The 57671-nt window shown below is 43.5% G+C and carries 46 protein-coding genes and 1 pseudogene (2 of these 47 cut by a window edge); 23 read left to right on the forward strand and 24 right to left on the reverse strand.

Annotation, left to right across the window (positions count from 1 at the left end):
• Positions 1 to 313 carry the 5' portion of a M90 family metallopeptidase gene (locus tag CWC03_RS00285; RefSeq protein ID WP_138580111.1) on the reverse strand. Its footprint begins 518 nt before the window's first position, so 313 of the gene's 831 nt are visible here — the first part of the coding sequence; its start codon is at positions 311 to 313; its stop codon lies beyond the left edge, outside the window.
• A 302-nt stretch (positions 314 to 615) separates the two neighbouring features.
• Here CWC03_RS00285 and CWC03_RS00290 point away from each other — a divergent pair, with 302 nt between their 5' ends.
• Complete coding sequence (locus tag CWC03_RS00290) at positions 616 to 2952, forward strand: helicase-related protein (RefSeq protein ID WP_138580112.1); 2337 nt, start codon at positions 616 to 618, stop codon at positions 2950 to 2952.
• A 172-nt stretch (positions 2953 to 3124) separates the two neighbouring features.
• Here CWC03_RS00290 and CWC03_RS00295 read toward each other — a convergent pair whose 3' ends face one another.
• The 3 genes from CWC03_RS00295 to CWC03_RS00305 all read right to left on the reverse strand — a co-directional run bounded on the left by CWC03_RS00295 (position 3125) and on the right by CWC03_RS00305 (position 12085).
• Complete coding sequence (locus tag CWC03_RS00295) at positions 3125 to 5998, reverse strand: TonB-dependent receptor plug domain-containing protein (protein WP_138580113.1); 2874 nt, start codon at positions 5996 to 5998, stop codon at positions 3125 to 3127.
• Positions 5999 to 6500: 502 nt separating this feature from the next.
• Positions 6501 to 9368, reverse strand: a complete 2868-nt coding sequence (locus CWC03_RS00300; RefSeq protein WP_138580114.1) for a TonB-dependent receptor domain-containing protein — start codon at positions 9366 to 9368, stop codon at positions 6501 to 6503.
• 380 nt (positions 9369 to 9748) lie between these two features.
• Positions 9749 to 12085, reverse strand: a complete 2337-nt coding sequence (locus CWC03_RS00305; RefSeq protein WP_138580115.1) for a DNA polymerase II — start codon at positions 12083 to 12085, stop codon at positions 9749 to 9751.
• A gap of 167 nt (positions 12086 to 12252) precedes the next feature.
• Between CWC03_RS00305 and dinG the strand changes: the two genes are divergently transcribed.
• The 7 genes from dinG to CWC03_RS00340 all read left to right on the forward strand — a co-directional run bounded on the left by dinG (position 12253) and on the right by CWC03_RS00340 (position 17958).
• The gene (gene dinG, locus CWC03_RS00310; protein WP_099029414.1) at positions 12253 to 14322 is read left to right on the forward strand and encodes an ATP-dependent DNA helicase DinG; all 2070 of its coding nucleotides are present in this window, start codon (positions 12253 to 12255) and stop codon (positions 14320 to 14322) included.
• 2 nt (positions 14323 to 14324) lie between these two features.
• On the forward strand, positions 14325 to 15104 hold the full coding sequence (locus CWC03_RS00315) for a TSUP family transporter (RefSeq protein WP_138580116.1): 780 nt from the start codon (positions 14325 to 14327) through the stop codon (positions 15102 to 15104).
• The gene (locus CWC03_RS00320; RefSeq protein WP_138580117.1) at positions 15101 to 15700 is read left to right on the forward strand and encodes a primosomal replication protein; all 600 of its coding nucleotides are present in this window, start codon (positions 15101 to 15103) and stop codon (positions 15698 to 15700) included. The genes CWC03_RS00315 and CWC03_RS00320 overlap by 4 nt, the downstream gene beginning before the upstream one ends.
• Positions 15700 to 16605, forward strand: coding sequence for a histone deacetylase family protein (locus tag CWC03_RS00325; RefSeq protein WP_138580118.1), 906 nt, complete (start codon positions 15700 to 15702; stop codon positions 16603 to 16605). Before CWC03_RS00320 ends, CWC03_RS00325 begins: the two co-directional genes overlap by 1 nt.
• Positions 16606 to 16632: 27 nt before the next feature.
• On the forward strand, positions 16633 to 16905 hold the full coding sequence (locus CWC03_RS00330) for a late competence development ComFB family protein (protein WP_138580119.1): 273 nt from the start codon (positions 16633 to 16635) through the stop codon (positions 16903 to 16905).
• Positions 16902 to 17063, forward strand: coding sequence for a DUF2496 domain-containing protein (locus CWC03_RS00335; RefSeq protein WP_128726941.1), 162 nt, complete (start codon positions 16902 to 16904; stop codon positions 17061 to 17063). Before CWC03_RS00330 ends, CWC03_RS00335 begins: the two co-directional genes overlap by 4 nt.
• Before the next feature lie 100 nt (positions 17064 to 17163).
• On the forward strand, positions 17164 to 17958 hold the full coding sequence (locus tag CWC03_RS00340) for an NPP1 family protein (protein WP_138580120.1): 795 nt from the start codon (positions 17164 to 17166) through the stop codon (positions 17956 to 17958).
• A 61-nt stretch (positions 17959 to 18019) separates the two neighbouring features.
• Here the strand turns inward: CWC03_RS00340 and CWC03_RS00345 are convergent, their stop codons facing one another.
• Positions 18020 to 18484, reverse strand: a complete 465-nt coding sequence (locus tag CWC03_RS00345) for a hypothetical protein (RefSeq protein ID WP_138580121.1) — start codon at positions 18482 to 18484, stop codon at positions 18020 to 18022.
• Positions 18485 to 18770: 286 nt separating this feature from the next.
• Here CWC03_RS00345 and CWC03_RS00350 point away from each other — a divergent pair, with 286 nt between their 5' ends.
• Both CWC03_RS00350 and CWC03_RS00355 read left to right on the forward strand, forming a co-directional pair.
• Positions 18771 to 21881 carry an efflux RND transporter permease subunit gene (locus tag CWC03_RS00350; RefSeq protein WP_138580122.1) on the forward strand — a complete coding sequence of 1037 codons (3111 nt, stop codon included), beginning with the start codon at positions 18771 to 18773 and terminating at the stop codon, positions 21879 to 21881.
• Positions 21882 to 21895: 14 nt separating this feature from the next.
• The gene (locus tag CWC03_RS00355; protein ID WP_138580123.1) at positions 21896 to 22969 is read left to right on the forward strand and encodes an efflux RND transporter periplasmic adaptor subunit; all 1074 of its coding nucleotides are present in this window, start codon (positions 21896 to 21898) and stop codon (positions 22967 to 22969) included.
• A gap of 85 nt (positions 22970 to 23054) precedes the next feature.
• Here CWC03_RS00355 and CWC03_RS00360 read toward each other — a convergent pair whose 3' ends face one another.
• A complete protein-coding gene (locus tag CWC03_RS00360) occupies positions 23055 to 25091 on the reverse strand; it encodes a tetratricopeptide repeat-containing sensor histidine kinase (protein WP_138580124.1) in 2037 nt (678 codons plus the stop codon).
• Between the two features lie 191 nt (positions 25092 to 25282).
• Between CWC03_RS00360 and CWC03_RS00365 the strand changes: the two genes are divergently transcribed.
• Both CWC03_RS00365 and CWC03_RS00370 read left to right on the forward strand, forming a co-directional pair.
• Positions 25283 to 26038, forward strand: a complete 756-nt coding sequence (locus tag CWC03_RS00365; protein ID WP_138580125.1) for a Nif3-like dinuclear metal center hexameric protein — start codon at positions 25283 to 25285, stop codon at positions 26036 to 26038.
• Between the two features lie 31 nt (positions 26039 to 26069).
• On the forward strand, positions 26070 to 26873 hold the full coding sequence (locus CWC03_RS00370; protein WP_138580126.1) for a methyltransferase domain-containing protein: 804 nt from the start codon (positions 26070 to 26072) through the stop codon (positions 26871 to 26873).
• A gap of 12 nt (positions 26874 to 26885) precedes the next feature.
• On the opposite strand, the gene map is transcribed toward CWC03_RS00370, so the two are convergent.
• From map to CWC03_RS00395, 5 genes are all read right to left on the reverse strand, one after another.
• Complete coding sequence (gene map, locus CWC03_RS00375; RefSeq protein WP_138521162.1) at positions 26886 to 27656, reverse strand: type I methionyl aminopeptidase; 771 nt, start codon at positions 27654 to 27656, stop codon at positions 26886 to 26888.
• 1 nt (position 27657) lies between these two features.
• Positions 27658 to 27858, reverse strand: coding sequence for a ParD-like family protein (locus CWC03_RS00380; protein ID WP_138580127.1), 201 nt, complete (start codon positions 27856 to 27858; stop codon positions 27658 to 27660).
• Between the two features lie 165 nt (positions 27859 to 28023).
• Positions 28024 to 30297, reverse strand: coding sequence for a TonB-dependent siderophore receptor (locus CWC03_RS00385; RefSeq protein WP_138580128.1), 2274 nt, complete (start codon positions 30295 to 30297; stop codon positions 28024 to 28026).
• A gap of 200 nt (positions 30298 to 30497) precedes the next feature.
• On the reverse strand, positions 30498 to 30872 hold the full coding sequence (locus CWC03_RS00390) for a rhodanese-like domain-containing protein (protein ID WP_138580129.1): 375 nt from the start codon (positions 30870 to 30872) through the stop codon (positions 30498 to 30500).
• Entirely contained in the window at positions 30869 to 31357 is a 489-nt protein-coding gene (locus tag CWC03_RS00395; RefSeq protein ID WP_138580130.1) for a hypothetical protein, read from the reverse strand. The genes CWC03_RS00390 and CWC03_RS00395 overlap by 4 nt, the downstream gene beginning before the upstream one ends.
• Positions 31358 to 31470: 113 nt before the next feature.
• Between CWC03_RS00395 and CWC03_RS00400 the strand changes: the two genes are divergently transcribed.
• Both CWC03_RS00400 and CWC03_RS00405 read left to right on the forward strand, forming a co-directional pair.
• Positions 31471 to 31986 carry a hypothetical protein gene (locus CWC03_RS00400; protein WP_138580131.1) on the forward strand — a complete coding sequence of 172 codons (516 nt, stop codon included), beginning with the start codon at positions 31471 to 31473 and terminating at the stop codon, positions 31984 to 31986.
• Positions 31987 to 32147: 161 nt separating this feature from the next.
• Positions 32148 to 32630 (forward strand): annotated as a pseudogene (locus CWC03_RS00405) (methyl-accepting chemotaxis protein); the annotation flags it as partial.
• Between the two features lie 81 nt (positions 32631 to 32711).
• Here the strand turns inward: CWC03_RS00405 and CWC03_RS00410 are convergent.
• On the reverse strand, positions 32712 to 34139 hold the full coding sequence (locus tag CWC03_RS00410; protein ID WP_138580132.1) for a serine hydrolase domain-containing protein: 1428 nt from the start codon (positions 34137 to 34139) through the stop codon (positions 32712 to 32714).
• A 138-nt stretch (positions 34140 to 34277) separates the two neighbouring features.
• Between CWC03_RS00410 and CWC03_RS00415 the strand changes: the two genes are divergently transcribed.
• Complete coding sequence (locus tag CWC03_RS00415; protein WP_138580133.1) at positions 34278 to 35795, forward strand: winged helix-turn-helix domain-containing protein; 1518 nt, start codon at positions 34278 to 34280, stop codon at positions 35793 to 35795.
• Between the two features lie 25 nt (positions 35796 to 35820).
• Here CWC03_RS00415 and CWC03_RS00420 read toward each other — a convergent pair whose 3' ends face one another.
• Both CWC03_RS00420 and CWC03_RS00425 read right to left on the reverse strand, forming a co-directional pair.
• On the reverse strand, positions 35821 to 36666 hold the full coding sequence (locus CWC03_RS00420) for a TolB-like translocation protein (RefSeq protein WP_138580134.1): 846 nt from the start codon (positions 36664 to 36666) through the stop codon (positions 35821 to 35823).
• 114 nt (positions 36667 to 36780) lie between these two features.
• Entirely contained in the window at positions 36781 to 37323 is a 543-nt protein-coding gene (locus tag CWC03_RS00425) for a hypothetical protein (protein ID WP_138580135.1), read from the reverse strand.
• Between the two features lie 213 nt (positions 37324 to 37536).
• On the opposite strand from CWC03_RS00425, the gene CWC03_RS00430 reads away from it, so the two are divergent.
• The 5 genes from CWC03_RS00430 to CWC03_RS00450 all read left to right on the forward strand — a co-directional run bounded on the left by CWC03_RS00430 (position 37537) and on the right by CWC03_RS00450 (position 41958).
• A complete protein-coding gene (locus CWC03_RS00430; RefSeq protein WP_128725603.1) occupies positions 37537 to 38286 on the forward strand; it encodes an SDR family oxidoreductase in 750 nt (249 codons plus the stop codon).
• 101 nt (positions 38287 to 38387) lie between these two features.
• A complete protein-coding gene (locus CWC03_RS00435; RefSeq protein ID WP_017216260.1) occupies positions 38388 to 38735 on the forward strand; it encodes a phasin family protein in 348 nt (115 codons plus the stop codon).
• 62 nt (positions 38736 to 38797) lie between these two features.
• Positions 38798 to 40564 carry a class I poly(R)-hydroxyalkanoic acid synthase gene (gene phaC, locus CWC03_RS00440; protein WP_138580136.1) on the forward strand — a complete coding sequence of 589 codons (1767 nt, stop codon included), beginning with the start codon at positions 38798 to 38800 and terminating at the stop codon, positions 40562 to 40564.
• A gap of 108 nt (positions 40565 to 40672) precedes the next feature.
• Positions 40673 to 41353 (forward strand): glycine-rich domain-containing protein, encoded by a 681-nt coding sequence (locus CWC03_RS00445; RefSeq protein ID WP_138580137.1) that lies wholly within the window; start codon positions 40673 to 40675, stop codon positions 41351 to 41353.
• 116 nt (positions 41354 to 41469) lie between these two features.
• Complete coding sequence (locus CWC03_RS00450; protein ID WP_138580138.1) at positions 41470 to 41958, forward strand: hypothetical protein; 489 nt, start codon at positions 41470 to 41472, stop codon at positions 41956 to 41958.
• A gap of 14 nt (positions 41959 to 41972) precedes the next feature.
• On the opposite strand, the gene CWC03_RS00455 is transcribed toward CWC03_RS00450, so the two are convergent.
• The 5 genes from CWC03_RS00455 to CWC03_RS00475 form a co-directional block, all read right to left on the reverse strand.
• Positions 41973 to 42440, reverse strand: coding sequence for a DUF4920 domain-containing protein (locus tag CWC03_RS00455; protein WP_138580139.1), 468 nt, complete (start codon positions 42438 to 42440; stop codon positions 41973 to 41975).
• A gap of 88 nt (positions 42441 to 42528) precedes the next feature.
• Positions 42529 to 44256 (reverse strand): hypothetical protein, encoded by a 1728-nt coding sequence (locus tag CWC03_RS00460; protein ID WP_138580140.1) that lies wholly within the window; start codon positions 44254 to 44256, stop codon positions 42529 to 42531.
• A 256-nt stretch (positions 44257 to 44512) separates the two neighbouring features.
• The gene (locus CWC03_RS00465; protein WP_138580141.1) at positions 44513 to 46477 is read right to left on the reverse strand and encodes a pre-peptidase C-terminal domain-containing protein; all 1965 of its coding nucleotides are present in this window, start codon (positions 46475 to 46477) and stop codon (positions 44513 to 44515) included.
• 11 nt (positions 46478 to 46488) lie between these two features.
• The gene (locus CWC03_RS00470; RefSeq protein ID WP_138580142.1) at positions 46489 to 47160 is read right to left on the reverse strand and encodes an Lcl C-terminal domain-containing protein; all 672 of its coding nucleotides are present in this window, start codon (positions 47158 to 47160) and stop codon (positions 46489 to 46491) included.
• Positions 47157 to 48659, reverse strand: a complete 1503-nt coding sequence (locus CWC03_RS00475) for an ethylbenzene dehydrogenase-related protein (protein WP_138580143.1) — start codon at positions 48657 to 48659, stop codon at positions 47157 to 47159. The genes CWC03_RS00470 and CWC03_RS00475 overlap by 4 nt, the downstream gene beginning before the upstream one ends.
• 184 nt (positions 48660 to 48843) lie before the next feature.
• On the opposite strand from CWC03_RS00475, the gene CWC03_RS00480 reads away from it, so the two are divergent.
• On the forward strand, positions 48844 to 50682 hold the full coding sequence (locus CWC03_RS00480; protein ID WP_138580144.1) for a di-heme-cytochrome C peroxidase: 1839 nt from the start codon (positions 48844 to 48846) through the stop codon (positions 50680 to 50682).
• A 66-nt stretch (positions 50683 to 50748) separates the two neighbouring features.
• Here the strand turns inward: CWC03_RS00480 and CWC03_RS00485 are convergent, their stop codons facing one another.
• The 3 genes from CWC03_RS00485 to CWC03_RS00495 form a co-directional block, all read right to left on the reverse strand.
• Positions 50749 to 51858 (reverse strand): GNAT family N-acetyltransferase/peptidase C39 family protein, encoded by a 1110-nt coding sequence (locus CWC03_RS00485; RefSeq protein WP_138580145.1) that lies wholly within the window; start codon positions 51856 to 51858, stop codon positions 50749 to 50751.
• The gene (locus CWC03_RS00490; RefSeq protein WP_010606541.1) at positions 51858 to 53306 is read right to left on the reverse strand and encodes a RimK family ATP-grasp domain-containing protein; all 1449 of its coding nucleotides are present in this window, start codon (positions 53304 to 53306) and stop codon (positions 51858 to 51860) included. Before CWC03_RS00490 ends, CWC03_RS00485 begins: the two co-directional genes overlap by 1 nt.
• A 389-nt stretch (positions 53307 to 53695) precedes the next feature.
• Positions 53696 to 54100, reverse strand: coding sequence for a hypothetical protein (locus CWC03_RS00495; protein ID WP_138580146.1), 405 nt, complete (start codon positions 54098 to 54100; stop codon positions 53696 to 53698).
• 224 nt (positions 54101 to 54324) lie between these two features.
• Between CWC03_RS00495 and CWC03_RS00500 the strand changes: the two genes are divergently transcribed.
• Positions 54325 to 54690 (forward strand): VOC family protein, encoded by a 366-nt coding sequence (locus tag CWC03_RS00500; protein ID WP_138580147.1) that lies wholly within the window; start codon positions 54325 to 54327, stop codon positions 54688 to 54690.
• A gap of 191 nt (positions 54691 to 54881) precedes the next feature.
• Here CWC03_RS00500 and CWC03_RS00505 read toward each other — a convergent pair whose 3' ends face one another.
• Complete coding sequence (locus CWC03_RS00505) at positions 54882 to 55850, reverse strand: AraC family transcriptional regulator (RefSeq protein WP_138580148.1); 969 nt, start codon at positions 55848 to 55850, stop codon at positions 54882 to 54884.
• A 121-nt stretch (positions 55851 to 55971) separates the two neighbouring features.
• On the opposite strand from CWC03_RS00505, the gene CWC03_RS00510 reads away from it, so the two are divergent.
• A complete protein-coding gene (locus CWC03_RS00510; RefSeq protein WP_138580149.1) occupies positions 55972 to 56820 on the forward strand; it encodes a sterol desaturase family protein in 849 nt (282 codons plus the stop codon).
• Between the two features lie 4 nt (positions 56821 to 56824).
• Here the strand turns inward: CWC03_RS00510 and CWC03_RS00515 are convergent, their stop codons facing one another.
• Positions 56825 to 57671, reverse strand: the 3' portion of a protein-coding gene (locus tag CWC03_RS00515) for a LysR family transcriptional regulator (RefSeq protein WP_128725586.1). The gene runs 65 nt beyond the window's last position; only the last 847 of its 912 coding nucleotides appear in the window; the start codon falls outside the window, past its right edge — the gene reads right to left on this strand; its stop codon occupies positions 56825 to 56827.

A 57671-nucleotide genomic window follows, 5' to 3' on the forward strand; every position in this document is an offset into this window, starting at 1 on the left:
AAGCTTGCTTAAGAACCAGTAAACAGGCATCTGCGGCAATAATTAGGGTCATAGGTCGTGATACCGTTAACCCATCTCTACCCAACACCCGTTTCTCGCCAAGAAACCAGACAATATGTTTTTCCAGCTGTGCGCGGTCAGCATCTGTCATCTTACGATAGATAGGCATGTATTTTAGCAATACTTGCTTATCTGAGGCGCTCAGCGTTTGATCTTGGTATTTCCTTTGCCACTGCAGTCTTTGAATTTTTTCCCAGTTCCAATACAGAGAAACAAATAGAACAAGGCCGGTAATAAGCACTATTTCTATCATGGCTTTTGGCCTTTATAAAATAACCTGAACTAGGAATAATAACTTGTTCTCTAGCAGTTGTTATCCCTTACTACTGCATTAAATTTGTTTGCAATAGGCTAGTATTGACGCACAAATTTGCCTTGTATTAAGAAAGAACATCTGGCTAGAGTTGAATAATGTTAGAAGGCGTATTTTATATCAGTTCCCTAACTTCTCATTCCGAGTTCAGGTTGAATAATCCGTCAAATATTAATTGGTACTGACTCCGACTTTTTCAAGCAAACTTTGTTACTATGGCGAAAAAATGCAAATGAACTGCTATGTCTTTACCCATTGAATCTTTACAGCCTCAGTTTACGCAAACACTAAGCGAACAAAATGCGATTGTTGTATGTGCCACAACAGGTTCTGGCAAATCAACCCAACTTCCGCTCTGGGCCTCACAACATGGCAGAGTATTAGTCATTGAGCCTCGGCGTATTGCTTGTACCTCTTTAGCTGAATATGTCGCGGCTCAAAGTGGCTCACCGCTTGGCGAAAAAGTGGGCTTTGCTGTTCGGTTTGAAGGGAGGTTTTCACCAGACACTCAGGTAGTTTATGCAACGCCTGGTGTGGCATTAAGGTGGTTTTTTGAGAGCAAACTTGCAGAATTCAGCGTCGTTATGTTGGATGAGTTTCATGAAAGACGCTGGGACATGGACTTATTATTAGCGCTCTTAAAGCAGGCTCAATCACACAAACTAATTGTTACCTCGGCGACGTTAAACAGCCAAAAATTAGCCTCTTATTTAGACGCCCCTATCTTCGAGTCAGAAGGATTCATTTACCCCGTTGAAGAGTGTTTTCACGCGCCCGATCCAAGAACTATGCCCCAAAAAGAGCAACTCGATACTCGAGTTTTTGCAGCTTGCCAATACGCATTGGAACATTGCCAGGGCGATATTTTGGTCTTTTTACCTGGCAAGGCCGAGATCCAAGCAAGCTTAGCTAAAGTAAAAGCGCTGCCAGCGACTATCGTTGGTTTATATAGTGGCTGCAGCCCAGAAGCTCAGCGCATTGCATTAACCGCACAAAGTACACGTCGAATTATTCTCGCAACCAATGTTGCCGAGACCTCGCTCACTATTCCCAATGTCACTTGCGTGATTGACTCAGGGCTTGAGCGTCGTACTCATTTGCGCCTTGGAAAAACCGTATTAGGCTTAGATGCGATTGCAAGAGATTCGGCAAAGCAACGTCTAGGACGCGCAGGACGCACGCAACCGGGACTATGTATCCGGTTATATGGCCAATACGCGCCATTGATAGACAGCACCCCGCCTGAGATCCAAAGAGAATCATTGGCAGAGCTTGTACTTGCGGCGGGCTGCGCAACGACAGGCGTCTCGTCTATTGGTTTTATCGACCCACTTCCTGAAAGCTCACTAAATAGAGCTAAACAACAGCTAATTACATTAGAAGCCATTGATGAACAAAATATAGCAACTCCGCTTGGCAAGCTGCTGTACCCGCTGCCCGTCGATTTTGAGTTTGGTTACGTGATCCATAAATTGGCTTCAAACACGCTACGCCAAGCGGCTATTGACCTTATTTCGCTACTGTCTGTACCCGCCCGAGTCTACCAACTACCTACTGATGTAGAGCGCTTAACAAGATTAAATAGTCGATTTACTCGAGGCTCAGATATAGAAATCGCTATCGCGGTGGTGAGAGGACAAACTGAAGAATTAATTGATATTACGTCTGAGGCGCTCACAGAAGCACAGCAATTTAGCGCGCAATTGCGTGAAGCATTCGCATTACCGCCTTTGGATAAGGCAGCCAGTTTTGACCATGACAAACTCGTCATTGAGTTAGCTAAGCTAATGCCACATTGGGTTTATATCAATAAGCAAAACCGTCGTAATGGCTTTAACAATGGCCTAGCTGAAGTCATGCCTTCAAACCATACTCGCGTATCGGAACAGGCAGAAGCATTACTGGTATTAGATACTTTTTCACTCGCAGGTAAAGGTACTAAGCAAGCTAAGACGCTCGCGATGTGTAATGCGGTACTAACGAAAAAGCAATTACTTGAAATGGGCCTCGGCAACCAAACATTGCGCTCTGCCCATATTGATAATGATGAGCTTTGGGGTGAGTTTATTACACATTACAGTGACGAGGTTTTAGGCCAACAGACTAAGCGTCTTAACAACCCCAAGGATGTTGTTTATGCCTTAGTATTACTTATTCAAAATAATACGCTATTTTCAGGTTTGGCCAAGCAAATAGAAGCCAGTATTGAGCAAACAGCATTGTTCTACCAATTTCATGGACGCGATGAATTTGTACCCACACTCAACTCCTTTTTAAGTGAAAAACTCACAGCACTTGGCATTGAAAGCTATGGCGATATAGAATTAATCAACGAACAAGACTTGTTATTCAATGAAGTTGAAGCGTGGGAATTAGCACCATTTGTTGAAAAGTTTCCGCTAACATGGTCAATTCCGGAGCTGACAATGGCAGTAAGTTATAATTTTAAAGGAAAAAGAATCGAGCTTACTCACATCAGCGGTACAAGGAAAGATGCACCAAAGAGGTGGGAGCTACCAGCTTGGAGTGGCTTCAAAATACGCTATCGTAAAGCTAGTAAAGTGGTCGATGTAAGTTAGCATACATGACTTTTGAATAACTTAGATAGCTAAGCACCGCTAGGCCCTTATAGTGCCATAAACACTAGCGCATTAAACCAACTCAATTAATTAAGCCATCTATTTTTTAGGCAAGAAAATTTTCAGAAACAAAAAAAGCCGCTCAATGAGCGGCTTTTTATTACTATAAAAATTATAGTTTGATATTCACACCAACAGTAGCGCGACGACCGATTGGATCGTACCAGTTAGTGTCTTCAAACGCTAGAGGATGTCTAGGTGGTGTTCTGTCGAACATATTTTGAATACCGAAACGTAGGTCTACGTTTTCAAGTACTCGATAGTTCATTGATAAGTCGAACGTTGTATAAGAAGGAATATCGTTATAATCGTGTTGCTCGATGTTCCAGCCATTACGGTCATTTACTGCACTGTGACGGTAGTTTGCAACTAACACAGCTCTGAAATCTCCGTACTCATAGCTAGTGTTCAAGCGACCACGCCATCTCATGTGATCTTGCTCACCTGTATTCACAAGTAGGTCGATAGGGTTTCCAGTCTGATTAATTTCGTAGTTTTCAACATACGTCGCAGTCAGCTTAACGCCAAACTCACCGATGCTAGTTTCAAAATCATAAACAGACTCAATATCAACACCGCTCTTCTTCTCTTCAGCTGCGTTTAGTGAAGTTTGGAAGAAGCTAACTACTTCATGATTTTCATCACGAGTAATGAAACCACAGAAAGGGTTATCTAAGCTATCAGCACGGTAACAGTTTTTAGCCAAATTTCTATAACTATAATTTTCGATAGCGTTAGTAATCTCAAAGCTCCAGTAATCAACGGTGATATCAAAGCCTTCTAGTGAAGTAGGTGTATAAACAAAACCCACAACCATGTCTTTTGACACTTCGTTGTCAAGGTTGTTATTACCTCCTAGCTTACCTTCCATACTACCGCCATCTTCCCATGTCTGCGATGGCATCCAACCTTCTGGAATACCCGCTGCAGCACAGTTTTTGATTACGTTCGCTTTGTACTTGTCATCGGTATTTTGAATTGTACTAGCAGCACATTGGTCATAACGTCCTGAACTATATTGTGTACCTGCCGCAGAGTATAGCTCTTCGATGTTTGGCGCACGTACCGATTCAGCTACAGTTGCACGGAAACGAATGTCATCATTTAGTTGATAAGTTAAGCCTACTTTATAAGCTGTATCACCACCCGTTGATGAGTAATCCATGTAACGATATGCAAGCTCTAAATTAAGCTCTTGTGCCCAAGCTTGATCAGCTACCAGTGGAACAATTACTTCAGCCGCATACTCTTTAACATTAAGTGCACCTGAGTACGCTAAACCAGAGTTACCAAAGATAATACCTTTACGAATACCTGTGCCAGGCTCTTCATAAGCTGAATCGCGACGCCACTCAAAGCTAAACGCTGTGCCGATTGGACCTGCAGGTAACTCATATACATCACCCGTAACTGTTGCGCCAAAGCTTGTTTGTGTTCCACCATGCTCTGCTGTTGCAACGGTAGAAATGTAATCGATTGCTTCTGCCGAATGCTCTGGGCTACCTAAAAAGTTAATAGGAGCACAACCGCTTAGCGCACCTACTACTTCACCGTCATCGTTTCTGTCGGCACAAACAATATTACCTTCAAACATAACTGCATCAAGTGCGTTGTATAGGTTTTCTTCAATTACTTCACCAAACCACTTAGTATCCTGCTTCAAGCGGCCGTGTTGAAAGTAAGTTGAGTATGACCAGTTGTCATTAATATAGCCGTCTAAACCAATAGATGCACGGAATGTTGAACGCTCTTGGTCATACTTACGTGGACCAAAGTCATTACTTAAACGACGCATAGAGATTGAATCAGCACCGTTTTCTTCCATCAAATCGCGAAGGTCTTGCTTAATGAAAGCATTATCTTTACGGATATTCAGTGAACGCCAGAATACTGGAGTGCTTTGACCAAATGCAGAGCTTAATGAGTACACAGTATCAAAAGTTAGACGGTGATTATCATTAATCTCATAATTGCCCGCAATGTTAAAAGTATGACGCGTTAGCGGTGTACGGAAGAACTCATCAGCACCTTCTTCGATACCATCTTTATATTCACCTGCGTAGTAACGGTAAAGTGAATCAGTTGGGTCGCTTGGAAGATAGCCACTACCTGTGTCAAATGGACGAAGGTCTAGATTTTCATCGAAAGTCCATTGCTTACCGCCTAAGAAAAACTCACTTGACTCATCATATAGGCCAAAGTGCTTTTTACCTTCATAAGGAATATTAGCAGGGATACCATCCTCACCGCCTGTATTATTTGGGTTTGGTACTGAAGAAACCGGATTATCATACCACCATGATTTATCGCGCTTAGCCATTTGTTTTTGGTCAGCAAAGTCATAGTTAAAGATGAAGCCGCCGCCATCAAACTCTTTACCGAATACAAGTGATGCAAAAGTTTGCTCACCACCGCCTTCAAATGGACGAGTCGTTGCAGCGTCAATCTCGACACCGTCGAAAGAAGTACGAGTAATGATGTTCACAACACCGGCAACCGCATCAGCACCATATACAGCAGATGCACCACCTGTCGAAATTTCAATACGCTCGATCATTGAAGTCGCGATGTTGTTCAAATCTACAGTGTTATCACCTGCAGAACCACCGATAAAGCGACGGCCGTTAACAAGAACAAGAGTACGACTAGAACCCAAACCACGAAGGTCAGTTGTATTTAGACCGTTAGCATAGATATAGTTGTTTGAGTTCTCAGGGCTTAGACCAACTTCCGCCGCAGGCATTTCAGATAGGAAGTCGTTTACGTTACTAACGCCCGCGTTTTCAAGCTCTACTCTACCGATAACAACGACTGGAGTTGGTGCCGTTGCAGCGATACGCTTAATTTTTGAACCAGTAACTTGAATACGTTCTACTTCTTCGGTGTTTTCTTCAGCTGATACTGCAGTACTTGCAAGTGCGGCAGTAGATGCAGCACCGAAAGCGATTGCTAAACGAACAGCTTTACTTATTTTATTATTCAACATGATTGATGATCCCTGATTTTTTATTTTAATGAACGAAAACTCAATAAAAACAACAAATTAAGAGAGATTAAATCTAGTACCTAAAATCACTTGAGTTATCGCGTCGAGAGACATACTACTTTTAGTACCAACATAGGGTCAACAATCATTTCATAAAACAAACCAAAAAACGCTTTAATTTAACATCAAAATTCTTTTTTTTCTTTAATTTTCATAATGTTATAAAAGTAAAAATAAGTTCACTTTTTTTATCACTTTTGTAATTCATCGCAAAAAAATACATTTCACGCAACAATAAAGGTACAAAAGTCACATTTACCTATGACGGGGAATAACATTCGATAAACAGAGAAAATTCATATCCACAATAAAATAAACAATCATTGGAGAACTTGTTATAAACAGGAAGGGTTTACTACAGCAAGAAGAGGCAAGCTAAAATGAAAAATTAAAAAATCGACCTCAGCAGAGGCCGATTTGGGTCAAAATTGCTAAATTTCGGTTAGAATTTCTGGGTTACACCTAAGAAGAACTGACGTCCAAATAGCTTGAAGTTACTTTCGTCAGTGTTCGCGTTGAACGCTGTTTCGATATAAGGAGGTAATTCGTCTGTTAGGTTACGGATACCTGCTTGCACCGTCGTGTTTGTATCAAATGAGTATTGTGCTGTTAAATCGTGGTACACATATGAATCAACTTTAGCAACTAAACCTGCTAATGAATCATAGTTATCACGCTTAATGTAAGTTAGATCACCGTACTCAAGACCAGACTGATAGTTTGCAGCCCAAACAACACGTAGGTTGTCTAGGTCATAACGTAGATTGAATAAGATTTTGTCTGCAAAGTAAGACGTATCATCTTCAAATCTACCAACTAGATCTTCAACGATAAATGTCCCCGTTTCACCATCAAAGTTTTCTTCGCCACGCTCTAGGAAGTGAGTCCATGATACGCTAGCAACAAATGCACCGAAGTCTGTATCAAATGAATAGTTCACATCAAGGTCGATACCACGAGCGGTCATACTTTGTAAGTTTGTAGTGCGACTGTCTACACGATCAACCGAGCCATCAAAGCCACGTGAGATTTTTGCACACATATCTTCGATAAGACCGGCATAACAACCCTGTAGGATATCATCAGTTGCTAGAGAGCCAATTTTACCGTCAATATTGATATCCCAGTAATCAATAGTGATACCTAAGTTTTCAACAAAATCAGGAGCCCACACAAAACCAATAGTAAATGTTTCACCTTCTTCAGATTGAACACCTGTGTTGCCACCTAAACGTGTACGAACTTGCGCGTCAGCGCTGTTATGACCACCTGCTGGAGCTCCCATTTCAAGACATTTAGCCTGACCTGCCGCAGATAAACCACCGATGTTTGCCGCAGAACACGGATCTGAAGCGCTTTCAAATGAATCAAGCTCTGGCGAATACAAATCGCTTAGTGTTGGTTCACGATATACTTCGGAATAGTTTGCACGGAACTTTAAGCCATCAAAGATGTTTGACTCAATTTTAGCCATCCAAGAGAAGTTTGAACCTGTTGTGCTAAAGTCGTCATAGCGTGCACCTAGCGTTAAATCTGCAGATTCAACACCTAAATCACGTACTAATGGGATTAAGAACTCTGCCGATGCAGCTGTATAGTTCTTAGATAAACCTGTTAGTGGCTTGCTGGTGTTACCAGTCACTGAATCAAAGAACTTACCAGAATCATTTACTTGCTCAAATTCAGTGGTGTAATACTCAAGGCCAAATGCACTTGAAACATAACCTGCAGGGACTTCAAATAGCTCACCAAACACGTCTACACGAACCTGATGAAATGAATCATTGTAGTGATCGCCTAGTGGTGCAGTAATGTAATCAAGCATCTCTTGAGTCACAGTACCAGGACCACCAAATACATTTAACGATACACAATCAGAAATAGGTGCGTCAGGCGTACCACAAACCACATTACCAGCGTCATCTTTGAATGATGGACCTAAAGCTTTTGCTAGATGTGGACCGTAAAGCTGACCAAAGTCAGTGTCTTGAAGGCTATTTGCACCATAGTTGTAGTAAGCATCGAACTGCCAGTTATCGTTAATTGCCCCCTTTAGGCCTGCAACTTGTTGGAAACGAACATAATCTTGTTCGAAGTAACGACCACCTTCTAGCATACGACGACGAGAGCGATAAACATCTTCACCGAATGGGTTGTAGTAGTTGTCAGCTGATACACCATTAGCCGTCGAACCATTTGATAGTGTAACTACATAACCTGGATCATAGGCTGTGTCGAAAGGTACAGCCGCAAGTTCCTGTTTTGAAGTACGCTTATTGATGCGTGTTTCTGTATATACGACAAGGTCATCGTTTAACTCAAATGAAGTATCAACAAAGAAGTTAATCACTTCAAAAGGTGTTTGCATTAAGTTTACTGGGTTGTAGTTGTAAGTATCGTTAACTTCACCACCGCCGACAAATGGACGCATGTCACTTAGAGAAGGCTTACCATCGCCACCACTTGGGCATTTATCGTTAGTAAAGTTACCTTTACCTTCAACGTAGAAATTACCACAAGGAGTAGAACCCGAACCTAAAATGAATACGTTCGCATTGTCACCATCTGGGATTAAACCGTTCTCGTAAAAACTCTTAGCACCTTCTTCTGAAAGCACCTGCCAAGGATACTGGAAGAAGTTTACGTCTTTCACATCACCCTGATAGATTGGGTCCTGCTTGGTATAATCGAAACCTACCGTGATATGGCCTGCATCGAACTCCTTACCACCAACTAGTTGGAAGCTTTGCTCTTTACCACCGCTAAACATGTCATACCAAGACGTTGTTGCTTTAACTTCAACACCCGTAAGTTCTTTTTTGGTGATGATGTTTACAACACCAGCCATTGCTGACGAACCATACGCAACCGAAGCACCATCTTTTAAAATTTCGATGCGATCGATCATTGCAGCAGGAATATTCTGGAAGTCTGAACTTACAGGCTTACGACCGTTTATAAGTACTAGCGTACGCTCTGAACCAAGACCACGTAGTTCTACAAATACGCCACCACTACCGCCGTTGTTACGCGTTGTTGTTGCTGGCGATCCAGACATAACTGGGTTGGATTGAACAAATTCACCAACGTTGCTGATACCCATATCGCCAAGCGCTTCGCCGCCGATAACAGTGATTGGAGCAGTAGATTCAAGGTCAGTGCGCTTTAAGCGAGAACCTGTAACTTCAATGCGCTCAACGCTTTTCGCGCCTTCTTCTTCAGCAACTGAGTTGGTTGCAAATACGGCAGCGCTAGCGCCACCAAGCGCGATCGCTAAGCGAACCGCCTTAGTTAACTTATTGTTTAGCATGTAAATCACCCTGGATTGGTTTATTGTAAACAGATTGTATTAATTATTATTTTGCTGCCTTGTTAATTTCTAAAATAGCAACATTAGGGGCAAGATATTAAACAAACACCAGACCAATGATCAAGGGTGATTATTCTATTTTTTGCAATTACCAATTTAAGGCACATAAAAGCAAAATCACAACCAACTGAATTTAAAGAATAAAAGAAAGCTTTGATTAAAAATAAAACTTTAAAATCCCTTAAAACAAAACAATAGCGCAATAAATGAACAAGTAAAGGGTTTTTCGTTAACAAAAAAGGAACTTTATTTTAGTGTATTTAACTGACTAATTAATTTTAAAACTGGAAGACGTCGGCAGTTTGATAGCACGAGCTCGATTAAAGTAAATCGAAACTTTGCTGCCCATCAGAGCGAATTGATAGTTTAGAAGCATTGGGAAGCATTTGATATATAGGCAGAATTTGCTTTTCAACGTATTGATAATAATCAATATCTACGAGCTTGCCTTGCTGCGCAAACTTAGGTCCATCAGTACTTAAATAGTACGGTATTTGTGCCCCCTTTTTCGCGGTTTGCAACAACCCATCTTCGATAGCTTGCTTCGCCGCTTTTACTTGAGGAGGGATATTTTTTGTATATAACTCAACAGACTTACCAAGCTTCTTTTTGTAAACGAGCTTTTCGTCTACTTTTCCAGCGAAAATCTGATTTATGTATTGGTGGGTGATCTCAACCGTGTCGAGCCCGTCAAACAGCGCACGAATAATTGCTTGTTGATATTCTTTAGCGATTTCCGTCCAATCACTACGCACGGTCTCCATGCCTTTAAAAACCAGCTTGTGCTTGCCAAGCTCTGTGATCTGCCCAACATACCGCTTTTTAGAACCGACTTCTTGGCCACGAATGGTGGGCATAAAGAAAGGGCTATAATGTGTTTCAAACTCTATTTCTAAATGACTGTGGAGGCCAAAGCTTTCCATCAGTAGTGCGCGCCAGCGCTCGTTAATTTCAGCCATTAGCTGCTTGCCTATTGCTTGGCACGCTTCGCTACGCAAAGACTCGGGTAAGCAGACGAAAGTTGAGTCAGTGTCACCATAGATCACTTCATATCCGAGCTCTTCAATCCAAGTTCGCGTTTGTTGCATTATTTGATGACCGCGCATCGTTATTGAGCTCGCAAGACGTGGGTCGTAAAAGCGACAGCCTTTAGAACCAAGTACGCCGTACAAGCTATTCATGATGATTTTTATCGCCTGTGAGAGCATCATGTCTTTGTCTAATTTGGCTTGTTCACGTGCGCTGGAAAGCGCTGCGACTAAACCCGGTAAATGATGTTCCGTGCGACTAAATTTACCTTTATTAAAGCCCTCTATCGCATGTTCAGGATGCTGTAATCCCTCTATTAACCCCATAGGGTCTATGCAAAAAGTGCGAATAATTGAGGGGTAAAGGCTTTTAAAATCCAGCACCAAAATATTTTGGTAGAGGCCCGGCTTTGAATCCATGACATAACCACCAGGACTGTCAAAGTTAATGCCATGCTCAGATAAGTTTGGTGCAATGTAACCGCTACGGTGCAATAAGGGTAAATACAAGTTGGTAAACGCAGCGACTGAGCCACCCATTTTCTCAAGCTCCAGTCCCGTCAGCTGAGTTCGAGCGAGGGCAAATTCAAGTAAGTTTAGTTTACTAAAAATGTCTAACACCAATTGACAATCTTGTAAGTTATACGCCGCTAGTGCCGGTTTATCATGATGAAACTGTCTGATGATTTCCTCAAGCCTGTCATCTTGTGCAATAAGCTTGGTGCGACCCAAAATCTTCTCAGCCACAAAGCTCAGTTTAAATGTTTCAAAGTGATAGGTCGCATTTTTCATCATATCGATGCCATCTAGCATCACTCTCCCCGGAATAAACACCCGGGTATAGTTACCTTTGAAGGTCGACATCGCTCCGCCATCTCGCCCTATCGTAAGTGCGACACTGTTAGCCTGCGCGCGTTCCACAAGTATTGCGGCATCGAACTCAATCACGTTCCATCCGATTAACACATCTGGGTCTAAACGATTCACTTGCTTGACCAGCTCTTCTAGTAACGCAATTTCATCTTCAACCCAAACTACATTGACGGCAGCATGTTGCGCCTCACCTATCATGATCACTAGTTTTTCCGTATCGGTCGCTAGGCCTACCGAAAATAAGACCCCCTCGCCGTTGCATTCTATATCGATAGAAAGCATTTCAAGGTGTGGTCTATAATCATCGCAAGCCTTAAATTGCGCCTGAGTAATTTCAATGTAGCCCGGTTTTTGCGTGGCTTTACCTTTGACCCAAGCGGCTCCGCGAATAAAGCGCTCCATTAAATAGCGGTCGGAATGGCGAATATCCTCTTCATATAATGCGACTTTATTTTCAAGTAGCTGTTTTGCGTCATAGAAGTGGCTCAAGGTGCGAAATTTTACAACACAGACGGGGGCTTGATCGAAGTGCTTTAATTGACTTGGCGAGATACTAAACTGCAACTGAGCGCGACTGAGCAGCTGTTCTACTTCTGTTTTTTTATCTTGTTTAACGAAAAAAAGTGGCTGCTCACCCTCTACCCACACCTTGAGTAACTGGTGTTGCGATTTTAGCCAATAACACAAGCGCAGTTGGCCATTTACCTGCATCTGCTGTCTCGATAAAACAAAGCCCTGATATATCGCTTGTGCCAACTCCAATACCACCCTAAAATAGACGAATCACTGTAATTATATCCACCTGTTTATTGAACATAAAGTCACAAACAGAATAAAACCTATCCATTAACGCAGTGATTAACTAAAAATCGAGACTCAAGTGGTAGGCTTGCTTCATATCAGAACTCTAGGCTAAATAGATTATGCTCTCAGACAAACTAAAAAAAACCATCCGCCAAGCACATCAAAATGTCGCCTCCGCTTTAGATGGCTTTCGTCCTCGTCCGAGTCAAAATTATCTGGTCGCCGAAATAGCAAAAACACTCTCTGGTGATTATCACCGTACTCAACGTATTTGCGTGATTGAAGCAGGAACAGGTACTGGAAAATCTTTAGCCTATCTACTCGGCGCGCTTCCTGTTGCACTCTCAAGTAAAAAGAAACTTGTCATTTCAACTGCAACCGTCGCCTTACAAGAACAATTGATCAACAAAGAGTTGCCATTTTTAAAAGAACATTCAGGCATAGACTTTAAATTTGACCTTGTAAAAGGCCGTCAACGCTACATCTGCGTACAAAAACTGATGGCCGCCGTCAGCGATGATGAGATGCAAATGTCGATGATGCCGACAACCAGCAGCCCACTTTCTCAAATGGAGCAAAAATGCTTAAGAGAGTTAGCACTTGCATACCAAGAAAAGCGCTGGCAAGGTGACAGAGATAGCTGGGAAGACACAATTCCAGATAAAGTTTGGAATGTTATCGCTTGTGATAAACACGCTTGCCAACGGCAATTAAAATCTCATCATTTATGTCCTTTTCATTTAGCTCGGCAAAAGATCGCACAAATGGATGTGCTTGTGATAAATCACGCTTTGTTACTGGCCGACTTAGAATTGGGTGGCGGGACGATATTGCCAGAACCTGAAGAAACATTTTACGTAATTGACGAAGCGCACCATCTGCCCCATATTACCAGAGATTTTTCTTCCGCCGCGGCGACGATTAAAGGCACTATCGAGTGGCTAGAAAAGCTACTTAAGTTTAGCGGAAAGATGGCAAATACCGTGGTTTCGCAAAAAGCCATTGGGCAGAATTTCAAACTGAATGATGCAGCCAATGACGCGGCGAAATATCTCAGAGCGGTAAGAGATATACTCGATCAGAGCGACTTTACTTATAACGATGACGATACCTACCGTTTTAGTCATGGCGAAGTACCTGAAGCGCTCACCGTAAAAGCAAAAGATATTGCGGATGCCACGCAAGATGCACTGCGTTGTCTTACCAAGATGCATGATGCGCTATCGGGCGATGTTTCAGACGGCGATGTGCAAGCATTTTTAGCCGACCCGTTACTGGTTGAAAGCGGTCAATATATCAACCGGCTTGAGCAACTCAACAAACTCTGGTTTAGCTACGCGCGAAAAGGCGACAGCGTGCCACATGCAAGGTGGATAAAACGCTTAGAATACAAACACCATCACGACCATTTACTTTGCGATTGTCCGATCGAAGTCGGCTATTATTTGAAGGATAACCTCTGGCGAGAGTGTGCAGGCGCGGTGCTCTGCTCCGCAACCCTCAGCGCTTTGGGCACATTCGATCATTTCGCCCACGAAAGTGGGTTGGCAAAAGAGCCCGGTGTCAAATATATCAAGGCTGATTCTCCGTTTGATTACCCCAATCAAGCAACATTGCATTTGCCAAAAACCCAAACAGATCCAACGGATAAAGCCTTTAGTGATTATTTAGCGGATGCCCTGCCAACCTACTTAGACACCAGTAAGGCTAACCTTGTCCTGTTTGCTTCTTATTGGCAAATGAATCATGTGGTAGAAAAATTAAGAGGTAAAAATCTCAATATTTTGGTGCAGGGAGAACTTTCCCGTGATGCCTTACTCACTCGTCACAAAGCAAATATCGACTTAGGTCGCGGCAGTATCTTATTTGGTACACAAAGCCTATCCGAGGGGCTAGATTTACCCGGAAAATACCTAGAAAACCTCGTGGTGACTAAAATCCCTTTTGCCGTGCCAACGTCCCCTATTGAGGAAGCCCAAGCAGAATTTGTGCAAAGTAAAGGTGGGAATCCATTTTTATCTATCACTGTACCCGATGCCGCAAAGAAATTAGTACAAAGCTGTGGTAGACTGCTGCGTAAAGAATCAGACTCCGGCCGTATCACCATCTTAGATAGACGTTTAGTTACAAAACGTTATGGCAAAGCCATGCTTGATACTCTGCCACCATACAAAAGGCAAATTGATTAATAATGTTTGAACTCGCTTTAGATCCCACAACTTGGGGGTTACTTTGCTTAGTCGCACTGGCTGCTGGATTTATTGATGCAATTGCAGGTGGCGGTGGGCTGCTAACCGTACCAGCCTTGCTTACTGCGGGCCTTCCTCCACATTTAACCTTAGGTACTAACAAGCTTGCCGCGAGTTTTGGTTCCTTAACCGCAAGCTTTACCTACTACAAAAAGCAGTTATTCAAGCCTAGCTTTTGGATTGGCTCCATTATTGCCACTGCGATAGGTGCCGTATTGGGCACACTACTTGTCGACTTTCTAAGTATCGAGTTTTTAAACAAACTTATTCCCGTTATTATCATCGCTGTCGCAATTTATAGCTTGTTCGGTAGGCTAAGCCCAACAGATTCCCATACTTTGCCAGAAGCGAATCGAGCACTTAAAATCAAGCAATGGGCGCAAGGTTTATCGTTGGGATTTTTTGATGGTATGGCAGGACCTGGTACTGGTACGTTTTGGACTGCGTCTAACAGTATGCTCTATAAAATGAGCTTACTTTTAAACTGTGGCCTTGCTCGTTCAATGAACTTTGTTTCCAACTTTATTTCGCTTATCACCTTTGTAGCCCTGGGTCATGTTAACTTTATGCTGGGTATCACCATGGGCGCCTTTTTAATGTTTGGTGCTTGGCTTGGTGCGCATTCTGCAATTAAGTTTGGCAACAAACTGATCAAACCACTCTTTAACACTGTGGTTATTGTACTTGCGGGCAAGCTTATTTTTGAGGCGTATTTCTCGTGAGTACAGGACTTATCAAGCTTGAGCAACAAGTCAGCCGCTTAAAGCAACAAGCAGCGCAATTTGACTCAGCAAAATGGTTTGATAAGAATCGTTATATGCAGGCACAGCCCAGCTTATTTGATGCCCGTGTATTTCGCACTAAAAGCTTAAAGCTCAGCGACTATGTCGAAGAAATAGTAGAAGCACTGTCCCATCTGCCGCCAAGCGAACAGCGTCACGCCTTTGCATTCGCCATCGAACGAATAGGTTCGCAAATGGAAGCCGTGTTGAAGGTGTTAAAATCAACCCCTGTCTGGGCGAAAGAAAACAAACTGAATACACCAAAAAAAGCCAAAGTGTATAAAAAGGCAGTGCAGAAGATTATGCAGTCGTCCCATGAGTTATATCAGGAACTGTCTCAAAATCATGAATTTGAGCGTCGGTTGCAAGAAATGATTGACCTCAGAAGACTACAGATGGATAAGGCAGCTCCCTCACAGGCTGCCAAACTCAATGCCGAAATATTAGCCCTTCACGCTCGCCTTGGCCGCTGTAGAAAAGCCATTTCCGCCACTGAGCAAAAAATTCAAGAAGTTGAGAAAAGTCAGAGCCGTTAATGCTTTACTACCACCCTATTTATAGCGAGCTGAGCCTGCCTGAGAAGCATCGCTTCCCGATCAGCAAGTATAAAAAATTATACCAACGAATAAACGCCAGTAAATTTGCTAAATTTATCAAAGAACCCGAGCAAAGAATCACAGCTGATGCGCTGCAACTTTGCCACGATAGTAATTACGTTGATGCCTTTCTAAACGGCACGTTGAGCGAAAAAGCCATTAAGAAAATGGGCTTTCCTTGGAGTGAACAACTCGTACAGCGCACTTTGATTTCTTTAGGTGGCGGTCTAGCGGCAGCAAAATATGCGCTCGAACATGGATTTGGAGCAAACTTAAGCGGCGGCTATCATCACGCACATCACGATTTTGGCAGCGGCTTTTGCATATTTAATGATTGGGCGGTGGTCGCAGCAATACTCATTGCCCATCAACGGGTTGAGCGAGTGCTTATCTTTGACTGTGACGTGCATCAAGGCGATGGCACAGCAACAATCGTTGCAGATAGAGACGATATCATTACTTGCTCCATCCACTGTGAAAGTAACTTTCCTCGCGTTAAACCGCAATCCGATTTAGACTTTGCCTTATCTGTGAATACACAGGATGCGCAATATGTGGCAACCGTCCGCGAAGCCTTACAACTGGCGGTTCGATTATACCAACCAGACCTCATCCTCTATAACGCCGGCGCAGATGTGTATCAAGGCGATGAGCTCGGACACTTTAGTGTTTCAAAGCAAGGCGTTAGGGATCGAGATTCGATTGTTTTTGAGTATGCGCATCACCTCAATATTCCATTAGCTTTTGCTCTTGGCGGGGGCTATCAGCGCGACGTTGATCATCTTGTAGATATACATCAACAAACCTTTTTGGCTTTGTTCGATAACCCCGCTATTATGATATAAACTTAAAAGGAATGTGCAGGAGGCTGTATGAAGTTACATGATGATATTCATAATTATTATGAAAAGTTAGTAGTCGAACATATCGTCCGTCGTAAGTTAGATAAAGTCTACGATGAAGACGTAATGGCTGACTTTTGTTGTACTGTATTGAACCAACTGCCATCGCGCTATATTCGCTACGATGTCGACATGGAATTTTACCTGCCTCAGCCCGAGCGTGCGAAGATGGAACAAGCGGTAGAACGTGCAATTGATTTTGCCATTGCTCAAATCGCTAAAAAGGAGCAATTTCAAGTATGAGTACCCCTTTAGAACAAGCACCAACTCATGTAAAACTTGCTGTCGACCTCATTATGTTGTTAGAGGAACATGATCTTCCCGCAGAGGAAGTCATTGCTGCGCTTGACATTGTCAGATCTGATTTTCAAAACAAACTAAATAACCAACAAAAAACTTAACATTAAATATACATTTAAGTCATACTTCTATTTTAACCTTAAATTCTAATCGTTAGCGGTTGTGCAAAACGGCACAACTGCATTTATTAAGGAAAGCAGTATGACAACAACACAACTCCCCTTATTGTCCCTCGCAATTGTTGCAGCGTCTACACAATACGCTTACGGTAATGACTTTGCGGCATTAGACGAAGCCCTACCAGCCCCCTACATTATCAATGGTGCTGAACCTGTGTTCGATTTTGACGGTGATGGTTGCCTGCCGAGTGCAGGGATCAGTAGAACTGGCGTGCAAAATTCAGGGCTAAAGACATCGGGGCGCATCACAGGTGATTGCCGAGATAATCAATTTTTAAATACTTCTAATACTGTGCATCGCTACGCCTGTAAAACCACCGTTAGCGGCGAGTATTGTGGACATTTCTATGCACTTTACTTTAAAAAAGACCAAGTGTTTGATTATTTTGGTGGTGGTCATCGACATGATTGGGAATATGCGGCGGTATGGACTCGAGATGGCATAGTTACACATGGTAGCTATAGCGCACATGGTGACTTATTCACTAAACCTGCTAATGAGCTACCATTCGAGAATGGTCATTTAAAAATTGTCTATCATAAAGACGGCATTTTGACCCATGCACTGCGCTTCGCCAAATCAAACGAAATCGCTGAAAATAACTATCATCGTTTTGTTACTCCCACAATCATTAGTTGGTATAAAATGACTGGGGATGGAATTTCCAACTCCGAATTACGAGAAAAGCTAAATCAGTATGATTATGGCTCCGCCACCTTGCCCGTTAAAGACAGTCGTTTCCTCAATAACCTCAATCGCTTTAAACCAAGTGACTACCCAACTTACGCGCAAAGTGATGTAGATAATGCTCAGTAATTGCTAAGACAAACTCACTTCACCTATCGTGAGGTGAGTCGATATGCAATACCAATGGGTATTAACCTACATCTTGCTTTTGTCTGAGCAGCCTTGCTCGCTCTAGCTTATATTGTGCAAAGAAAATACTATCTAATTCACTTGTTTGTGGATCGATAAAATAAGCAATATCGCTTCGGTGTGGTTCGGGTGAAAAGTGTTTGCCGTCTTCCCAGTAAAGCACCGCGTGCTTTACTAATTCACCGAGATAAGTGTGATCCCACGCATAGTGACAAAAGCCATGGTGCTCACCCAAGTTGGGAGAGTATTTTTTTTCAATATGCGCCATTTGCCCAGTATTTTTGTATTCCGCAAATTGTTTAGCATCTTGTTCAGCGGATTGGGGATCGGTGAAATAGGCAATATCACGTCGAGGAGGTAAGGCTTGCGGTAATCCAAATTTGTCCGTTACGCCACTGCATTTTACGACGATCCACTGGACAAAATGTGCTCCGATAATATGGTCCCATTTTAACGCAACGTACATATAACCTCCTTTTGAATATCATTTATCAATTATTGCTAAGAACTGATCACGCTCGGCTAAGTTTAGCCACTTCTATTGATCTTACTAGTACAAGTTTATTTGCCTTTAATTCAGATCAAAAAGTTTTTCAAACTATAAAAAAGCGTTACAAGGTATTACAGAAATGCGCTTTGTCGCTTATTTTCGCCGATTTAGCGCTAACTTTAGCAAACGCGAATTTCACCTTACTGGCACTTTTTTTACATCCCACTACAATGCAAAAAAAGCAAGATTGGAAATGTACCAAATGAACGTGACACGCGGTTCGCTAAAAAATCCAGCGAGTGTAATTGTCATCTTGGTGTTGATTATTTTATTTGGGCTGTTAAGTGTATTTAAACTGCCCATTCAGTTGACGCCAGATATTGAGCAACCACAGATCACGATTTTCTCGGGATGGCGCCAAGCCGCCCCAGAAGAAATAGAATCTGTGATCATCGAACCGCTAGAAAATGCGGTAAAAAACACACCCGGCGCACTTGAAGTTAATACCAACATCAATCGTGGTAACGGCTCTATTACGCTAACATTTGCTGTAGGTGCGAATATGCAACAAGCGATGCTAGATGTGCTAACAAGCTTAAATCAAGCCCCACCGTTGCCACTTGATGCGCTAGACCCAGTCGTATTCGCCGGCGGTAATAACGGTGAAGCAGCAGCCACTTTGCTAGTCACGCCCAAAGACTATCAATCAAATAGTCTCGACTTTGATATGGCGCAGTTTCAAAAGCAAATCGACGAGTTTGTTGAACCAAGACTTGCACGTATTCCTGGCGTAGCACGCGTTGATCTTGCGAGTGAGCGGCCAAAAGAGCTGCGTATTACTTTCGACCCGCATAAAGCCGCTGCGCTTGGTATTAGTTTAGATCAAATCAGTAATGTACTTGCGAGCTCTCGCGATACCTCTGGAGGTCTTGCCAACGTTGGACGTCGCCAATATACCGTGCGATTCACCGGCCAATACGACCTTTCCAGTATGGCCCAAATGCGGGTCGGCTATTCTGGAGACAGGCCTATCTACTTAGGTGATATTGCAAGTGTTGAGCGCACCTTCTCAGACCGTTTGGGCATGAGTGGCCGCAATGGTAAACCGGCCTATTATATTCGGATCTCACGAGCCAACGAAGCGAATACCGTTGCCTTGCTTGATGAGATCAACCTTGCAATTGATGAACTAAACCAAGGACCGCTGGCTGAAAATGGCTTGTCGATTGAGCTCAGCTTTGATGCCTCCGTCCACATTCGTAATGCACTTTCTTTAGTAAAAAGTAATTTAGGCCTTGGAGTTCTCTTATCTTGTTTAATTCTGTGGCTATTTTTTAGAGGCTTAAAAGCAACCTTGGTGATTGCAGCTACAATCCCTGTTTCTTTGATGGTCGCCTTTCTCGCACTTAATATCTTTGACCGTAGTCTGAATGTGATCTCGTTGGCGGGGTTAGCATTTGCAGTGGGCCTAGTATTAGACGCAGCTATCATAGTCCAAGAGAATATCTCACGCTTAAGAGCAGAAGGATTCGATAACAAAAAAGCCGCCTTAAAAGGAGCTGCACAAGTGACCGGAGCATTATTTGCTTCGACAACCACCAGCGTCGCCATCTTTTTACCTATTCTCTTTATGGCAGGTATTGAGGGGCAACTATTCTCCGATTTAGCACTGACACTTTCGATTGCCGTTATTGCGTCAATGTTGTGTGCAATTACCCTTATTCCACTGGCAAACCATTTGTGGCCAGACTCTGAACTAAAGCCAGATCCTTATCATCAATACTGGCAAAAACTCACCAACTTCATCATGAAATTGACCAATAATAGAGTAAAGCAACTTACTTGGATTGGCGTATTATTGGGTGGCTCGGTGGTTGCAACTATGACCATGCTGCCAAAAACTGACTTTATGCCAAGGGCACCTACCGATGGCTTTTTCTTTAACCTAGCGACTCCACCTGGTGGCAACGTACAGTTTATGGAAGAAGAATTGCTGCTGCGTGTGAAAAAACGCTTAATGCCCTATTACCAAGGCGAAAAGGAACCTGGTATTAAAGACTTTAATTTCTATGCGTTTGGCTCTAATGCTGGCGGCTTTATCTATTCAGCCGACCCTCAACGTGTTGAAGAATTGATGAAAGTGGCCAAAGAAGAAATCTTCGTTGACCTTCCCGATACTCAAGTGTTTTTCTTTCGCGGCTCCATGATCCAAGTCGCCAACGGTGGCGATGGTCGCGATATCAATATTGACCTTACAGGTCCCAATATGGACGACTTGATCTCAGGTGCGCAAGTGGCTTTGCAAGCAGTACAAAACGCGCTTCCAGAGGCAACGGCCAGACCTCAGCCTCGATTGGATATGGCAGAACCAGAGCTTAGATTAACGCCCAACGATCGCAGGATCACCCAAGCGGGATTAACGCGTCGAGATGTATCTCAAGCGGTACAAGCTTATACCGGTGGATTATTCGTCAATGAGTATTTTGATGGTAACGAGCGCATGAACGTTATCCTTCGTGGTATCCCTTGGCAAAGCCCTGAGGAACTAAAAGCCTTGCCTATCGTAACCCCTCAGTCTGGAATTCAAACTCTCGGCGAGTTGGCAAATATAGAACGTACAGTTGGCCCGACGCAACTGCGACGTGTCAACGGCCGTCGCACAGTCAGCATTGTTGTCACGCCTCCGGCTGATATGAGCCTGCAGCAAGTGCAAACCATCTTGAGTGAACAGGTGATGCCAAAAGTGCGCGCAAGCCTACCGGCCAGTGCGGGTGCTATTTTGGCAGGAAATGCACAAAAGATGAATTCTGCAATGGAAGAAATGGCGTTGAATTTTGTCCTCGCATTGTTCATTTTGTTTTTGTTAATGACTGCGCTGTTCAAGTCCGCCAAAGATAGCGCCTTGGTATTGTTAGTGATGCCATTGGCTATCGCAGGTGGCGTGCTGGCTCTGTATATCTTAAACCTCTTTACCTTTCAGTCATTGGATTTACTGACCATGATAGGTTTTATCATCTTGCTTGGGCTGGTCGTTAACAATGCCATTTTGCTGGTGGATCAAACTCGTGTTGCGATGGCATCGGGTATGAGCCGTGAAGCGTCGGTCAGACAAGCGGTGTTACTAAGAGCAAGACCCGTTTACTTGAGCACCTTGACCAGTCTGTTTGGCATGCTGCCACTAATGCTCATGCCCGGCGTCGGCTCAGAAATCTACCGGGGCCTTGCTACCGTCATCGTCGGTGGCATGGCTATCAGTGCATTATTTACCTTAGTGTTGATGCCAAGTTTATTGCAACTTGGCCGGCAAACTCCGCCATCAGAAACAAACAAATCAACGGCCAAAGCCCCGCTCAGCCTAGTTGCCAATCAGTAAGTAGTGAGAACAGAATGAAAAACCCAATAAAACAGACACTTCAGGCCCTAGCACTGTGTGCTGGGATCGTTGCACCACACGTCGCCGCCGTGGTGCCAGTCACCGTCGCTGAAGTGACAAAAGCCCCTCTCACGAGCGAAATTGAAGTTAGTGGCACACTGTATGGGAAAGACGATGTGACGCTAACCGCTGGAGTTAGTGGCCGTTTGTTGTACGTAGCAGAACCCGGTACCAACGTCGCAAAAGACGAAATCTTAGTACGTATGGACACACTCCCACTGGAACTCGATAAGGCCCGTCAAGCCGAATTATTAAATCGAGCCAAGATCAATTTACGCTTATATCAACAAGAATTGGCTCGATTAAAGAAGCTCGCAAAAACCAGCAGCGCGGCAGAAAGTCAAGTTGATGAAATGCAAAATAAACATGACCTAGCGCTGTCAGATATCGCCTTAGCGGAAGTCGAACTTAAGGTGATTGACGATAAGTTGTCTCGCGCAACGGTCCGTGCTCCATTTGATGGCGTTATCAGTGAACGTTTTAAGCGCGCGGGTCGAGAAATAAACCGCGCCGACGAACTGCTCACCATATTAGATATCCATCATCTTGAAGTTCGCTTATATGTGCCAGTTAAATACTTGAAGTTTTTGCAAAAAGGCATAGCGCTGCCAATACGTTCTGGTGACTTATCCCAGCCAGATAATACGTCAGCGAAAGTCACAGCGGTGATCCCCTCAACCGATCCGCGCTCACAGACCGTTGAAGTACGTGCAGCACTTGCAGCAGATCACACCCATACATGGGCAATTGGTCAATTAGTTGATGTAGCAGTGCCGCTCACCAGCAAACAACCCGTATTGCTGGTTGACCGAGACGCCCTGATATTACGCAAGCAAGGCACCCATATCGTCAAAATAGATAAGCAAAATAAAGCCGAACAAATTCCTGTCACCGTCGGCAATGGCAAAGGCCAATGGGTGGAAATTACTCCCCGCATCAGCGATATCTTACATGCCGGTGATAAAGTCGCCGTTCGCGGCGCAGAGCGCCTGCAAACAGGACAAGACGTCGAGGTGACAAACCCTTAAAACAAACCAGTTACTAGCCCAATGAGCTCACTCATGGACGAGCGGCTCATTTTTAAAAGCATCTCAGCTTCCGAAAGTAGTTGAATTAATTTTTCACAGCTTTGCGCCTACCATTTTTTAGCTGCTTAGGTAAGGTCAACAGAAACTCCACCCCTTTATCATCTGAATATGCCTTAATACTGCCCTGAAGCACATGACTCACGCTATTAAATACAATGGTTAAACCAAGTCCCAATTGCGCCGCAAGATTTGTACTAAAAAAGGGATTAAACACTTGCTCTGTATTATGATCAGGCAGGCCGCGACCATTATCTTTGTAGCTTAGCTGCCATGCATCATCGTATTCATTCACACGGATGGTAATAAGAGGTTGCTCCTCTATATGGTGGTTGTCGATAAATCCGTGTTGCACTGAGTTTTGCATAAATTCCTTCAATACCTCAAGCAAGATGTTAGGGTAGGTTTGTACTTCAAGGCTATCGTTACCCAGCATTAACTTAGCGTTTGGCGCTGTGCGGATCAGCATTTCACGAATATGTAAATTTAAAAAGTCTGATAATTCAATTGTTTTAAGTTCTGCACTGCCAATTGAGGTATTAATTGCTTTAAACCGCTCGACTGTGGCATTGAGGCGATTGGCACTACGGTCAACAATATCTGATGCCACTAAAGCATCTCCTATAAAGTGGTTAAGTTGACTAGGTGACAGGGTTTTTTGTTCAAATTTGTCTTGAACGTCTCGTAGCGAGCCATTAAGGGAAGAGTTTGCGGTGATCACTAAGCCTATTGGTGTATTAAGATGATGCGCCATCCCCGAAACTAATCCAGCTAGTGACGACATTTTCTCCGCTTCAACGAGCATTTCTTGCGTATTGGTTAGCTCTTTTAAGGTCGCCCGTAGCTTACTATTTCGACGTCTAATTATTTGGATCACTAAGATAGTTGATATGGCATAAATCAACATGAATATGATAATACTCAATAGCCACTTTTGTTGAGCGCTTGCCTCCGCCGCTTGAACCGCCTGCACTCGTTTAAGCGACTCTATTTCCAGCTCTTTTTCAACTATTTCAAGTTCGTAAGAAGCTCGAGATAAAGTAATATTGCGCTGCTGAGCATAGATCTCTCGCTCCACTTGGCTTAACTCCTGCGTTAAAACCAGTGCGTGTTTGCTGTCCCCCTGTAACTCAGCTATTTTCGCCAACACCGACAAAGCGCTTACCTGCTTACTTTTAGTGTTTGTTTGTTTCGCAGACTCCAAGACTTCTTCAGCCAGCTTTTTAGCTTCTGTAATATCGCCTTGTTTGATATCCAAGGTAATTAAATCAAGCTTAACATCATTGACTTCGCGAATATTACCAAGCCGTTGAAAAGTCATGATGGATTTTCGGAAATAGGCTGATGCAGCACCTAACTGCCCTTTAGCAAGCGCGACTTTTCCTCGGAACTGTGACGAATATGCTAGATGGTAGTCAGACTTACTATTCTTTTGAATTTGCTGTGCTTTATCAATAAATTTTGTAGCGTCATCGTATTCATTTTTAGCTATGTAGACTTTAGCAATATTGTTGTAAAGCAATGATAATGACAGCTCATCTTTATTTGAATTCAGAAAGTGCAGGTACTCGTTATAGTAATCTAACGCAATATCATATTGGCCGAGCAAAAAATAAACGTCAGCAATATTATTTTTTGTTTGGTATACCATGTCCTCCCCTCGTTGCTCCGCAACAATCAATGCATCTTTGTACTGCACTAAAGCAAGCTCATACAATCCTAGTTTAGAATAAACCCCCCCGGACAAATTATAGTAGGCATAAATCAGCGATTTATCTTGAGCGTCACTTATCAACTGTTTGATTTCATTTGTCGTGCGCATAGCAGTTGAGAATTGATTCAGCTCCATTTGAAACCAGGCTTTGTAATTCAGGATTTTGATTTTTTGATCTGCGCTCAAACGGCTGGTATTTAACGCTTGCTCAGTGAGTTGAAGTGCAATTTTAGGGTCGATGGTATATTGTTCTCTAATTTGCAGCCGAAGAGACTCAAAATCCGCTTCACTCAGTTCCGCTTGGACGTAAAACGTACAAAAAACCAGCAGAAACACTGCAAACTTAAACATATATTTACCTTTACTAATAATAAAGAACTACCAACATACCTTAATTTATTTTTATTTCAAATAAAAGAACAATCAGATCCGAGCTGTTTGTCTTCATTCCTTCATATTGTATATATCTATCAATCTAATCTTTCTTTTTGATCCGTTGCTAAACCAGTTAAACTAATACTATCTAAGTGTTAGGGGGTGTTATGAAACGAACCAAATTAGTGAATCAATTAACGGAATTACTGAAGCCATATCAAATTAACGATTACTGTCCAAATGGTCTGCAAGTGGAAGGAACAGACGAAGTCCAAAAAATCGTCACGGGTGTTACCGCCAGCCAAGCTTTAATTGATGCCGCTATTGAACGTGGTGCAGATGCCATTTTGGTTCACCACGGCTATTTCTGGAAAGGGGAAGATCAATGTGTCACTGGCATGAAAAAGCGCCGCCTACAAGCCCTGCTTACCAATGACATCAACTTAATCGCATACCATCTTCCACTGGATGTTCATCCTGAACTTGGTAATAACGCGCAGCTCGGTAAGTTACTTGGGCTTGAATATGAACGACCGCTTGAACCTTGGAATAAAAATAGCGTAGCGGTAAAAGGCAAATTAACGACGCCAATGACTGCTGTTGATTTTGCCGCTTTAGTTGAAGAGAAACTCGGTAGAAAGCCGCTCTTAAATGTTGCAGGCGATCACCCAATCAGCACCATCGCTTGGTGTACAGGTGGTGGGCAAAGCTTTATTGATCTCGCGGCAAGCCAAGGCATTGATGCCTACTTAACGGGTGAAGCATCAGAGCAAACCATTCATTCATCTAACGAGCAACAGATCCACTTTATCGCGGCGGGACATCATGCCACAGAGCGATACGGGGCGAAGGCACTTGGCGAATATTTGGCAGCGCAGTATGGTTTAGATGTTGAATTTATTGATATCGACAACCCGGTTTAATACCACTTTGCTTAATTAAGTGATCTCGCATATGGCTAGAAAAAAGCAGCAACAAAAACCGGCACCGACAGATAGAAACTTTGCTGAACTAACGCACAAGTTTAAAAACAATATCTATGGCACCAATAAAGGTAAAATCAGAGAAGCGGTGCTCAAGCGTGACTTAAGCACACAAGTTGACTGGCTAACGCAATCAAATGGCAAACGCATATTAGATGTTGGCGGCGGACAAGGTCAATTGGCGCTCTATTTAGCTTCGCTTGGCCACCATGTCACCATGATTGATATTTCAGAAGAGATGCTCGAACTTGCCAAAACGCGCGCGAATGAAGCTGGGCTAAATAACCAACTTCATTTTATCCACGCGCCTCTGCAAGCGCTCGATACGCTGAACTTAGGACAATTCGACTTAGTATTGTGCCATGCGGTGCTTGAATGGTTGGTTGAGCAACAAAGTGCACTTATGCTGCTAAAGGCGCAGCTAAGCAAAACTGGCTTGCTTTCGCTAATGTATTTCAACCATGAGGCGCATCTGATGGCCAGTATGGTGTACGGTAACTTCGACTATGTGCAAAAAGATCTTAAGGTAAAACAAAAAGTAGGCCTCAGCCCCAATAAGCCAATTAGCCAAACTGATATGGCAACTTGGCTTGATGAGGCAAAGCTCAACGTTATTCAAAAAACCGGTGTTCGCTGTTTTCATGACTACTTAAGGGAGTTAAATAAGGCGGATGAAGGTTTTGATGCTTTGCTCGCTTTAGAGCTTAAATACAATCGTCAAGAGCCTTATGCGTCTCTAGGTCGCTATACCCACTTGATGTTAAAAAAAGCGTAAGTACAGCACTGCTTACGCTTCTTCCGCTCTTAGGGTTAACACTTCAACGCCGTCATCTGTTACCAGCACCGTATGCTCCCACTGCGCCGATAGCTTTTTGTCTCGAGTTACCACAGTCCAGCCATCTTTTTTGGTTTTAATTTTTGCGCTTCCCTGATTGATCATCGGCTCAATGGTAAAGGTCATCCCCGGTTTTAGCGTCATCCCGGTATTTGCTTTGCCATAGTGCAATACATTTGGCGCTTCATGCATTTCTCTACCTATCCCATGACCACAATACTCGCGTACCACTGTGTAACCGGCTTTCTCAGCTACTTGCTGTACAGCCGCACCGATGTCCCCAAGCTTTGCTCCAGGTTTGACCATTTTTATTCCAGCCCACATCGCTTGGTAAGTCGTTGCCACTAACTTTTTGGCCGGGAGTAATGCTTCAGGCATTACGTACATTTTGCTGGAGTCGCTGATAAAGCCATTTTTCTCAAGCGTAATATCGATGTTTACAATATCTGAAGACTTTAAGATTTGCGATTTACTCGGCACACCATGACACACAACCTCATTTACAGAGCTATTGAGGACGAACTGATAACCATACTGACCAAGGCTGGCTGGACGCGCTTTAAGCTCATCAACAATAAAGTTGTGCACTTTGTCATTAATCTCTAGCGTAGAAATTCCGGGTTCAATCCAACTATCAATGTAGCCAAACACCTGCGTAAGCAATCGCCCACTTTCGCGCATCAATTGGATCTCATCAGCGGTTTTGAAGGTAACCTCTTGCATCTCAATTTCCTTTTGGCTGCTGTGACTTTACTCGTGACATCTCTGCCGCAACGATCTCTGTAAACGTAAGCGTTGGATTACGCTCAGCAAGTCGCCCAATTTTAATCCAGAACTCAGCCTGTGAATTGATTGAACGCGACATCACAGTGCTCGCTTCACGGATCTCATCGTGTAGTTCATCTGAAATTTTTACGATACCCATTTATATAAACCATATACATATCATATATACTTTATATATTAACGAAGTTGCGGAACAATGCAAAACCTAATGCCAATTTGCCTATTATTTTGAAGCAAAAAATTTGAGGCAAAAAAATGCACCGCTTCGGCGGTGCATTCCGTATTTCAAGCTCAGGTTGAGTCACTAAAAGCTATAGCGCATCCCTAATTGCCAATTAAACGGTTCGCCGTGCATTACGTAGCCGTCCCAAGATGAAATACTGTTGTAGTAACTTTCATCTAGTAGATTGTTGAAGTTAAGCGACACACTGAGTTGTTCACTCACTTCATATCTTGCCATTAAATTAAGTAACGCACCGGAGGATTGTGTGATCTTGTACGCCTCGCTACCGCCGCCCGGCAATGGCCTTTGCGGTATTGCATAAAAGCTACCTTGCCAATTAATTCCAAGCCCCGCAGTAAAGCCGTCAACAAACGCGCTAAAGTCATAGGTGGTATACAGGTTTATGAGCTCTTTGGGCTGATCCGTTAACAGCTCTTTGCCATCTTTTGATTCAGTTTTGTGTTTTGATAGCCCTAAGCTGATATTCCACTGCTCATTGATAGAGCCTGTAAATTCAACTTCAAAGCCTTCTGTCGTATCGCCTTCACCGCGCTGAATATATGGTCTATTGCCTTGCGGAGTTAGATAGCTGTCAGGGTAATTTGGATCGGCAATCGCAAGTCCATTCTCAACATTGCGATACACCGCCGCTGTAAAGTTCAAGGTGTCATCAAGTAGCTCACCTTTTACCCCTAGCTCATAGCTTTCGCCTGTGCTTGGGTCGAGCATTTTATCATTGATATCAAAATAGGCTTGTGGCTGAAATGCCTCTGTGTAGCTCGCGTAAACACTATATTGTTCATTAATATCAACTACGAGTCCGGCATAAGGCGTAACTTCTGTATCCACCTTTTCATGATAGCGGTTACGAAGAAACTTACCGTTATTAGGATCATAAAGGTCAATATCGTACTCCCAATTGGTGATCCTAGCACCAACAATAAGCTTAACATCATCATGCGGGTTAACACGCACGGCCACAAATCCACCATTAGAGTCTGTTACTGTCAAACTATCACGGCCTAAATCTTTAAATGGATAGCGCGGCACGTCACCTGTCCAATCATGAAAATTTAACCCTTCCAATGAAATCGTGGTTTGGTCGGCTTCATTACCAAATGACGTACGCTCTCGCTTGAATTGGTTATAGCTAAAAATAACATCATGCGTACGACCAAATAGCTCAGCTGGGCCTTGGAGTGACAAGTCTATTGTCTTTTGTTCATCTTCAGAGCTACTTATTACAGCACTGTATCCGAATCCATTATCGCTGCTGCCATCTGGATTGATAGGCCCATCAGGATAGACGAAAAAGAGCTGCCCACCTTGCATCTCAATGGTATTGTAAGTCGCGATGGCATGGAGTTGCCAATCGTTTTCAAACGCGTGATCAAGCCCAACAAAATAGGTGTATTCTTCGATTGGCCAGCTACTCCACTTTGCCGTCATCCCGGTGTCACCACGGCGTCCCTGATAGCGACTACCATCAGCGTAAAAGTAAGGTTGAGAATGGCTGTTTATCGCCCCTTTTGAAGCGGTATCAGCATATTCTACACCGAGTCGTAATAAGGTGTAATCGGTCAGGTCTGCCTCAATAGTAGAATATATGGACGTCTTCTCTTGGCTATAACGCTCAATGTAAGAATCTCTTTCATAATGTGCAGCAACAAAGCGGCCGCGAATACTGCCTTCTTGGTTTAACCCGCTCGCCACATCCACCTCTGCTCGGTAATTATCCCAACTACCAGCCGAAACCGCCACGCTGCCCTTAAACTCATCGCTTGTTGCACGTTTTCTTACTAAATTTACGGTGGCAGTTGGGTCACCAACGCCAGTTAATAAACCATTTGCACCACGTACAATCTCCACGCGCTCATAAGCAACAGCATCCCCGTTTACATTCGGTCTTCGGCCACCAGGGAATTGTTGAACACCATCGATTTGGATTAAATTAACATCACCACCACGTACAGAAAAACGTGTCCTATCAAGACTGGCTCCCCGCTTTGCATAAAAGCCAGTTGCATGTTCCAAGATCTCATCAATGTTAACCGTTTGCCAATCTTGCATCATTTGATTTGTGATAACGGTCACCGCTTGAGGCGTTTCACGCTGTGATAAAATCATTTTTAATGCCGCTTTGTTTGCAGATTCAGTGTAATTTTTTACACTCGTGCCAGTCACATATATATGCTCTAGTTCTTGAGCCCTGCCATCATCCACAGCGTCAGCTGCTAGTGCATCACCGGTAACTTCAGCAGCATGTGCATTGCCATGTAATGACAACAGCACAAAAGTGGCGCAAAGAGAGAGTGTTAAAGAGTGGTTTAGTGTACGTGAAGATGAAGATCGCATCGTTTTTCCCTAAATTAACTTCATTACGAAAACGATAGTGATTATCATTTATATTAATATTTGTTTCAAGTCCCTATTTTAGTTATGTGGAGTTATTTTAAGCACAATAAAAATGTGGCAGCGACCAACTTCTATTAAACTTTGCCGTCTCCCTTTTGTTTTTTACTCTCTGCCATTTACTCAAAAAAGTAGGGGATCCCCTACTTTTTCATCACAGGTAGAGACTCTGCCAACCACTTATTCATATCACCCTCTAGGTGTTTTAAGGTGTAGCCTTTTGGCGCTAGTGCCTCAATAAAGATGCCAGCCCTACGCCCAGAACGGCAATACACAACGAGTGGTGTATCAGTCAATTTAGCTAGCTCTTCCTGATGCGTCTCAATCTCGTTAAAGGGAATGTTTATTGCCCCTTTGATATGTCCCGCAGCAAATTCTTCAGGGCTTCGCACGTCCACTATGGTGTAAGCGTCTGCAGACATTTGATTTATCATCAGCGTTTGCTGTGTGATCGTTTCCGATTGTGCATAGCAAACACTGCTAACAAACCACATAAAGCCAATAACCAACTCTCTCATTTTTTAGTCTCCTTTTTATATAATCCATCAAATACCATTTGCCACTTGTCAGCGCCTTGCTTACTCTGCCAAACCTGACGTACGGTACCATCTGGATTCGCAGTCCATGTTATCTTATCCGTCACCTTAATACCTGCTGCATTTATTCTATCCCCTTGTAATACCATTTTCCCTTCATGAAACTCACCATCCAACTGTAACAACAACCCACTATTATCCACCCAAGTTTGATGCCAACGATGAGTGGATACATCATAAATATTTATACTCTCACCACGATACCCAAGTTCAGTGCTATAACTTTCTTTAATGACACAACCATCATATTCTCGGGTAATGCGATTATGTCCAGACTCAATGCCTCCTACGCTCGTTACCGACCAATCTCCAAGCCAAAAATCAAACTGTCTAAATCCTTGATCTTCACATTTAGCTAAGCTATTGCAGCTAAAAAGCAAAATACTAATAACCAACCACACCTTCATTTCACTAACTCCTTATACCTGACTTTGTTAGCTTAGCGGGGATTAACCAAACAGCTAAAGAAATCGGGAAATACTCCGATACAATTAGCAATAGAGATGACAAGGATAACGTTATGGAAATTCAAATGAAGCCACATCACTTTGCCGGCGCGCTAAACGCAAGCAGAGAAACACCTACTGCCACGAGTAATTCCACAGAAACGGAAGAAAAACCTAAAAATGAAGTCATATTGACTGAGTTTATGGACAAAAAGGCAAAGAAATATAAAGGTAACAACCCTAATTTTAAGCAACAATATGAAATGTTAGAACAGTCAGAAGCCCTAATGAAAGAGCAAATACAACATTTACAACAGCTTATTAGTGAGTTAAAAAAAACACCTCTGCAACGAGCCGTAAAAGTATCCACAGTAAGTGATGCTGATATCCCAACAACACAAGAAGATACCCTGAGATATGAGCATACCGGCGCAAAACAGTATCGCGATAATGAAACAGAAAAAGAAATCGAGATTTTAACCCAACAACTTGATGAGCTTAAATCGCAGTATGCGGATATAAAGCAACAGATGATCCAAATGGTACTTGATGAGATGACTAGGCAACGAGATAAAAGGTATGAAGTCTAAATAACCCTAGCACTTCTATTACTTCATAATGACTGAACTAAACCAATATTAATCATATTTCAGACGTTGCACAAACAGTCACATCTGCAGGCGAACTTGCCAATAATCCCGAGAAAAACTGACACAGCGTTAATTTGGTGGTTAAAGTAATCAGATAAACCGCGGAGCAAACGAATCTATTGGCATTAAATGCCGCCATTGAAGCCGCTCGTGCAGGCGCGAAAGGTCGTGGTTTTGCCGTTGTTGCAGATGAAGTTCGCTCACTGGCCCAGCGTACTCAAGGTTCAACCACGCAAATTGTGGAAATCGTCAACGACCTACAAAGTAAGTCGAAGGAAACTGGCGTGGCAACCAAAAGCCGTGAACAAGGTATTGCACTTTGTGTTGAGCAATCAGAAGTCGCTGGCAATATGATCCATCAAATTGAATCTCAAATTGACAGCATCGCTGCAATGAGTACACAAATCGCGTCAGCTTGTCATCAGCAATCCGTGGTTTCAGGGGAGCAGAACAAAAATATCGAGACTATCAATTACTCGGCTGTTGAAATGACCGAAGGCGCCAACCAAACCGCGACGGCGTGTAATGAATTGAGTAAACTTGCCCACGACTTAAAATCGCAAGTCGACAAGTTTACGCTCTAAGATAGCCCGACAAAATTAATAGCGCTTTATCATCAGAAAGCTATGCTCGGTAACAAACATAGCAAAAGTTGATTGCTGCGCTCACTTCAGAGTTGATTCTACAAACCTCTTAGCAACCCCATGGTTATTATCTAATTGCAATAACTGCAGATAAGTAACACGTGCATTGGTTTTATCTCCTTTAATAAGATAGGCCTCGGCAAGACTGTCATAGGTATTCGCGCTTTTTGGGTGTGCCGCAACATTCAATTTGAAAAATTCAACTGCGGCGTCGTAATAACCGACTTCCAATAATTGATACCCAAAGCGATTTAGTTGGCGCTCACTCAGCCCCTTCCCTTCGCGAACCTGTTGCTGATAGTTTTTAATCGCAACTTCAACGCCGTCAGATAAAATCGTTGCAAAAAGCAGCCGATATGGACTTAACTTAGGCGCTGCTACAGCCCTACCAGCAAGGATTTCAAGTATGCCATCAACCATCTGTGTCAATGGCGCGCCACCTGTATTATCCAGCAAAATAATAACCGTTTTGTCCTCCAATACTCTTGCAATCTTAGCCCCAAACCCTGGGATTCCACCAGCATGGTGAACCAGCGTTTTAATTTGACTGGTATCTTCTTTGTCGATGACTTCCCAGCCAAACCCATAATTTCTATGTTTAGAGGGAGTAAATAACAATGTTTTGGTCTCAGGCATTAGTAGTTTATCTGTGTATAATGCACGATCCCACTTATACATGTCTTGCACCGTTGAATACATTGCGCCCGCGGAAAAAGGCACTGTCATGTCAATAAAATCGGCATGTTTGAACCCCTTCAACGTGGTATCGTAACCATTCGCTAGGCCTTTAATTACCTGCTTATGATCGGCAAATCCAGTTTCTTTCATGTCTAACGGTACTAATATTTGCTTTTCAAGTAGTTGCCAGTAACTTTTTCCGCTCACAAGCTCAAGGATACGCCCAAGTATAGTGTAACCGGCATTGCTGTAACGAAACGCAGAGCCCGGCTCAAACAACAAGTCTCCTGAGCAGAAATGGTCGATAAACTCATCGCGGTTATAAGGGTTGTGACGTTGCACTTGGCGAAATTCAGGGTGTTTAAACACATCAGGTAGGCCTGACGTGTGATTAAGTAGTTGCCTTATGGTAATTTGGTTTCCCGTATCCTTTCGGTATTTAGGTAAATAACTGGAAATATTAGCATCAAGCTCAATCTTTCCTTTCTCAACCTGCTGTAATACCAAAAGCGCGGTAAACTGTTTGGTCACTGATGCTAGCTTAAATTTAGTATTGGGCTGATTTGCTATTTGCCACTCTACGTTGGCAACCCCATAACCTTGTTGCAGTAACACCTCAGATCCTCGAGCAACCAAAGCGGCACCATCAAACTCTTTAATTTGGTGATACTGCGCGATATAGTCATCTAGTTGTTTTTGCAGTTGAGTCGTCGCCTGAGCAGGCGTAGAAAACAAGCATAAAAATAACAGTAAATGGGGTAATGCTTTCATGTAAATCCTTGTTTGTTGTTATGACGAGTCTTACTCTACGTATCTAATATTGGCTTGCCAGTGTGCTTTGGGGACATTGCGTGACAAAACAATTAAAAGCATTTAAATCAATAAAATAAAAAACACAGGATTTATGATTTGCAGTATCAGTTGAATCAAAAATGGGACTTTGATGTATCTTCTCGCACCATCAGCCATCGCGATGTATCTCATGTACTGACACCGCTCGCGCATAGATTGTTGCTGAACCTGATTGAGCATGCACCTCACCTTGTGAGCCACCAGCAATTAGAACAACAAGTTTGGCTTGGTCGAGTCGTGACTCATGATGCGATTAAAAAACAAATAGCAAGGCTACGAAAGATCCTTGAAGATGATGCCAATAAACCAGAATATATCGTGTCTGAACGCAGCGTCGGATACCGCTTTAGTGCAACCGTTAATAAGATAAATCATAAACCGCAAGCGCCAGCAGTAAAGCGATTTACGACTCTAGCCGGCGGAAGTATCGGCCTAGCTCTGGCGTGTATTATTGGTATATATCACTCCCCTTTTACCTCACCATTTTCTTCAACAAGCTCAGACACAGCATTGAGCATCGCCCAGCAACACTATACCCAACAAACTTTAGAAGATAATTTACGGGCGATAGCGCTGTATCAGCAAAGCATCACAACATCACAAGACGTAGATGAGAGTTATAAGGGCTTGAGTCGAGCATTATTGAGCGACTATAGCTTGTATAATCAGGTTGCAGACGCGCTGACGAGAAGCAGGATCAATACAGAAAAAGCGCTAGACTTAACACCCGATAGTCCATCAGCAAACATGCTTTTGGCTCAAGTCTATACGCTTCAAGGGCATTATCATCAAGCACAACAACTTCTAAATGACACCATAGCAAATACACCTAATTGGCCTTTGTTAAAGTCACATCTGGCCGAGACCTATCTATTGCAAGGCAATACCATTGATGCATACCCACTAGCACGCCAAGCTTATGAGGCTTCACCCAGCGAACCTAGGGTAGTTGCTAGCTACCTCCACTGCCTGCGCAAAATGCATATGACCAACTGGTTTAACAAGGTACTTGCCAACGCCAGCCCTGAAGTAAAGGGATCTCCTTGGATACAACTAGAACAGGTCCGGTTTTTACAGCAACAAGCACAGCATAAAAAAACCATCCAACACCTTAACTTATTAGCCAAAGCCGCGCCAAATTCCCAGACATTAAACTGGTTCACAGCCCTTTCTTATCTCAGTAACAATCATCATGATAAAGCGACCGATGTTTTAGCGGTGACGGTTGAAAAGCAAGGTAAATACACATTATTCAGTCAATTATACTTGGCACTCCTCACTGCTAAGCATCAATCAATAAGTAACTATACCGATGATATTGCCAACCAGATAAAGGCCGGCAACCAAAACCCTGAATTGGTCTTTAGCCTCGGCCTCATCAGCCTTTACCATCAGCAAAATGACAAGGCTCAGGACTATTTCAAACAGGCTATTCAACAGGGGTTTAGTGACGAGTTTAGGTTTAAAGCATTGCCCTTCAACATCACAGCAGAGCAAGCTCATTTTGTAGATAGCATTGTTGAACAGCTTACTCTGGCCAACTTAAAGAAAAGAATAAAGCGCACACCAAAGTAGTCACTGTGCGCTGCATACCAATCAGTTAATTGGTAGGTTTTAGCGTTTCGATGACCTGAGCATCAACCCAAAAAATATCAGCATCTCTTGAAGGTGTGGTACGGTTAAAGAACAGATATTTGCCATCGGGCGTTACACTCGCTGACGCCTCCCGCGCACTCGTGTTTACTTTGTCTCCCAAATTAATCGCTTCGCCCCAACTACCGTCTTTCAAACGAAAACTGATATAAAGATCTGAGTCACCAAACCCTGAATCTCGAACCCCGTCCCATATAATGTAAGAGTCATCGGGTGCGATAAATGGATGCGCATTATATAGACCGGTGTTAATTTCAGGACCTAATTTGACAGGTCGTTGGCGCTGACCGTTTTTCACCTCAGAGATCCTAATAACATCGCCACTTTTATAATCGTCAAACACATACGTACCACTCGCAGATGCACTTAACCGCATGATCCCCCAGCTTTCTTTATCAAACATAGGACCAAGACTTTTGGCTTCAGACCAGCTTCCCTCTCTACGTGTCATAATATATTTACCCATATGCATGGTCACGCCATCTGGTGCTAGTAATGGCCTGCCAACTCTTGGACCAACAACCGTTTCATGCCATTGCTCACCTCGTAGCTCGTATGCAATCAAACTCCAATGGTTCACGTTCAGATCCTTTCGCGTAAGATAAAAGGTTTTCATGTCCGGAGAGAAAAATGCATTGTGTTCTCTGTGCACTGTTGACACCGTGCCAAGCGCAAAGACTTGAGGTGTGTCCCCTGGAGGTGTTTGACCAAGATAAGGGCCAGATATAAGCTGCGCATAACTCTTAGCAGACATTAATATCATCAACGGCGCTAAACCAATGTTTATTTTCATTTTTATTACTCACTTTCTTCGGTTAGAGATTATTTTTTGAGAGTGGGTAAGGTAACAGTTTCAACAACATTCTCTTGAATTTATGATGATTTATTAATGACCTTTATCTGATTTCTACAGTTTTCCTTTACGTTTGAGCTCCTCTAATCGCTCTCGCTCCGCCAAAATCATCTTTAACATCTGAATGCGAAGCTCCGCTTCTTGCTGTTTAAATTCGGAGAGCTGTTCTTCAAGCACTTCCACTTCATCCACGGTTGTTTGGTCACGGTACTTTTTGCTGCCTACGTGTTCGATTACAGCTTGCTGCTCATCATTAGTCGCGTCGGGGTGTTGTTCGACTCTTAAAAAGCGCTGTTCTTGGGATTGCATCAGCTTATTAATTCTTTCTTGGAGTTTACGAATTTGCGCTTGAATAAGGTCCATTGCCTTTTCTAAGTTTTCATAATCCTCTTTAAATACAGGGTTATCTTCCTTATAACCAGCGGCTTCATCATCAAGCTCTTTGGAGAGCATCGCAGGTATCTCTTGCTTTTCTTCCGTATCACTTGGTGATTTCGTCTTTATCTGGTTAGCAGCAACTTGAGCTGAGCCTTGTGATTTCAATTCAGTCTGTTGCTGTAACGGTGGTAAGCCACCTTGATGTATTTGAATATCCATTTTCACTCCTTGGGATAGACACTGTTTGCTATATATCGGAAAAACTAAATAAAACTTAATTAAATTTATGTTGTGCGTTCCTAATTTCGTTTCCGCTGTCTTCAAACTGACATCAACTCGCGACCAATTTGTCATAAATACCAGCAAAAATACTAATTAAGCTAACTCGGCTAGGAAGTATGTTGGTATAGCCTCTTTTTTCGCGGGAGCGTTATGGAAAACAAACAAATTGCGGTGGTGACTGGTGCCTTTGGTGGGATTGGTTCTGCTATTACAAAAACACTCATTGAAAAAGATTTTTTTGTTGTCGCGATAGCAAGTGAAAGGCGTAATGAGGCCGACTTTGACCTCTGGCTTAACACGCTACAAATAAATCCAGCTGCGGTAAAACCCTTATTTTTGGATGTAACGCACGCTGAACAATGCCACACAGCGATGGTTCAGGTTCTACAAGAATTTGGTAATGTCGATCTACTCGTAAACAACGCCGGGATCACACGCGATTCAGCGTTTAAAAAAATGACCCACGCGCAGTGGAGCGAGGTGATCAACACCAATTTAAATTCCCTCTTTAATATGACCAACCCGGTCTTTGCGGCAATGTGCGCAAAGAAGCGAGGTCGTATCGTTAATATCTCTAGCGTTAATGGCCTAAAAGGTCAGTTTGGGCAGGCTAATTATTCCGCCGCAAAAGCAGGCATGATTGGGTTTACCAAAGCACTGGCCTATGAAGGTGCAAGAAGCGGAGTTACCGTCAATGCTGTAGCACCGGGCTACACAGAAACGCCTATGGTAAGCGCCATGCGTGAAGACGTGCTAAATAGCATAAAAGCACAAGTACCGATGCAGCGTTTAGCCACCCCTGACGAAGTTGCAGCCGCAGTTGCGTACTTAGCATCAAAAGAAGCCGGTTACATTACTGGCGAAACCCTGTCGCTCAATGGCGGCCTATATATGCAATAACCTAAATACCACCGAGGGAGCGAGCTGTACCTGATGTTCGGTGGTGCTAACTGATCACTATCATCCATTGTGTTAATTTAATCGATAACAAGGAAAAGACCATGTACAGCGATTTATTCAAAACATTCAACGAACAAACTGAGCAATTTTTTGCACCAGCGGTACAGTTTAACCAAATCGTGGCAAAAAACATCGAAGCACTATCCAAAATTCAGCTGCACTCGGCTGAGCAGATCACTAAAACATCCATTGAGCAGCTAAAGCAAGCGACTGAAATCAAAGATGCAAAATCTATGATGGATTTCAACGCAAGTCAGTTGAACGCGTTAAACGCTCTAAGCCAACAGATGATCCAAGATGGTCAAAAGCTTTCTCAATTAGGTCAAGAATTTAAAGACAGCTTAGAATCTCTTGGTAAAGAAACGCTAAAAACAGCGAAAGCGCAATAACCTGCAATTTTGGGCGACTTAGGTCGCCTTACCCGTTCAAACAACACAAAGGATCTACCTGTATGGGCACTCAAGAAAATATTGAGCAAGGGTTAACTGCGTGGTGGCAATATAACCAAGAATTGTGGCAGCTCGCAGCGACAAATTTTGGTAAAGAGAATCCATTGCAAAATGCATTAAATGAGCAAAACCAAGCCGACTTACAAAGTTGGCTCAGTGCACTCAATCAGCAACCGGAAACCTTTATTAAACAGCAAAATGCGTGGTGGCAAACCCAGTTTGCTATTTTTCAAAACAGTTTTATGCCACAAACTACCGATGAGAAAGAAGACATTATTAGCCCTGAGCGTGGAGACAAACGCTTTATAGACCCAGATTGGCAAGAAAACCCTTGGTTTAACTACCTTAAACAAAGCTATCTTTGGTTTGGACAATCGCTACAAAACACCATTGAAAATACTCCAGGTCTCGACCCAAAACTTAAAGAACGATTAGCGTTTTTTGCAAGACAGTCCGTGAATTCAGTATCACCGAGCAACTTTGTTTCAACCAACCCTGAATTACTCAAGCTGACGTTAGAAAGTAACGGGCAAAATCTATTCGATGGCCTGGCGCGCTTAAAAAAAGATTTAGCCAAAAGTACTGAAATGCTCCGAGTCAGCATGACCAACGAAAATGCGTATACACTTGGAGAAGACCTAGCTTGTACACCGGGTAGAGTGGTATTCCAAAACCATTTGTTTGAATTAATCCAATATCATCCGACTACGGATCAAGTACATAAGACTCCCCTGCTTATCGTGCCGCCATTTGTTAATAAATACTATATTTTGGACTTGAGAGCAGATAACTCGATGGTTAAATGGGCACTTGAACAAGGGTATACCGTGTTAATGATGTCATGGAAAAACCCAGATCCAAGCATGGCAAATATTGCGTTTGACGACTATGTCGTCGACGGTGTGTTATGTGCTTTAGAGCAAACTGAAAAGCAAACAGGCGAAACCCAGATCCATACTGTGGGTTATTGTATCGGCGGTACTCTACTCACTACGTGTATGGCCTATATTGCTGCTAAACGCATCAAACAAAGAGTAAAAAGTGCAACCTTGCTGACCACAATTTTAGATTTCTCGCAGCCTGGAGAACTTGGCGCATTTATCAATGAGCCCACCATTAATGCGCTAGAACAGTATAATAATCAAAATGGCGTGATGTCAGGGCACCTGCTCGGTACTTCTTTTAGTATGCTCAGAGAAAACAGCTTGTATTGGAATTACTTCGTCAATAACTACCTCAAAGGCAAAGCGCCCGCCGACTTAGATTTACTCTACTGGAATAGTGATAGCACGAACCTAACAGCGGCCTGCCACAGCTTTATTTTACGAGACTTATATCTCAATAATCAGCTTATTGAAGATAAGTCTGTCAGTATTCGTGGCACTAAAATTGACCTCAGTAAAGTAAAGCAACCTGTCTACTTTCTCTCTACCCGTGACGATCATATTGCGCTGTGGCAAGGCACTTTTGAAGGAGCCAAAAGACTCAGCAGCCCGCTCACCTTTGTGCTTGGTGAGTCTGGCCATATTGCTGGTGTGGTCAACCCGCCAAATGCAAACAAATATGGTTATTGGTTTGATGGACAAGACCAAGAAAACCCCGCCCAGTGGCTTGCCTCAGCAAAGCATGAAAGCGGGTCATGGTGGTCCCATTGGGCACAGTGGTTACATCAAATAAATCCAGAGCAAGTCCCAGCCCGTGCCGCACAAAGTGATGAGCAACCGGGTATTTACGACGCCCCTGGAGAGTACGTCAAACAGAGTATTTAAGAAACTTACAACCAATTAGAGGCAAGAAAACTTGCTTCTAATATTTCCCGTTATTGACACATTCTATACATTTGGTCAGTCTAGGACGCAAAAATATAGGGAAATAACATGATTGGCTTTCTTATACTTGTCGCAGCATTTGTGGTCTTTGTTGGTGTATTACAATATCAAAAAGTAAAAACGATAGCTCATAGACGTACGTTTATACAAGATTACGACCTCACGCATTTAAGACCCAAACTCAGTCACCATTATCCTGAGCTTACTAATGAGCAACTGACACAGGTTGAATTTGGTCTCAAGCAGTTTTTCCAAGCGAATTTATTGCTCGAAGATCAATCCTTGGCTATGCCCTCTCGGGTTGTCGATGCGCTGTGGCATGAATTTATTTTACACACTCAAGCGTATCAATCTTTTTGCTACGAGGCTTTTGGCCGTTTCTTACATCATTGCCCATCAGAAGCGATGAAAGGGAAAAACAAAGCGCAACTCAGCCTACGTAAAACATGGCGAGCCTGTTGTAGCATCGAGCGCATATCCCCGCGAAGACCAGCTGCTTTACCAATATTATTCGCACTGGATGCCTTACTTAACATCCCAAATGGCTATTACTACTCAGCAACTGACTTTCGTGAACCTGTCGCCAAGGGCGATTCCAGCAGCACAACCTATGCAGGTCACATCGGATGTACTTCAATGGATAGTGGCGACAGCTCCTCATCATCATCAAGTTCTTCAAACTCAAGTTGCAGTAGTGGCTCAAGTTGCGGCAGTGGCTGTAGCAGTTAAACACAAAGTATTTCTAGGATGCGGCCTTTTACATTCGTTAACGTTAAGGCCTTATATTGGCGCTAAAGATTAGCTACTATTTGTACCGGTTTAACTAGTTTTCTTTTGGTGATCCGGTGCCTATTTTCAACAAACATTACAGCCTGCTATTTTCAGCCTTACTGATGTCGGGATGCCACCAACTGGGCGAAGGTCAATCTTTGTGGAGAATAGCCTCAGAGGGCATCATTTTTGATGGGCAGCTGCAAACGCACGTATCAGCTCCCTCAATTCAATGTGAACGTTGTGAAGTCAAACGGCAGACTGATATACGCCCTTCTGGCCCCGCGGATTACACACTGGTGTCGGAAAACCACAAACTAAAAGCGATTTGGGGTAAAAGTAGCAATGCCGCTTTGTATATTCCAAATAACGCCGGAAGAACCTTAATAAATTTGGCTCCGGATACGGAAACGGGTGTCTGGATCATGGACTTAGATAGTACACCAAAGCCACTTAAGGTCGGCAAAGTAAATTATGTGATGCTTGGCGCTGACACTTACCAAGTAGTGATCAGTCCAAATTCACAGCGCACAAACTTCGAGTACGCTGTACTTGTAAAATAGTATTTATATAGTATTTATTTAGTTTCTAAAATAGTTACTGCATTAGGCTTAAGCCTAACTAGGTTCATTCCCTCAGTGACTTTGCTTGCATCAAACACTTCACCGTTTTCGTGTGCTCTATGGGCCAAATAACGCTTCGTTTTCTCAATGTCTAACTCGAACTTTTCAAGTACACCAGTCGCATAGGCTTGTTTTCCAATGGCGGACATAGGAAAAACCATATCGCCATCCCGTACCTTTACGTTTATTTCCTCGCCGTTATCCACTTTCAGTGTCATCCAACAACCGCGTTTTTTACACACCTTGACCACCTCACCCGACAGCGTGATCTGGCTCCCCACAAACTGCTCAGTATTTTTCAACACGTCTTTGCCCGCAACGAGCTTACTCATATCCGCCCCCCCACCAAACTGGGTAACACTTGCATAAGATATAGTGCTAAGCAATGCCAACATCAGCAGCAACCTATTTTGTAATTTCATAAAACCTCCTTCTCAAAAATTACAGCCAGTATAAACAAAAATGCCGACTTTACGTCGGCATTTTTAACATCATTTTGGCTTTTGAGCGTTATAGTTTTTTCAGCTTCATATCAGTGCCAAATACAAGGCCATGATCTGCAACATCCATACTAAACTCGAACACCATATTTTGCTGTAAAAGTGCATCAATACCTTCAGGCATTGGTTGGCCAGTCGCTTTTGCCGCTTCTAACATTGGTGCTAAAAACGCTTGCATATCCATGCTGAAATGCGTCATACCATTAGTTTCTAGCGCTTGGCTTGCCATTTTCTCAGCGATAACCGTCGCCTTTTCACCCGTAAACAATACCAAGTGATCGCCTTTAACAGCCAACTTGATATCCATACCCAATGGCTGTGGAGATGGAATGTACTGGTTAATTGAAACCGGAGTACCATCTTCTGGGATTTGAATTTGACCCAGCATAGGTGCAAGGCCTTTTACCGTATTAACGAGTACTAACGGGTCTTCGGCAGACAATGTAACTAGCGCATCAAACGTTTTAGGTTCCGGCATGCCTTGGTCGTTTGGCTCCATAACTAGATCAAAAACGGATGCACTCACGCCTTTAACCGAGTTCGCCATGCCTGTCATCATCGCAATAGCCATTGGGCTATTTTGTTTCGCTTGCTGCTGTAGTGCAACGAGTTCAGAACACTTGAATTCAGCTTTAGTAAAGCGGCCCCAAAGGGTGTTTACAAGCGGCGCAACTTTTGCGACATCAACACCATAGCCAAACCCTAGAACTTTCTCTTCGCCGTTGGTGACGTGCGCAGGAATAAAGCCACGGATCGACCCAAGCGCTTTCATCAACTCAGCATCTTGACCCACCACAACAGTATCAACTTCAAAGTCGATTGCGGAATTTGTAAATTTGATATTCTTGGTACCCAATACCGTTGCAGGCCACAGGTTGGCGATTTCACTGTAGTCCGCCTGACACTCAGGAGCACGTACCGCTGCTAATTTCTCAGTCCCACCACCTAGCTGCAAGATGTTATCTAACATACGAGTTAAATCAGACTGCTTGTTTGCAGTAATACCATCGACGATAGCCACATGGTTCAAAAATGCAATTGACGAACCATCAAAACCAAACTGCGTATTGTATTGCTCAAGCTTGCCAGATTGTGCCAGTGACTGAGCTGGTTTGGTGATACCCAAAGCAACTTTTAGATCTGCTTCGGTATTAATTGGCGTGTTAAATGTCGTCGTAACCCATTGACCCTGCACGGAAGTGATAAGCTCAATTTTAGCTTCTGGCGCGAACTCAAGCTGATAACGCGTTAATGCGACGCCATCAAGCGTATCTTCTTGGTACGTGATTTCGGCATCTTTTGCAGCCATTTTTATTGTGCGCTGAAAAGCTTCGGGATCTGCAAGCTCATAACGCAGTGTCGGTAACAAACCAACGGTGTAGAATACACTTCTAACTGTCTCACCCATACCTAAGATAGCTTTCATTTGCTCAGGGGATGTCATCGCTAGATTGTACTGCTCTAATAGCGTCGCCAGAAAATTCAGATGTTTGTCATTTTCTTTTCTAAGCAACCCAGTTACTTCTTCAAGGTCGTGTACTTTTCTAAGTGCTTCAGGCATAAAAGAAAAATATTTTTGCTGCTCAAAAGGCGTTAATTGCCCCCAAAATACCGCGGTATCAGCCGGAACATATTCTAGTTGTTCCATCGCGATGCTTGAAGAAGATGATTGAGTGGTTACATAAGCACCAACGGCAATAGCCACAGCACCCAAGCCAACGAGAAGTTTTGTATTCATAATGTGATCCTTGTTATCACCACGAAACATAGCCAAACACGTGGTAAATTTATTCTTCCCTACGAACCGCAACGATTGCGCGCGTCAGAGGTCGTTGCATAAAAACACCTAAGTGTCCAAAAATGCAGCGCTATTGTACCTTGATTATTGTCTCAATTCCATTAATTGTGCGCGGTTAAGTTACTCTCTATATTCGGTCAGTTTTAAAATGAGCTTGATCGTTACACCAATAACCACCAAGCTCTCATTTACAGGGCTATTGACTTTCTGCTTGTAAAGTCAACCCTGAAAAAGCAGCGTAACCATAGAGTCCAATATACCAAGTTCCCGCATTTGGATTGGTAATTGTGCACGTTTCATTATTGCCATTTTCATAAGGCCGACACTCGTAGGTATTACTATTTGGTTGTTGACCAAAACGCAGATATAAATCAGCATCTCCAGTCCCCCCCGATGCCTCTACTTGCAGGCTCTGTGTTCCCTGCGCCACGTCAAAAGTATAATACTGCCACTGACCTTTACTGGCGGATTGATCCAACCATTGCTGGCTATTACCTTGATCTGGAGGAGTGTCAGTATAAACCGTAGCCGTTAGCGCAACGCCCGAATAACGCTCATAGCCATCAAGCATGACATAGTAACGACCTGTTTGTACTGGAGTAATTGTACAGACTTCATTATTACCGGATTTATAGGGTCGACAATCGTAGTTTTGTGTCGTTGGTTCCGCATTAAAGCGCACATACATATCTACATCACCACTGCCGCCCGCCGTTTCAACTTTTAGCTGCGTTGCTCCTGCTGGCACATCAATGTAATAAAGTACCTGAGAAGACTTAGCACCAGTGACATTCGCTTGTGTTTGACCACTGATAAGTTCAATTGCAGCTGGCGGCTCAATAATGGGCGTTTCTATCACAGATAGATTATTGCTTGCTTTGATCAGATTCAGTTCATCACCAATTTCGGCGGCATACCACCATGTCATATTCATAGGTAACGCGAGCGGATCGGCATCTCGCTGCGCTTTAGATAAGGCAGTTGCATTGCTTGAAAACTCAGCAGTTCGAACAGTAAGCTTATCATTTGTCACACTCAACACTTTAAACTGTTGAATACTCGCAAGGTCGATAGTCCAGCTTTTTGGATCATTGGCGCTTCTCGCCGGTGCACCCCAACTTCCCTCACCCACATAAACGGTGCCGCCTTGGCTCGTTGCAGTAAAGCCATTGCTGGTAGGCGTTAGTGCGTAAGTCAGTTTATTGATATGAGTATCGGACTCTACCACTAAGTTCATCGCATTATTATAGAAGTCTTGTGCCCACCAAGTATGTAATATGGTGTTGTCTGACTTGCCTGAATAGTGAGGATACATCGGTTTGTGATACTGAGCGATACGCCACGTTGCGCTGTTAGCCTGAGACTGTAAGTCGCTTTTCAGCCAATTGTTCATCGCTGTGGCATAGCTCGACCAGCCACTATTTTTAAATTGGCTATTTAAGGTATAAACCCTTAACAGCCCCGCCACGTTAAAAGCACCATAAGTATCTTTTGCTGTACACGCACCATCTTGGTCATAATCGACGCCAAATACTTGGCATAGCGTTTTGTAGTTATCGTCTTCGTGATTGCCATGTGTTGCTACAAATGGATAAATTCGCTTGTATGCAAGGCCATCAATCAAATCATCCGAAAAGGTTAATTGCCAATCTTTTAAGTATTCACGCATTTCAGAAACGGAGTTTGCATTGGTGTAATCACCACCATGCATAATAAATAGCGGTCGAATTTTAGCGATCAACTCATTGCCTTTACGACGCGTTGTCCAACCTGTGCGCGTATCACCACCAGCTACAGCAGTGATCCCTGATGCCGTTTGCGGCGCAGTTCTAAACCACAAACGCTGACCGCAACCTTGTGAATCACAAACACGATAATACACCGCACTATCTGGGGCTAAGCCGGTTAATTTCACAAATGAACTTGAGAGGCCCCCGTCAAAGGTATGCGTTGCGCTGACCGCAGCACTTTGCCAGCTCTGCTCATCCGTTGTGCTGCCATATTTAACAATATGATTAGTGCCTGATGTGGGTGTAAATCCTATTGTTGCTGAGGTGCTTGGGCTGGTGTCCCACACAAGACGGTGGTAGTCACTCGCAGCAAAACTGCTACAAGATAGACCTGCTGCAACCACAAAAGTTGCCATTTGAGTATATTTCATTTCCTTGGTTCCTAGTTTAGAGTAACAGGCTCAGCACGACTTTGAGCCAATGAGAGTGGTGTTGACGGCGTAGCCACCAACATGACGAATGCGGCGTTTGCATAAGGAAGCGATAGCGTCTTTGCAGATTGAAAATTCACGGCCGTTGCTCCTAACTTTTCACGCTTAAACGACTTGGGTAACGGCACGCCAGCCTCACTACTCCAATAGTCACCATTTTTAATCTGTGGGAAAAAATCACTTGCGATATGGGGTTGTCCGGGACTATTTGGCGTTTGAATTAAAGAGCGCAGCTCATCAGGTGTGGGTAAGCGCCACTCGGCACTACCACATAATGAAGCTTGGTTGGTTTTACGGATCAGATCTTGGCTATCGCAGTGGGATGCTTCGAAATAACAATCACCTTGATCAGCATGACCAAATTGACCGTCATACCAAGAGTAACTCCAATAGCCATCGTGAATAGACTCATCATCTCGCTTTACTTCCCAAAGCAGATTAAGCTTTTTATCATAGACACAATGCCAAGGGCCCTGCCATACAGACAAAAATTGCATGTCATTGGTGACTTTAATAAAGCGTGCATGAGTTGGAATTTCTCGCTCAGGAGCGCTGAATAACAAGTAGCTAATTGCCACAGTGGCAATCGCTAAACTAAGTATTAAACGTGAGGCAACGGTCATAGCATATACCTCAATTGAATCGCTCTGTGGTGGCGAGTATGAGCGATTTGTGCGTGATCAAATGCGGAGACCCACATGCAAACACCTGAACGCAGTTCAACATCAAGGGGAGAATGCGTTTGGTGTTTACGTACCAGCTCTAGCGTCCAATAACCATCGTGCCACTCTCCCCTAGCCCTAACATCGGCTCTATCTCCCTCAAAACGATTTGAACGGTACAACACAGATGGGAGCTGTTCGCCAATTTTCGCCATGTCTCGTTGAGGGTTGTAGGTTTCGCTGGCAAACCAATCAAGGACTTTGCGCTCGGTGATATCTGGCGATGGGATTGGCATTCGCTTTGGCGTAACCTCAGTCGGTGAGTACCAGCGCCAGTTCATCACATAAGCACCGCTTTCTTTGCCATCAGGTTGATACCCTGCGGTGTAGCGTCTTTGCCCAAGTGCAACGCTTTGAGGTGGCCCAAAAAAATTATCATCGGCCAAGTACATGTCATTAGTTCTCAGCGCTTTCCAGTGCCATAAGTCTCGTGTGCGGCCGTCCGTACTCGCATGATAGCCCTTGCCGTGCCAATTACGGGGTTTGTCTGCAAGCGGCGCATCACCGTATTGCATCGTACCATCGCCTCCTAGTTCACAGGTTGTCGATAGCATGATGGCAAACTTATCTTCGTAATAAGTGCGCTCGTCAAAGCGATAAAAGCCATTCTCTTGTACTTGCCAACCGTCCGAGGTTTTTTCCAGCGGTAGATGATCTAGGCTTTCGGTCGGATCTTGCCAGCGGATCAGAAAGAAGGTTTCATCATGGTTGCTCAACGCTTTTATTTCGACCTCACTACTCCCATCCAAGAAGTTTGCACCACCAAATGTCGTTAACTTAATAGGCTTAGCACGCAACCATTGTGGCTCGTCTCCTTTGCCGTCTATTTCAAGGTGGCTTTGCCTTGATAGCGGCGCAACTTCTAACCGTAAATGCTGATCTGCAACAATAAGTTTTATGCCAAGGCCGCAAAAATACACCAGAGCAATACTGCAACTGAGTAAAATAAGCGCATTTCGGGGCAATAACACACTCAGTACTTGCTTGCCCTTAAACACGGTGTGCTTTATGCCATGTAACACCAAATACAAAAAAATGGCTGTCGCTGATAACCCATGAATCACTAAACTTAGACTCTCTGGATTGAGCCAAAGTAACCATCCTGTGACTATACTCAGCACGATAACCAGATACCCAAAGTAGTTAACGGCTTTATCAAACTTACTTGGTGCGCCACGAAACGGTGCGCGAATGGTTGCCACAGTAAAAACAATCGCAATTAAGGTGAGTAAGCAACCAAATAACACGTGCACTGACAGCAACGCGCCTTGTGGAAGTAAAGGCGAAAGAAACGCCAGAAAATCATGATTGATAATGCCCAAGCGAGGACCTGTCAGTAACCCAACCAAGATAACTATTACCGCCATAACATGAAAAATGGCAAAACTACTTCGACGCACAACCGCTCCCAAATAAATAAAGTAAATTTAGTGTAAACAAATAAATTTACATAAATATTTCATATTTGGAAAGATGAGACTTTCTCATCTTGTGAATTAGCGGCACGTGTAATGTCGTGTAACTTGATTGTTAATAAGTTTGTACTAAGGTAGTTGATACTTCCACCGTCACGGACAGTTCCACATGAACAACAGACTAGTAATAAAATATGTAAGTGCGGCAGTGGCTTGCACACTGTTTCTCGCAAGTTGTAGCTCACCAAGTAAAAAACCTTCAGTGCCAAAAGAAACGCTCGACCCGGTTGCAGAATCTGGTCAAGTGCCTGAGCGAGTTTGGCTCAATCAAGGATGGTCAGATAAACTTCGGCAAGACTTTTGGTTCACAGGCCAAGGGTCACAAATCATTCCCTATACTTGGTTTACTTGGTTAGAGCAACCCAACAGTAAAAAGCTCTTTCGCGATAGCGAACATATGGAAATGCTGCGCTATCTGCCCAGTAAAACCGCCGCCAATAACCCTTCAGGTTTGCCCATCGGCTTTGCCGTGCATAACAATCAAACCACGGGACAAGCTTGGGTCGGGATGACCTGCGCCGCATGCCACACCAACCAAATTGATTATAATGGTACAAAAATTTTGGTAGAAGGTGCGCCCACCCTCGCCAACTTTGTTCTCTTCTTTAGCCGCCTAAATGCCGCGTTAGAAGCGACCCTCAACGATAATCAAAAGTTTAGCCGTTTCGCGATGCGCGTATTAAAAGAAGGAGCATCGCAAGAGTTGATTGATGATTTACGAGACGATCTCAAGCACGTGGCGCTTGCAACCGCCGAGCGACAAACCGTTAATGACTTGCCCGAAGATTATCCAGACGATTTTACCAGCTATGCTCGACTTGACGCGTTTGGCAATATTCAAAACGCCGGTACGGCATTTGCGCTTGACGACCTTAACAATAAAAATGCGCCCACCGCCCCCGTCTCCTATCCATTTTTATGGGGTACACACCAATCCAATGTAGTGCAGTGGAATGCCTCAGCACCAAACGTACCTGTAATTGGGCCTTTGGTTAGGAACATAGGTGAAGTGGTGGGTGTATTTGGTTCGTTATCCATTGAAGAAGCACCGGTTTGGCAGCGTGTTTGGGGGAAACATGCGCGTTACAGTTCAACCGTTGACTTGCAAGGATTAGGACAATTAGAAGCGTGGGTAAAAACGCTACTTCCTCCCGCTTGGCCGGAACAATATTTTCCGGGAATTGACACCAACAAAGCGGCACAAGGAAAAATGTTATTCCAAGCAAACTGTGCTAGCTGTCATCAATTAATTGACCAAAAAAATCTACTTAAAGATTACGAAGCGGTCAAAGTGCCAGTAAAAGAGATAGGTACCGATCCTACTATGTCTAATAACGCCAGCTGTCATATGGCAAAGACCTTATTTTTAGAAGGTACTAAGACAGACATTCTTATTGGCGACAAATTCCAAGCGGTAGATAGCGCTATTGATATCCCAGTAAATGGCGTTGTGGGTTTGGTGTTAAAAGACCCTATCAAAGCAATCGAAGCAGGCCTAATAGCAGAACGCACCGGGCCAGATGGTAAGAAAACCACTGTGAAAAAATCCATTGAAGAGCGCCTTAAAGTCTACCTAGAAAATAGACACAAATTGAGTCCGAACACTAATGAAGATTGTGTGGATGGTTTCTACGACGCGGGTGTCTACAAAGCAAGGCCGTTAAACGGAATTTGGGCAACCGCGCCTTATTTACATAATGGCTCAGTGCCAAACCTATGGTCACTATTACAATCACCAGAGTCGCGCCCGGATACCTTCTGGGTTGGCAGTCGCGAATTCGACCCTATCAACGTTGGCTATGTTACTCATCAAGGCATGAACGAGTTCAAAGTGAACAAAGCCAATGGTGAGGTGATGCCGGGCAACGATAACAGCGGTCACGTTTACGGCACTACCTTGAGTGACAATGAAAAGTGGCAAATCGTTGAGTTTTTGAAAACGCTATAAACGCTATTTAGCGCTAAAGATAAAGGGCCGAATACAGGCCCTTTGACTTACAACCGAAAACGTTATTTAAAATGACTCGTGCAACACCACCAGCGCACTTAACTTGCTTGCGCCAAACGTCATCATTTTTTCAAAATCCGACCTTGCGATGGGCACTTGCTGGCAGTCGATAGGGTTTTGGTCGTCCTCGACATCAGGGTCATTAAGATATAAACACAACTCATCCAAGCCCGTAATAAGCACCCAATGCGGCGCTTTTTTACCGTTTAGCCGATAAGTGCTGATCAAAGCCAATACCGCACTACCCTGTAACAACCATTGTTCAACCTGTTCAAGCTTTACATCAGCTTGGTGAATAGCAATATCACGATATTCACACTCTTGACGGAATTGCTCATGAACTAAGGTCATCACCTGTTTTTTCTGCGCGCTTCTCACGCCATCTAAAAATAGTGGGCCCGCCGTATTCACCATCACCTCTGCCGCAAAACCACGGCGCTCCGCAGCCAATGCCAAACCAAATGGGTGACAGCCGCCGTGACCTGCAGTCATAAAGATGGTGGTCGCTTCACGCCATATTTCAAGCTCTAAGGCCTGATCGCCCATACAGCCTGGATCTATACTCGCCATTGCCATCATCAGTGACGCCGGTCCGCAAGTGAAGTCTGTCGTTTGCTGATACCAAGGTGCCTGATGCAACACCGCCTTTTGCGACAGCTTACGCACACATTTTTGCATTCTTAGCGCGTCATCATGATCCGCGTAATAGTTTTGATACTCGCCAAATACACGATAACCCATGCGTTTATATAAGCCGATGGCCGCGTCATTACGTTTAGCCACCTCTAAACGCATATATAACCAGCCCATTTCACCCGCTCTGGCCTCAAGCTCTGACATCAGTTGGCGTGCGATCCCTTTACCTTGATGATGAGGCGATACCGCCAATGAATAAAGCCTTGCCAGCCGCGTTCCTTGGTGCAACCAAAGCAATCCATAGCCCACAAGTTCCCCTGCTAACTTTGCAGTGAGCAGCAGACTATGTTCAAAACTGATGTAATGCTTGAGTTGGCGACGACTCAGTCTATCCACACTGAAGCAGCTTTGCTCCAACGCATTCAGTGAATTCAAATCCTGCAGTGTCGCCTTTTCAAGCACCAACGCGGCTTGCAACATTACTTTTTACCTCTCGCTTCAAGACGCCTTGAAAATTCAGACATCACCTGCATGTACAGCTCGTCACCGAGATACTTGTCTTCAACCCCTTGATCAATATTCGGATTGTCGTTTACTTCAAGCACGTAAGCTTTGCCGTTGTGCTCTTTAATATCAATGCCATACAATCCATTACCCACAACTGCCGCCGCTTTTAACGCCGCACGTAACACCGCCTTTGGCACTTCAAACGTTGGTAGCGTGTCAAACCCACCCGAGAAATTGCGTTTTGACTCATGGTTATAGATTTGCCAATGGTTACGTGCCATATGGTAACGGCATGCGTAAATTGCACGGCCATTTAACACCCCAATACGCCAGTCGTAATCTGTGTATAAGTAAGCTTGCGCCAACACAATCGCAGAGACGCTCATCAGCTCTTGTAAACGCTCGCCAAGTTCTTCTTTGGTTTTTACTTTAAATACGCCTTTTGAGAACGAACTCTCAGGCATTTTAAGCACCATAGGTAGCGATAACTCAGCAATGAGTTTATCGATTACTTGTTCATTACACTGACTCACAAATCGCGTTTCTAAACTTGGCACCTTCTTGTAATTAAAGGCATCATGTAAAAACACCTTATTACAACAGCGTAGGATCGAGCTTGGGTCATCAATTACCACTAAATCTTTTTGCTCTGCTTCTTGCGCAAGGCGATAAGTATGGTGATCAATCGCTGTGGTTTCACGAATAAATAGCCCATCGTATTGGCCTAAGTTGTATAACTCAGCCGCTTCTAATGGATGTACTTTAATGCCAAGCTTTTCACCCGCTTTTACAAAGCGGCTGATCGCTCCTTTATTACTTGGCGGCAACTTTTCATCGTGGTCCACCAACATCGCAATATCCCAGCGATACTTTTTGTGGCTCTTACGCTTGTTCCACTGAGTGGCATGCACATGACCTAATACTTGAGTACAAAACTCAAGCTGCGCCACCTGCAGAGTCGAAAAGTCGCGTCGCTGCACCTGCACGCGCACGCCTTTGTCTTGCTGCTGTAATGTCACTTTTAGTAAAGGCGCTGGAAATTGCTGAAATAAATACGCCGCCAACTTACTAAACTCAGGCTGTTGGGTTTCGCCCATACAAATGATCAGCTCAGCGTCATCGGTAATTGCGATCCCACGCTTATCAAACCAAGCTTGCGATAAAAACAACGCATTATCGCCATCACGTAAACCATTAATAACCTTTAGACTCGGAAGTACTTGGTGATTACGCGCTTCAGCAAGTAAAGAGCAGTAATAACCTTGACTTAAATAACGATCACAGTCACATAAATTAATCACTCGAAGTTTTGATTCACCGAGCTTTGGGTACTCTTGCAAATACGTTTCAAACGTCACTACGTTATTTGCCAAAGGCAGTACATCTGCATTTTGATCAACAACGAATAGAGTAGATAGCATCTAAATAATCCTTAGGTGGCGATGCGTTGGCACATCATTACATGATGGTTTAGGCACCCCACGATTTAACATAGGGTTAGTGGGCAAATTCAAGGGCCCACATTAAAGTGGAGTAGTTGTAATCTTAAATATAGCACTTAGCAATTGAGTAATTTTGATTCTCAAGATAAATCTTTCTTGCTGTCGACGGTCGGAATAAAAGACTTAAATTTCAAACGGTTAAAAACCATAAAAGTACGTACAATCAAATTTGATTGAAACGATTAAGATTTCTCGTGTTTACAAACAGATATCAAGGATGAAATAGCACGTGGTAGGCGTGCTTAGGGGCACCACGAGCAGTGAGTGCTTTGGTTGAGGTGGGTGTCAGCGATTTATACTCTTTGCGTTTAAGCGGTTACACTGATTTTCTTAGGTAAAATATAGCCCTGATAACTTTTGAGGACTGCTAAGGTTTCTTCATAGCCTTTGGTTGGTTGGCCTATACTGCGGTTATACTCAATTCTACGTTCTAAAGCGCCCAAATAGTCTTTATTTTCTACACCGACAAGAGTATCACCTTTAAATTCAAATTCTTCAAAAGGGATATATTGCCATACGCGATCATCTCCAGTGACTTTAGCTAACGTTCTTATGTCTTCTTGAGATACGTTCCGCATATCAAGGCCATTGGTATTCGACTCCCTATTTTCAGAATTTAAAGAAAGTGAATTTTGATTGGCTAAATTTTGCTTTTTTACGACTTCGACAGCGTTGTAGTTACCGTAAATAGCTTGGGTATTTGATATATTCATAATAGAACTCCTTTCTTTTTCGACCTAAATTTACATGCAATAGTCACGCCTTTTTATTTACCGACACACTGCATTTGTTGGCTTCCAACGACTAACAAACGACTACGGAAACAAGTGACATCAGTACTATCTATACTCCAACAAGCGATTGTTAACAAAAACCACGTGTCTCATAAATATTAAAATGTTAGGCTACAAAAAGTACCCACAATATGGACATGAATATGGCAAACCTGAATACCGTAGAAATAAAGTCTTTTGTTCCAGCTAAAGACTTTGAATGCTCTAAACGCTTTTATCAGCTAATTGGCTTTGAAATGGCTTTTGAAGCTGGAGATATCGCATATTTAAAATCTGGCTCTTGTTCTTTTTTGCTCCAAGATTTCTATGAGCCATTGCACAGCAACAACTTTATGATGCACCTTTTAGTCGAAGATGCCCAAAGCTGGTATGAACATGTTTTAAAACTCGAGCTGGACAAAACGTTTGGCGTAAAGGTAACTGAACTTGTCGAGCAGCCATGGGGAATGCTCGAATTTTGTATTACTGATCCAAGTGGCGTGCTGTGGCGCATCGCCGAGAATCAGTAACCTAACAAAAAGATTGTGGCGTCAATAACTGACTTTATGCTTTGCCGATTTCCAAATTAATCGAATTGGATATGAACAGATAGCACCATTCACTACGTTTATCATGATAGGGAATCGATGATACCCACTACATATTTGCACCGAAGCTGGGAATTTGACTAACAAACCAAACCTTACCTACCTTCGGTTCTTCACTTTAGCTTTGACGGTGGTTTCCCATACCATTTTACACAAACTTTATTCAGCGCACTTTGCTCTGTAAAACCGAGTGCGTCTACAATATCGAGCAATCTGGTGTTGCTGATGAGTTGTTCAAATCGATGCTTTCGCTCTTGGTCGAGTAAGGTTCTAAAGCTGGTGTGTTGTATTTTTAGCTTACGCTGCATCGAACGCACACTCATGTTTAATGCCTTAGCAATACTTGCTTGGTTGACTCCAGCCAGTGAGTGCTTTGCCGCTAGTAAATTGGCAACACGCGCTTTTAAGTCATGATTATCACAAAGCGCTGATACGCTTTTTGCAACCACTTGCTCAATATGTTCGTGCATTAGGCTGTCGACTGTAGCGACTGGCATGGTAAGAAAATCTAACGGAAACGACAGTGCATTTTCAGGGCAATTTTGTGATACGGGGCAGCCAAACCAAGTTTGCAAACGCTGTAATTCTAGGTCACACACGCTAAAGCTAAGCTGGAGTTGGTTAGGCGATAAAGTTGAACGCAAAAGCTGCCGTGCAGCGCTCACCCAAGCGGTCATATTACGCAAAATGGCTTGCTTACCCAGCGGGGTTTTTGGTTGCCAAGTTAACTTGGCATTGTCGCTATCACTTGCGAATACAGCGAGGCCAATATCGGCGACAATAGCGTCGTAATGCAATAATGAGATAATAGCTTGCTGCAAGTCTCTACTGGTTTCGACCAAATAACCAAGCGCCCCATAATCATGCAGCTGAATGGCTTTACCCAGTTCAAAACCAATTAAGGGATCGCCACTCAGCTCCTGCCCTACCTCGAGCAATCGCTCATATTCAACGAGTGCTACACGTTCAGGGCGTGACGCTACTAGCTCAGCAAACTCGCCTCGCAGCCTCTTGTCATCGGTAAAATGGTCATGGAGATATACCCACGCACTATAAAAATATACAAACGAAGTAGAGTGCATTGCAGTTCCTTTTGTCGTATTTGGACAAATTGTTGGCGCAGTTTGGCAGGATTGTCAATAGCTAACCCGTTACCCTTGTGCATATAAAGTACCAAAGCTTTGGCTAAAGAAGGAGCTGTATATGGTTGATGTATCGCTAATTTTACTGGCACTCAGTCCCATCTTTTTACTTTGTGTTGCCTGGGAGTATATCAAGCACCACGAACACTATGATTGGCGAGATTCATTACTCAATGCCCTACTCGCCTTGCTCCATCAAGGCAGCGACGCGCTGGCTTTGCTTGTACTGATGCCGCTCTTTTACTGGCTTCATCAATTTGCCTTATTCACAATCGAATTAAATCTCCTCACTTTGCTTTTTGGGTTTATCTTGCAAGATTTCTTGTATTACTGGTTTCACCGGGCATCACATTGTATTCACTGGCTTTGGAGCGCACACGTAGTGCATCACAGTTCGAACAACATGAACTTTACCACCGCATTTCGCCAAAGCTTGCTTTACCCTATTGTCGGTATGTGGGTGTTCTGGCTGCCTATGATACTGCTTGGATTTACCCCGACCTTGGTATTTGCCATCGTCGCAATCAACTTGGCTTTTCAATTTTTTGTCCATACACAAACGGTTAATAGGTTAGGAGTGGTTGAGCGGATCTTTAATACGCCTTCCCACCACAGAGTCCATCACGCTAGTAATCCTGACTATATAGATAAAAACTTTGCTGGGGTGCTGATCATTTGGGATAAGCTTTTTGGCACCTTTGTTGAGGAGCGTGAAGACATCACAATTTGTTATGGAATAAGAGGTGCGGCACCAAAGCAGACCCCTTTAGATGTAAACTTTGCTCAGTGGCGTCATATGTTCCACTGCTTTTCACAAGCAAACACCTTAAAGAACAAATGGTTGGCGCTGTTTGGTTACCCAACCCACTTACCCGAAAAGCCTAAGAATACAGCTTCAGTCAAGCCCTAGTGCGTTATTTATACCGCTCGGCCTTTTCTACAAGCGCTTGGCAGTACACTCTTAGTTTATCGCGCAGCACTCTCACGCTTGGGTTGATCATTTGCTTTGACGGGCAGATCAACCACAACGGCTTACATTCAACGCGGTAGTCATTTAATATACTTTGCACCACACCTTGTTCTAGTTGGTCTGCTACATCTATCGCGGAGCGCAATGAAATACCCGCTCCTTGCGCACACCAGCGCTTTACCACATCCGCATCATTACTGGTTCTACGCCCTTTAAGCACCACTTTGTAAGTTTGTTCATTTTTCGTCAGTTTCCACGTATCAAACTTACTGCCTCTAATCAAAAAGAATAGCCCTTGATGCTCACTTAGCTCCTCATGATCCTTTGGCGTGCCTTGTTTTTCTAAGTATTCCGTAGAGGCACAAAGCAGCAATGGCACATCACAAATTTTAAAGCCGTAGAAGCTACTGTCTTCAGGCGCGCCATAGCGCAGCGCGATATCAACACCGTCACGATAAAAGTCGAGATTGTGATCATTAAGAATAAGCTTCAAGGCAAGTTTGGGGTATTCATCAAGTAATTCGTCTAGCCAAGGTAGGAGAATATTACGGCCAAAATCTGACGGTGCGGTTAATCTTAGCTCACCGTCAATTTCGTTGTCGTTATCAAGCACCTGTTTTTTGCCATTATCCAAAAGCGCAAGTGCCTGCTCGCAAATTGGCAAGTAAGTTTCACCTTGCTTTGATAGCCTTAAGCTACGCGTAGAACGCACAAAAAGTTGAAAGCCAAGGTGCTTTTCCACTCGCTTTATCGCGGCGCTCGCTGTAGCAACCTGCATATCTAACTGTGCA

Origin of the sequence: Pseudoalteromonas sp. S2755, from assembly GCF_005886535.1 — a bacterium.
Classification (GTDB): Bacteria; Pseudomonadota; Gammaproteobacteria; order Enterobacterales; family Alteromonadaceae; genus Pseudoalteromonas.

Bases quoted from the DNA above. Each gene is read 5' to 3' on its own strand.
- CWC03_RS00290 (WP_138580112.1), top strand. From the start codon at position 616: ATGTCTTTACCCATTGAATCTTTACAGCCTCAGTTTACGCAAACACTA.
- CWC03_RS00295 (WP_138580113.1), bottom strand. From the start codon at position 5,998: ATGTTGAATAATAAAATAAGTAAAGCTGTTCGTTTAGCAATCGCTTTC.
- CWC03_RS00300 (WP_138580114.1), bottom strand. From the start codon at position 9,368: ATGCTAAACAATAAGTTAACTAAGGCGGTTCGCTTAGCGATCGCGCTT.
- dinG (WP_099029414.1), top strand. From the start codon at position 12,253: ATGCTCTCAGACAAACTAAAAAAAACCATCCGCCAAGCACATCAAAAT.
- CWC03_RS00315 (WP_138580116.1), top strand. From the start codon at position 14,325: ATGTTTGAACTCGCTTTAGATCCCACAACTTGGGGGTTACTTTGCTTA.
- CWC03_RS00325 (WP_138580118.1), top strand. From the start codon at position 15,700: ATGCTTTACTACCACCCTATTTATAGCGAGCTGAGCCTGCCTGAGAAG.
- CWC03_RS00330 (WP_138580119.1), top strand. From the start codon at position 16,633: ATGAAGTTACATGATGATATTCATAATTATTATGAAAAGTTAGTAGTC.
- CWC03_RS00335 (WP_128726941.1), top strand. From the start codon at position 16,902: ATGAGTACCCCTTTAGAACAAGCACCAACTCATGTAAAACTTGCTGTC.
- CWC03_RS00340 (WP_138580120.1), top strand. From the start codon at position 17,164: ATGACAACAACACAACTCCCCTTATTGTCCCTCGCAATTGTTGCAGCG.
- CWC03_RS00345 (WP_138580121.1), bottom strand. From the start codon at position 18,484: ATGTACGTTGCGTTAAAATGGGACCATATTATCGGAGCACATTTTGTC.
- CWC03_RS00350 (WP_138580122.1), top strand. From the start codon at position 18,771: ATGAACGTGACACGCGGTTCGCTAAAAAATCCAGCGAGTGTAATTGTC.
- CWC03_RS00355 (WP_138580123.1), top strand. From the start codon at position 21,896: ATGAAAAACCCAATAAAACAGACACTTCAGGCCCTAGCACTGTGTGCT.
- CWC03_RS00360 (WP_138580124.1), bottom strand. From the start codon at position 25,091: ATGTTTAAGTTTGCAGTGTTTCTGCTGGTTTTTTGTACGTTTTACGTC.
- CWC03_RS00365 (WP_138580125.1), top strand. From the start codon at position 25,283: ATGAAACGAACCAAATTAGTGAATCAATTAACGGAATTACTGAAGCCA.
- CWC03_RS00370 (WP_138580126.1), top strand. From the start codon at position 26,070: ATGGCTAGAAAAAAGCAGCAACAAAAACCGGCACCGACAGATAGAAAC.
- map (WP_138521162.1), bottom strand. From the start codon at position 27,656: ATGCAAGAGGTTACCTTCAAAACCGCTGATGAGATCCAATTGATGCGC.
- CWC03_RS00380 (WP_138580127.1), bottom strand. From the start codon at position 27,858: ATGGGTATCGTAAAAATTTCAGATGAACTACACGATGAGATCCGTGAA.
- CWC03_RS00385 (WP_138580128.1), bottom strand. From the start codon at position 30,297: ATGCGATCTTCATCTTCACGTACACTAAACCACTCTTTAACACTCTCT.
- CWC03_RS00390 (WP_138580129.1), bottom strand. From the start codon at position 30,872: ATGAGAGAGTTGGTTATTGGCTTTATGTGGTTTGTTAGCAGTGTTTGC.
- CWC03_RS00395 (WP_138580130.1), bottom strand. From the start codon at position 31,357: ATGAAGGTGTGGTTGGTTATTAGTATTTTGCTTTTTAGCTGCAATAGC.
- CWC03_RS00400 (WP_138580131.1), top strand. From the start codon at position 31,471: ATGGAAATTCAAATGAAGCCACATCACTTTGCCGGCGCGCTAAACGCA.
- CWC03_RS00410 (WP_138580132.1), bottom strand. From the start codon at position 34,139: ATGAAAGCATTACCCCATTTACTGTTATTTTTATGCTTGTTTTCTACG.
- CWC03_RS00420 (WP_138580134.1), bottom strand. From the start codon at position 36,666: ATGAAAATAAACATTGGTTTAGCGCCGTTGATGATATTAATGTCTGCT.
- CWC03_RS00425 (WP_138580135.1), bottom strand. From the start codon at position 37,323: ATGGATATTCAAATACATCAAGGTGGCTTACCACCGTTACAGCAACAG.
- CWC03_RS00430 (WP_128725603.1), top strand. From the start codon at position 37,537: ATGGAAAACAAACAAATTGCGGTGGTGACTGGTGCCTTTGGTGGGATT.
- CWC03_RS00435 (WP_017216260.1), top strand. From the start codon at position 38,388: ATGTACAGCGATTTATTCAAAACATTCAACGAACAAACTGAGCAATTT.
- phaC (WP_138580136.1), top strand. From the start codon at position 38,798: ATGGGCACTCAAGAAAATATTGAGCAAGGGTTAACTGCGTGGTGGCAA.
- CWC03_RS00445 (WP_138580137.1), top strand. From the start codon at position 40,673: ATGATTGGCTTTCTTATACTTGTCGCAGCATTTGTGGTCTTTGTTGGT.
- CWC03_RS00455 (WP_138580139.1), bottom strand. From the start codon at position 42,440: ATGAAATTACAAAATAGGTTGCTGCTGATGTTGGCATTGCTTAGCACT.
- CWC03_RS00460 (WP_138580140.1), bottom strand. From the start codon at position 44,256: ATGAATACAAAACTTCTCGTTGGCTTGGGTGCTGTGGCTATTGCCGTT.
- CWC03_RS00465 (WP_138580141.1), bottom strand. From the start codon at position 46,477: ATGAAATATACTCAAATGGCAACTTTTGTGGTTGCAGCAGGTCTATCT.
- CWC03_RS00470 (WP_138580142.1), bottom strand. From the start codon at position 47,160: ATGACCGTTGCCTCACGTTTAATACTTAGTTTAGCGATTGCCACTGTG.
- CWC03_RS00480 (WP_138580144.1), top strand. From the start codon at position 48,844: ATGAACAACAGACTAGTAATAAAATATGTAAGTGCGGCAGTGGCTTGC.
- CWC03_RS00485 (WP_138580145.1), bottom strand. From the start codon at position 51,858: ATGTTGCAAGCCGCGTTGGTGCTTGAAAAGGCGACACTGCAGGATTTG.
- CWC03_RS00490 (WP_010606541.1), bottom strand. From the start codon at position 53,306: ATGCTATCTACTCTATTCGTTGTTGATCAAAATGCAGATGTACTGCCT.
- CWC03_RS00495 (WP_138580146.1), bottom strand. From the start codon at position 54,100: ATGAATATATCAAATACCCAAGCTATTTACGGTAACTACAACGCTGTC.
- CWC03_RS00500 (WP_138580147.1), top strand. From the start codon at position 54,325: ATGGCAAACCTGAATACCGTAGAAATAAAGTCTTTTGTTCCAGCTAAA.
- CWC03_RS00505 (WP_138580148.1), bottom strand. From the start codon at position 55,850: ATGCACTCTACTTCGTTTGTATATTTTTATAGTGCGTGGGTATATCTC.
- CWC03_RS00510 (WP_138580149.1), top strand. From the start codon at position 55,972: ATGGTTGATGTATCGCTAATTTTACTGGCACTCAGTCCCATCTTTTTA.